The 57,671-nt window shown below is 43.8% G+C and carries 55 protein-coding genes (1 of these 55 running past the window's edge); 27 read left to right on the top strand and 28 right to left on the bottom strand.

All coding sequences use genetic code 11. The features are described 5' to 3' along the window. Nucleotides 1–588, top strand: the 3' portion of a protein-coding gene (locus tag K1M91_RS12350) for a rhodanese-related sulfurtransferase (protein ID WP_232802076.1). It extends 402 nt beyond the left edge of the window; the window shows 588 of its 990 coding nt (coding positions 403–990); its start codon lies off the left edge, out of view; its stop codon occupies nt 586–588. 312 nt (nt 589–900) lie between these two features. After that, nucleotides 901–1,275: a DUF805 domain-containing protein gene (locus K1M91_RS12345; protein WP_232802075.1), complete on the top strand. Its 375-nt coding sequence runs from the start codon at nt 901–903 to the stop codon at nt 1,273–1,275. A 66-nt stretch (nt 1,276–1,341) separates the two neighbouring features. Here K1M91_RS12345 and K1M91_RS12340 read toward each other — a convergent pair whose 3' ends face one another. Next, nucleotides 1,342–2,001: an OmpA family protein gene (locus K1M91_RS12340; RefSeq protein WP_232802074.1), complete on the bottom strand. Its 660-nt coding sequence runs from the start codon at nt 1,999–2,001 to the stop codon at nt 1,342–1,344. Nucleotides 2,002–2,255: 254 nt separating this feature from the next. Between K1M91_RS12340 and glmU the strand changes: the two genes are divergently transcribed. Further along, entirely contained in the window at nt 2,256–3,620 is a 1,365-nt protein-coding gene (glmU, locus tag K1M91_RS12335; protein ID WP_232802073.1) for a bifunctional UDP-N-acetylglucosamine diphosphorylase/glucosamine-1-phosphate N-acetyltransferase GlmU, read from the top strand. 178 nt (nt 3,621–3,798) lie between these two features. After that, entirely contained in the window at nt 3,799–5,631 is a 1,833-nt protein-coding gene (gene glmS / locus K1M91_RS12330) for a glutamine--fructose-6-phosphate transaminase (isomerizing) (protein WP_232802072.1), read from the top strand. A 146-nt stretch (nt 5,632–5,777) separates the two neighbouring features. Here glmS and K1M91_RS12325 read toward each other — a convergent pair whose 3' ends face one another. After that, a complete protein-coding gene (locus K1M91_RS12325; protein WP_232802071.1) occupies nt 5,778–6,023 on the bottom strand; it encodes a hypothetical protein in 246 nt (81 codons plus the stop codon). A 50-nt stretch (nt 6,024–6,073) separates the two neighbouring features. Next, nucleotides 6,074–6,691 carry a DUF4303 domain-containing protein gene (locus K1M91_RS12320; RefSeq protein ID WP_232802070.1) on the bottom strand — a complete coding sequence of 206 codons (618 nt, stop codon included), beginning with the start codon at nt 6,689–6,691 and terminating at the stop codon, nt 6,074–6,076. Nucleotides 6,692–6,992: 301 nt separating this feature from the next. Here K1M91_RS12320 and K1M91_RS12315 point away from each other — a divergent pair, with 301 nt between their 5' ends. Further along, a complete protein-coding gene (locus K1M91_RS12315) occupies nt 6,993–7,640 on the top strand; it encodes a class I SAM-dependent methyltransferase (protein WP_232802069.1) in 648 nt (215 codons plus the stop codon). Here K1M91_RS12315 and K1M91_RS12310 read toward each other — a convergent pair. Beyond that, nucleotides 7,637–8,365 (bottom strand): NUDIX domain-containing protein, encoded by a 729-nt coding sequence (locus K1M91_RS12310; RefSeq protein ID WP_232802068.1) that lies wholly within the window; start codon nt 8,363–8,365, stop codon nt 7,637–7,639. The genes K1M91_RS12315 and K1M91_RS12310 overlap by 4 nt on opposite strands. A 294-nt stretch (nt 8,366–8,659) precedes the next feature. On the opposite strand from K1M91_RS12310, the gene prs reads away from it, so the two are divergent. Together prs and K1M91_RS12300 are read left to right on the top strand one after the other, a co-directional pair. Then, entirely contained in the window at nt 8,660–9,499 is an 840-nt protein-coding gene (gene prs, locus K1M91_RS12305) for a ribose-phosphate diphosphokinase (RefSeq protein ID WP_232802067.1), read from the top strand. Between the two features lie 23 nt (nt 9,500–9,522). Beyond that, entirely contained in the window at nt 9,523–11,121 is a 1,599-nt protein-coding gene (locus tag K1M91_RS12300) for a nicotinate phosphoribosyltransferase (RefSeq protein ID WP_232802066.1), read from the top strand. Nucleotides 11,122–11,272: 151 nt separating this feature from the next. Here the strand turns inward: K1M91_RS12300 and K1M91_RS12295 are convergent, their stop codons facing one another. The 4 genes from K1M91_RS12295 to K1M91_RS12280 form a co-directional block, all read right to left on the bottom strand. Continuing rightward, on the bottom strand, nt 11,273–11,686 hold the full coding sequence (locus tag K1M91_RS12295; protein ID WP_232802065.1) for a response regulator: 414 nt from the start codon (nt 11,684–11,686) through the stop codon (nt 11,273–11,275). Nucleotides 11,687–11,770: 84 nt separating this feature from the next. Next, nucleotides 11,771–12,619, bottom strand: coding sequence for a heme ABC transporter ATP-binding protein (locus K1M91_RS12290; protein WP_232802064.1), 849 nt, complete (start codon nt 12,617–12,619; stop codon nt 11,771–11,773). After that, complete coding sequence (locus K1M91_RS12285) at nt 12,619–13,647, bottom strand: iron ABC transporter permease (protein ID WP_232802063.1); 1,029 nt, start codon at nt 13,645–13,647, stop codon at nt 12,619–12,621. The genes K1M91_RS12290 and K1M91_RS12285 overlap by 1 nt, the downstream gene beginning before the upstream one ends. Nucleotides 13,648–13,649: 2 nt before the next feature. Beyond that, a complete protein-coding gene (locus tag K1M91_RS12280) occupies nt 13,650–14,516 on the bottom strand; it encodes an ABC transporter substrate-binding protein (protein WP_232802062.1) in 867 nt (288 codons plus the stop codon). 121 nt (nt 14,517–14,637) lie between these two features. Here K1M91_RS12280 and hutX point away from each other — a divergent pair, with 121 nt between their 5' ends. From hutX to K1M91_RS12255, 5 genes are all read left to right on the top strand, one after another. Further along, nucleotides 14,638–15,165, top strand: coding sequence for a heme utilization cystosolic carrier protein HutX (gene hutX / locus K1M91_RS12275; RefSeq protein WP_232802061.1), 528 nt, complete (start codon nt 14,638–14,640; stop codon nt 15,163–15,165). Continuing rightward, entirely contained in the window at nt 15,162–15,713 is a 552-nt protein-coding gene (gene hutZ, locus K1M91_RS12270) for a heme utilization protein HutZ (RefSeq protein WP_232802060.1), read from the top strand. The genes hutX and hutZ overlap by 4 nt, the downstream gene beginning before the upstream one ends. A 338-nt stretch (nt 15,714–16,051) precedes the next feature. Beyond that, the gene (locus K1M91_RS12265) at nt 16,052–16,807 is read left to right on the top strand and encodes an NYN domain-containing protein (protein WP_232802059.1); all 756 of its coding nucleotides are present in this window, start codon (nt 16,052–16,054) and stop codon (nt 16,805–16,807) included. A 289-nt stretch (nt 16,808–17,096) separates the two neighbouring features. Next, nucleotides 17,097–17,861 (top strand): ABC transporter substrate-binding protein, encoded by a 765-nt coding sequence (locus K1M91_RS12260; protein ID WP_232802058.1) that lies wholly within the window; start codon nt 17,097–17,099, stop codon nt 17,859–17,861. A gap of 213 nt (nt 17,862–18,074) precedes the next feature. Next, nucleotides 18,075–19,667 carry an alkaline phosphatase gene (locus tag K1M91_RS12255; RefSeq protein WP_232802057.1) on the top strand — a complete coding sequence of 531 codons (1,593 nt, stop codon included), beginning with the start codon at nt 18,075–18,077 and terminating at the stop codon, nt 19,665–19,667. A 653-nt stretch (nt 19,668–20,320) separates the two neighbouring features. Here K1M91_RS12255 and K1M91_RS12250 read toward each other — a convergent pair. Together K1M91_RS12250 and K1M91_RS12245 are read right to left on the bottom strand one after the other, a co-directional pair. Next, a complete protein-coding gene (locus K1M91_RS12250; protein WP_232802056.1) occupies nt 20,321–21,472 on the bottom strand; it encodes an HmuY family protein in 1,152 nt (383 codons plus the stop codon). Between the two features lie 40 nt (nt 21,473–21,512). Then, on the bottom strand, nt 21,513–23,537 hold the full coding sequence (locus K1M91_RS12245) for a TonB-dependent receptor (protein ID WP_232802055.1): 2,025 nt from the start codon (nt 23,535–23,537) through the stop codon (nt 21,513–21,515). 140 nt (nt 23,538–23,677) lie between these two features. On the opposite strand from K1M91_RS12245, the gene K1M91_RS12240 reads away from it, so the two are divergent. Then, the gene (locus K1M91_RS12240) at nt 23,678–24,595 is read left to right on the top strand and encodes a sugar kinase (RefSeq protein WP_232802054.1); all 918 of its coding nucleotides are present in this window, start codon (nt 23,678–23,680) and stop codon (nt 24,593–24,595) included. A 208-nt stretch (nt 24,596–24,803) separates the two neighbouring features. Here K1M91_RS12240 and K1M91_RS12235 read toward each other — a convergent pair whose 3' ends face one another. The 5 genes from K1M91_RS12235 to K1M91_RS12215 all read right to left on the bottom strand — a co-directional run bounded on the left by K1M91_RS12235 (nt 24,804) and on the right by K1M91_RS12215 (nt 27,896). Next, complete coding sequence (locus tag K1M91_RS12235; RefSeq protein ID WP_232802053.1) at nt 24,804–25,160, bottom strand: hypothetical protein; 357 nt, start codon at nt 25,158–25,160, stop codon at nt 24,804–24,806. Between the two features lie 72 nt (nt 25,161–25,232). Beyond that, nucleotides 25,233–25,778, bottom strand: a complete 546-nt coding sequence (locus tag K1M91_RS12230) for a lipocalin family protein (protein ID WP_232802052.1) — start codon at nt 25,776–25,778, stop codon at nt 25,233–25,235. Between the two features lie 61 nt (nt 25,779–25,839). Next, nucleotides 25,840–26,163, bottom strand: a complete 324-nt coding sequence (locus K1M91_RS12225; RefSeq protein WP_232802051.1) for an AzlD domain-containing protein — start codon at nt 26,161–26,163, stop codon at nt 25,840–25,842. Between the two features lie 2 nt (nt 26,164–26,165). Continuing rightward, nucleotides 26,166–26,918, bottom strand: coding sequence for an AzlC family ABC transporter permease (locus K1M91_RS12220; RefSeq protein ID WP_232802050.1), 753 nt, complete (start codon nt 26,916–26,918; stop codon nt 26,166–26,168). 3 nt (nt 26,919–26,921) lie between these two features. Further along, a complete protein-coding gene (locus tag K1M91_RS12215) occupies nt 26,922–27,896 on the bottom strand; it encodes a bifunctional helix-turn-helix transcriptional regulator/GNAT family N-acetyltransferase (RefSeq protein ID WP_232802049.1) in 975 nt (324 codons plus the stop codon). A gap of 276 nt (nt 27,897–28,172) precedes the next feature. Between K1M91_RS12215 and K1M91_RS12210 the strand changes: the two genes are divergently transcribed. Next, nucleotides 28,173–28,682, top strand: coding sequence for a chalcone isomerase family protein (locus K1M91_RS12210; protein WP_232802048.1), 510 nt, complete (start codon nt 28,173–28,175; stop codon nt 28,680–28,682). Then, a complete protein-coding gene (locus K1M91_RS12205; RefSeq protein WP_232802047.1) occupies nt 28,682–29,203 on the top strand; it encodes a DUF3833 domain-containing protein in 522 nt (173 codons plus the stop codon). The genes K1M91_RS12210 and K1M91_RS12205 overlap by 1 nt, the downstream gene beginning before the upstream one ends. Nucleotides 29,204–29,284: 81 nt before the next feature. On the opposite strand, the gene K1M91_RS12200 is transcribed toward K1M91_RS12205, so the two are convergent. After that, entirely contained in the window at nt 29,285–29,527 is a 243-nt protein-coding gene (locus tag K1M91_RS12200) for a TIGR02647 family protein (protein ID WP_232802046.1), read from the bottom strand. A 181-nt stretch (nt 29,528–29,708) separates the two neighbouring features. Between K1M91_RS12200 and K1M91_RS12195 the strand changes: the two genes are divergently transcribed. Further along, entirely contained in the window at nt 29,709–30,341 is a 633-nt protein-coding gene (locus K1M91_RS12195; RefSeq protein ID WP_232802045.1) for a hypothetical protein, read from the top strand. Between the two features lie 6 nt (nt 30,342–30,347). Here K1M91_RS12195 and K1M91_RS12190 read toward each other — a convergent pair whose 3' ends face one another. Further along, the gene (locus K1M91_RS12190; RefSeq protein ID WP_232802044.1) at nt 30,348–31,751 is read right to left on the bottom strand and encodes a hypothetical protein; all 1,404 of its coding nucleotides are present in this window, start codon (nt 31,749–31,751) and stop codon (nt 30,348–30,350) included. Nucleotides 31,752–32,162: 411 nt separating this feature from the next. Beyond that, on the bottom strand, nt 32,163–33,017 hold the full coding sequence (locus K1M91_RS12185) for a TIM44-like domain-containing protein (RefSeq protein WP_232802043.1): 855 nt from the start codon (nt 33,015–33,017) through the stop codon (nt 32,163–32,165). A gap of 236 nt (nt 33,018–33,253) precedes the next feature. On the opposite strand from K1M91_RS12185, the gene K1M91_RS12180 reads away from it, so the two are divergent. Together K1M91_RS12180 and asnB are read left to right on the top strand one after the other, a co-directional pair. Beyond that, nucleotides 33,254–33,649 carry a hypothetical protein gene (locus K1M91_RS12180; protein WP_232802042.1) on the top strand — a complete coding sequence of 132 codons (396 nt, stop codon included), beginning with the start codon at nt 33,254–33,256 and terminating at the stop codon, nt 33,647–33,649. Between the two features lie 216 nt (nt 33,650–33,865). Beyond that, a complete protein-coding gene (gene asnB / locus K1M91_RS12175) occupies nt 33,866–35,764 on the top strand; it encodes an asparagine synthase (glutamine-hydrolyzing) (RefSeq protein WP_232802041.1) in 1,899 nt (632 codons plus the stop codon). Between the two features lie 34 nt (nt 35,765–35,798). Here asnB and K1M91_RS12170 read toward each other — a convergent pair whose 3' ends face one another. Both K1M91_RS12170 and K1M91_RS12165 read right to left on the bottom strand, forming a co-directional pair. After that, nucleotides 35,799–36,821 (bottom strand): acyltransferase, encoded by a 1,023-nt coding sequence (locus tag K1M91_RS12170; RefSeq protein WP_232802040.1) that lies wholly within the window; start codon nt 36,819–36,821, stop codon nt 35,799–35,801. Nucleotides 36,822–37,175: 354 nt separating this feature from the next. Beyond that, a complete protein-coding gene (locus tag K1M91_RS12165) occupies nt 37,176–38,063 on the bottom strand; it encodes a LysR substrate-binding domain-containing protein (protein ID WP_232802039.1) in 888 nt (295 codons plus the stop codon). A 175-nt stretch (nt 38,064–38,238) separates the two neighbouring features. Here K1M91_RS12165 and K1M91_RS12160 point away from each other — a divergent pair, with 175 nt between their 5' ends. After that, entirely contained in the window at nt 38,239–39,765 is a 1,527-nt protein-coding gene (locus K1M91_RS12160) for a DUF3360 family protein (protein WP_232802038.1), read from the top strand. 271 nt (nt 39,766–40,036) lie between these two features. Here the strand turns inward: K1M91_RS12160 and K1M91_RS12155 are convergent, their stop codons facing one another. After that, nucleotides 40,037–40,591 (bottom strand): TetR/AcrR family transcriptional regulator, encoded by a 555-nt coding sequence (locus K1M91_RS12155; protein ID WP_232802037.1) that lies wholly within the window; start codon nt 40,589–40,591, stop codon nt 40,037–40,039. A 146-nt stretch (nt 40,592–40,737) separates the two neighbouring features. Here K1M91_RS12155 and K1M91_RS12150 point away from each other — a divergent pair, with 146 nt between their 5' ends. The 3 genes from K1M91_RS12150 (at nt 40,738) to K1M91_RS12140 (ending at nt 44,886) form a co-directional block, all read left to right on the top strand. Next, entirely contained in the window at nt 40,738–41,373 is a 636-nt protein-coding gene (locus K1M91_RS12150; protein WP_232802036.1) for a glutathione S-transferase family protein, read from the top strand. Nucleotides 41,374–41,629: 256 nt separating this feature from the next. Then, nucleotides 41,630–42,730 carry a hypothetical protein gene (locus tag K1M91_RS12145; protein ID WP_232802035.1) on the top strand — a complete coding sequence of 367 codons (1,101 nt, stop codon included), beginning with the start codon at nt 41,630–41,632 and terminating at the stop codon, nt 42,728–42,730. Nucleotides 42,731–42,897: 167 nt separating this feature from the next. Next, nucleotides 42,898–44,886: an NERD domain-containing protein kinase family protein gene (locus K1M91_RS12140; protein ID WP_232802034.1), complete on the top strand. Its 1,989-nt coding sequence runs from the start codon at nt 42,898–42,900 to the stop codon at nt 44,884–44,886. Between the two features lie 41 nt (nt 44,887–44,927). Here the strand turns inward: K1M91_RS12140 and K1M91_RS12135 are convergent, their stop codons facing one another. The 6 genes from K1M91_RS12135 to K1M91_RS12110 form a co-directional block, all read right to left on the bottom strand. Then, complete coding sequence (locus K1M91_RS12135; protein WP_232802033.1) at nt 44,928–45,224, bottom strand: hypothetical protein; 297 nt, start codon at nt 45,222–45,224, stop codon at nt 44,928–44,930. A gap of 218 nt (nt 45,225–45,442) precedes the next feature. Next, nucleotides 45,443–46,552 carry a DUF1513 domain-containing protein gene (locus K1M91_RS12130; RefSeq protein ID WP_232802032.1) on the bottom strand — a complete coding sequence of 370 codons (1,110 nt, stop codon included), beginning with the start codon at nt 46,550–46,552 and terminating at the stop codon, nt 45,443–45,445. Between the two features lies 1 nt (nt 46,553). Then, entirely contained in the window at nt 46,554–47,603 is a 1,050-nt protein-coding gene (locus tag K1M91_RS12125; protein WP_232802031.1) for an imelysin family protein, read from the bottom strand. An 87-nt stretch (nt 47,604–47,690) separates the two neighbouring features. Further along, complete coding sequence (locus K1M91_RS12120) at nt 47,691–49,088, bottom strand: di-heme oxidoredictase family protein (RefSeq protein ID WP_232802030.1); 1,398 nt, start codon at nt 49,086–49,088, stop codon at nt 47,691–47,693. 122 nt (nt 49,089–49,210) lie between these two features. Continuing rightward, nucleotides 49,211–50,455, bottom strand: a complete 1,245-nt coding sequence (locus K1M91_RS12115) for an imelysin family protein (protein WP_232802029.1) — start codon at nt 50,453–50,455, stop codon at nt 49,211–49,213. Between the two features lie 209 nt (nt 50,456–50,664). Then, nucleotides 50,665–51,792, bottom strand: a complete 1,128-nt coding sequence (locus tag K1M91_RS12110) for an ABC transporter substrate-binding protein (RefSeq protein WP_232802028.1) — start codon at nt 51,790–51,792, stop codon at nt 50,665–50,667. An 82-nt stretch (nt 51,793–51,874) separates the two neighbouring features. On the opposite strand from K1M91_RS12110, the gene recQ reads away from it, so the two are divergent. Both recQ and K1M91_RS12100 read left to right on the top strand, forming a co-directional pair. Beyond that, on the top strand, nt 51,875–53,719 hold the full coding sequence (recQ, locus tag K1M91_RS12105) for a DNA helicase RecQ (protein WP_232802027.1): 1,845 nt from the start codon (nt 51,875–51,877) through the stop codon (nt 53,717–53,719). Nucleotides 53,720–53,767: 48 nt separating this feature from the next. Continuing rightward, nucleotides 53,768–54,079, top strand: a complete 312-nt coding sequence (locus K1M91_RS12100; protein ID WP_232802026.1) for a DUF3630 family protein — start codon at nt 53,768–53,770, stop codon at nt 54,077–54,079. A 10-nt stretch (nt 54,080–54,089) separates the two neighbouring features. Here K1M91_RS12100 and K1M91_RS12095 read toward each other — a convergent pair whose 3' ends face one another. Continuing rightward, a complete protein-coding gene (locus tag K1M91_RS12095) occupies nt 54,090–55,052 on the bottom strand; it encodes an integron integrase (RefSeq protein ID WP_232802025.1) in 963 nt (320 codons plus the stop codon). Nucleotides 55,053–55,401: 349 nt separating this feature from the next. Here K1M91_RS12095 and K1M91_RS12090 point away from each other — a divergent pair, with 349 nt between their 5' ends. The 3 genes from K1M91_RS12090 to K1M91_RS12080 all read left to right on the top strand — a co-directional run bounded on the left by K1M91_RS12090 (nt 55,402) and on the right by K1M91_RS12080 (nt 57,074). Then, nucleotides 55,402–55,878: a GNAT family N-acetyltransferase gene (locus K1M91_RS12090; RefSeq protein ID WP_232802024.1), complete on the top strand. Its 477-nt coding sequence runs from the start codon at nt 55,402–55,404 to the stop codon at nt 55,876–55,878. Nucleotides 55,879–55,958: 80 nt separating this feature from the next. Next, entirely contained in the window at nt 55,959–56,573 is a 615-nt protein-coding gene (locus K1M91_RS12085; RefSeq protein ID WP_232802023.1) for a Crp/Fnr family transcriptional regulator, read from the top strand. 54 nt (nt 56,574–56,627) lie between these two features. Then, entirely contained in the window at nt 56,628–57,074 is a 447-nt protein-coding gene (locus K1M91_RS12080) for an isoprenylcysteine carboxylmethyltransferase family protein (RefSeq protein ID WP_232802022.1), read from the top strand. The last annotated feature ends 597 nt before the right edge of the window (nt 57,075–57,671 follow it).

Raw genomic sequence — 57,671 nt, 5'->3', positions numbered from 1 at the left:
GATTACGAGATCAGCATCGGCACCTTTAAAAACGCGGTTAACCCGAATACTGAAACCTTCCGTGAGTTTCCACAATACGTGAAGGAAAACCTCGACAAAACCAAGCACAAAAAAGTGGCTATGTTTTGTACTGGTGGTATTCGTTGTGAAAAATCAACCGCTTATTTAAAAGAAGAAGGCTTTGAAGAGGTTTACCATCTTGAAGGCGGTATTCTTAAGTATCTAGAAGAAGTGCCTGAAGCGGAAACCATGTGGCAAGGCGAATGCTTTGTGTTTGATGGCCGTGTAGCGGTTAACCATAACCTAGAAAAAGGCAGTTATGACCAATGTAACGCCTGTCGCTTACCGATCACCGAAGCTGATAAGCAAGATGAACGCTACATGGCGGGCGTAAGTTGTCCAAATTGTTACGACAAACTCACTGAGCAGCAAAAGCTGCGTTTTAGTGAGCGTGAAAAGCAAATTCGTCTTGCCCAAGAGCGCGGCGAAGCACACATTGGTGGTGATGTAGGTAAATTTATTGACCAGCGCCGTCGCCATAAGCAAGTGCAAAAGCAGCTGCAACAGCAGCAGAAGAAAAATAGCTAATAGCAGAGGGCGCGAATTGCGCCTGTAAATAACATGGCGTATCTCTCTGTTTTCTTGGCGAAAGTATTCTTTATGCTAAAGCCTAAATTTAGTTGTATTATTCACAATTAGGGTGGTGGAGAAACACCACTTTAATTTATTCCACTGAAACTTCTCCTTTTCATTGTTCTTTATCTCGCTTTTTTCTTAAATTTAGTGAGTTGTTGCTAGAATTGTGTTTTTTGTCACTACTAATCAGGATTTAGACTCGGTATACTTCGAGTGATTTTTTTGTGATTAAAATTTAGATCACTATATTTTAGGAGAGACAAGATGAATTGGTACAAATTATGTTGGGCTAAGTACGCCACATTTGAAGGGCGCGCTCGTCGCAGTGAATATTGGTTTTTTCAACTATTTAATTTCATTGCAATCATCGCACTGGGTGTTGTTTGTGGCATTTTGGACGGTGTTTTAGGCACATCAGGACTCATCACTGGTGTTGTGCTGGGTGTATACTGCCTTGCTTCTTTGCTGCCTGCTATTTCTGTTACTGTACGTCGTTTACATGATATTGGTAAATCAGGTTGGTGGTTTTGGGTTTCTCTTATCCCAGGCGTTGGCGGTATTATCCTATTAATATTTACAATTATGGACAGTGCTGAAGCGAATGATTTTGGTGCAAATCCTAAGCTAGCGACTGCTTAATCAATTAGGCGCTCTCTAATAAAAAGCCAAGCTCTGTTGCTTGGCTTTTTACATTGGGCTAGAGAATTACATCGGACTTAACACTAACTCCACACGACGGTTTTGCTCACGGCCTGACGCTGTCTTATTATCTGCAATTGGGCGAGCTTCGCCATACCCCAACGTACTCACTCGCGCACTAGGCAATTGGTTACGCAGTAAGTAATCGGCAACTGAAGCCGCACGTTGCTCTGATAATGTTTGGTTGTAGTTTGCAGATCCGGTGCTGTCAGTGTGACCTAATACATTCACGCGCGTTTTATCGAACTCTTTCAGCACGAGTAGTACGCTGTCTAACACTGGCATAGCGCTTTGTTTTAAGTTGCTTTGGTTGACATCAAAGGTGATAGCGTTGGGCATATTCAAAATAATGGTGTCGCCAGCACGGGTAACGCTGACACCGGTATTGCGTAACTTTTGGCGTAGTTCTGCTTCTTGCACATCCATGTAGTAGCCGATACCACCGCCAGCTGCTGCTCCAGCTGCTGCGCCAATTAATGCGCCTTTAGAGCGATCTTTATCTTTAATTACAGCCCCAAGTACTGCGCCACTTAACGCACCGATTGTTGCGCCCTTGGCGGCATTGGATGTTTGCTCTTCACCAGTATAAGGGTTGACTGTGGTACATGCACTTAACGTTAAGCTGGCACTGGTTAAAGCGGCGATTGCCAGAGTTTTTTTGTTCATAAAAGTATCCCTAATGGTAAAAATGTCATCTTTATAAGGTTTTATTGCCTATTAGTGAAGTGAAGCCAGCACTAATCTCGATGAATTATTTTTCATAAATGTTCTTTCATTGTGAGAAAAGCATGAAATAACACACAATAAGTTGGTTTTTTATCTGTTTTAAATGAAAATTCATCTAAGAGTCTTATTTTTTATTAAAAATTAAGCTGTTTTTCACTAAACTACGTCCCCAAATCATTGTTGGAATCAAATATATGTCATTGAGTGTTGTCATTCTCGCTGCGGGTAAAGGAACTCGTATGCGTTCTAAGTACCCTAAGGTATTACATAAAATAGCCCATAAACCTATGGTACAGCATGTTATCGATACCGTTAAAAGTCTAGGGGTTGATAACATTCATCTTGTTTACGGTCACGGCGGTGACCATATGAAAGAAGTCATTAAAGACACTAAACTAAATTGGGTTAAGCAGGAGCAGCAACTAGGTACTGGCCATGCAATGCAGGTAGCTGCACCTCATTTTAAAGATGATGAGAAAATTCTAATGGTTTACGGTGATGTGCCTTTATTGGGCGCTAACACCATTAAACGTTTGGTTGCAGCACAACCACCAGGTGGCATCGGCTTACTAAGCTTAATGGTTGATGATCCAACGGGCTATGGTCGTATTGTACGTGAGCATGGCTTGGTATGTGGCATTGTTGAGCATAAAGATGCTTCGCCGGATCAGCATCGTATTCGCGAGATTAACACCGGTATCTTAGTTGCTAACGCGAAAGATTTACAAAACTGGCTATTCAAATTAAGTAACAGTAATGCACAGGGTGAATATTACGTTACTGACATTATTGAAATGGCTTATAAACAAGGCCGTATTGTCAATGCCGTGCATCCAAGTATCGCTATTGAAGTAGAAGGGGTTAACAACCGTTTGCAACTTGGCCGTTTAGAGCGCGCGTTCCAGTTAAAACTGGCTGAAGATTTAATGATGGATGGTGTGGCCATTTTAGATGCTAATCGTTTTGATCTTCGCGGCTCTCTCGACTGTGGCATGGACGTTGAAATCGACGTTAACTGTGTGTTTGAAGGCAAGGTTCGCTTAGGTAACAACGTTAAAATTGGCCCTAACTGTGTAATTCGCAATGCCAAAATTGGTGATGATTGTGAAATCAAAGCTAGCTCGGTCATTGAAGGCGTTGAAGTGGGAGAAGGCTGTAGTGTCGGCCCGTTCTCTCGTTTACGTCCAGGCACTGTGCTAAAAGATGGCGCCAGTGTTGGTAACTTCGTTGAGATGAAAAAAGCTACTTTAGGCAAAGGCAGTAAATGTGGTCACCTATCTTACCTAGGCGATGCATCGATTGGCGCTAACGTAAATATTGGCGCAGGTACCATTACCTGCAACTACGACGGCGTTAACAAGTTCCCAACGGTGATTGAAGATGGCGCTTTCATCGGCTCCGACACGCAGTTAATCGCCCCAGTGACTATAGGCCAAAACGCAACTATCGGTGCAGGCTCTACCATCACTCATAACGTAGGTGAAAAAGAGCTAGTCATCAGCCGCGTGAAACAGCGTCACATTCAAAACTGGCTACGCCCAGAAAAACAAAAAAAATAACCTTATCTGTTAAATAAACAGCCCTATGAAAATAGGGCTGTTTATTTTTGTCTGAGAAAAGGCGACATTTTTTCCGTTCAGGATGAACAGAACTTCTACAATTCTAAGGAAGGATATAAAACTAAAAAAATCATGACTCAGAGCTAGCCTCTGCCTCTTAAAACAAGGAAACCAGCCTATGTGTGGGATTGTTGGCGCAGTAGCGCAACGGGATGTTGCGGAAATACTACTTGAAGGACTACACAGACTAGAATACCGCGGCTACGACAGTGCCGGTATAGCCATTAACAATGGTGATCATCAAATACAACGTTTACGCCGACTCGGCAAAGTTCAAGCCCTTAATGATGCGTTGCAAGAAACTCCTCTCTCCGGTGGAACAGGGATTGCCCATACCCGTTGGGCTACTCATGGTGAACCCTCAGAAGCGAATGCTCACCCGCACATCTCAAGCCGTATCGCGGTGGTGCATAATGGTATTATTGAAAACCATGAAAAACTCAGAGAAAAGCTGAAAGGGTTAGGCTTTGAATTTAGCTCGCAAACGGATACCGAAGTCATTGCCCACTTAGTTGAGCATTACTTGCAGCAAAACAATGAATTACTTAGTGCAGTACAACTGGCCGTGCGCGAGCTAGACGGCGCTTATGGCACGGTTATCATGGATGCCGAGCAACCGGAACGGCTCATTGTGGCACGCTCTGGTAGCCCGTTGGTGATAGGCGTTGGCGTAGGTGAGCACTTTATTGCCTCTGACCAGCAAGCATTACTTAACGTGACTCGTCGCTTTATGTTCCTAGAAGAAGGCGACGTGGCTGAAATCACCCGTCGTGACGTAAAAATCTTTGCCTTAGATGGCTGCCCGGTTGAGCGCCAGTTGGTGGAGTCAAGCGTCACGCAAGACGCTAGCGACAAAGGTGAATATCGTCACTACATGATGAAAGAAATCTTTGAGCAACCCAGCGCCATTATTAATACCCTCGAAAATCGTATTGTGGGTAATACGGTGTTATGTGAGGCCTTTGGCTCGGGGGCCGGTGATATTTTCAAAACCATTGAGCATGTGCAAATTATTGCTTGTGGTACTTCCTACCATGCAGGTATGGTGGCGCGTTATTGGTTAGAAGCCATGGCGGGCGTGAGTTGTAATGTTGAAATAGCTTCTGAGTTTCGTTATCGCAAATCTTATGTGCGACCAAACAGCTTAATCGTTACATTATCGCAATCAGGCGAAACCGCAGACACACTAGCGGCATTACGTTTAGCCAAAGAAATGGGCTACACCGCCAGTTTGAGCGTGTGTAACGTGCCCGGCTCATCGTTAGTGCGTGAATCCGATCTCGCCTTTATGACCCGCGCCGGAACAGAAATTGGCGTGGCCTCAACCAAAGCCTTTACTACTCAACTTGCAGGTTTACTGCTGTTTTGTGGTGCGATTGGCAAAAGCAAAGGCGTGTTGTCTGAAACCGCAGAATCAGACCTAGTCGCATCGTTGAAACAACTTCCTGATGCGGTAAACCAAGCTTTAGCGCTCAATGATAGCATTGCTACCTTAGCAGAAGAGTTTGCCGAGAAGCACCACGCGCTTTTCCTCGGGCGCGGCGATCAATACCCCATTGCTATGGAAGGTGCGCTGAAGCTAAAAGAAATCAGCTACATTCACGCCGAAGCTTATGCTGCGGGTGAATTGAAGCACGGCCCACTCGCTTTGATTGATGCTGACATGCCGACCATAGTGGTTGCGCCTAACAATGAGTTGTTAGAAAAGCTGAAATCCAACATCGAAGAAGTACGTGCCCGCGGCGGTCATTTATACGTATTTGCCGATGAAGAAGCCGAGCTGGTGGAAAGTGAAGGCATTACCTTACTGCGAGTGCCCCATGTGGACGAAATTCTTGCGCCGATTGTTTACACCATACCGCTGCAATTACTGTCGTACTATGTTGCTATCATCAAAGGCACGGATGTCGATCAACCTCGTAATTTGGCAAAAAGTGTTACAGTAGAATAGGTTAGGCTTGTTGTTTTAGTTTAGTATCGGCAGACATTAAAGTGTCATACTCGCCAATAAAGAGCGGAACTTTTTTGGCGGGTTGTCCTAAAGCACCGGCCTATTACAGGCTCGCATGATGGTAGCTGAAGATTAGATGCCTCCAGCTACCCTATTAACAGATGGCTTAGAGCGTGATGCTCAGGGGGCAGATTGAAGCTAGATATCGTTTCCATACGTTTTCGCACCATGGCCATACAGTTGTCGGAGTTAATGTAACCAACAAAGCCGATGTCGGGGGGGGCGCTCATATTGGCATCTTGATTTCCTGATGTTTGAAGCCAATCCAAACCCCCATCTTCTTCTGCAATGTAGCCGTCGGTACTCGCCGCAATAAATACTGAACACTTCATATACTTGTCCCTATCATGGAAACTGATGATTATGATCGACAGGCTATGTTTTATTGTAAAGAGAGCGAAAATTCATCCGCTTGCTCTACACCCACAAGACTTTCAATAGATTTTTTAGCCATTAATAGCTCCCAATCGGAAGGATCAGAATACCAAATCATAATTAGTGCGGGGTCAGCTAACCAGTCAAACACTCCTGCTGATTTTAGGTCTGACAAAGCTGATAGAATCGCGCCATGGATTCTTTCTATATTCATTTGCCAATAATCTTCTGACTCGGCATTTATCGGAGCGTCATTTTCTTCGTACATATCCTCAAATCTAGCCTCACACTGGTCAAACTCTCTATGAAGTGACGCGACAATTTGTTTAGGCTTCTCAAAGCAAGAGTAGTCATCCCAATCAGACCATTCGTCTGGGCAATATTGGTAGTATGGCTGTGATTCTTTCGCCTCCAGCTCAACCACAGTATTTAAAACGGGCCCAAAGTGAGGAAAGCCATTACATGTGTAGATGGAGTAGCCATAAACCACCTTTTCGGGGTGATTCCTTTTAAACGTTTCAATATGCACCTTTATAGATTCTTTTACCGAATCAATGAGCTCTCGATAATCTTGTTGATACCAAGGAAGCCAGATCTTTCGCGCCGTATCTTCATAGTGGCTCATTAGATTAACCTATTGAAATATAATTTTTATTGGGCTATTTAATGGGCCAATAAGCCTCTCCAAACATAGCCAAAGTATTAATTTTATCATAGGCAAGCAGTCGCTTATCGATTTCGTTAAAGTTTTTCATTTATACATAGAGCCTTGCAGCCCTAGCAAGTCAAAACCGTCCACATTAGCTCTTTTTGGGCGTAAATTTCGCGTTTAATTAAAATCAAAGTTGCACAAATAATGCACTCTTGCCATTAAACGGGTAAAATGGCGCTAACTCACGGACGAGTTGCCAGTAGAAATAACTATCATGATGACTAATACTCTTAACTACTACAGTAAAAATGCGGACGCTTTTTTTGAATCGACGGTGTATTTAGATCTCGATCCACTGTATCAAGCGTTTTTACCTTTCATTCCCCCTGGCGGGGCGATTCTTGATGCAGGTTGTGGCTCGGGGCGTGACGCCAAATTTTTTGCCGAGCATGGCTTTCAAGTGTCGGCAATGGATCCTAGTCCTGAATTAGCAATTAAAGCCTCGCGCTACTCTGGTGTCGCGGTTGAACTGAAAGACTTTGAACATATCGATGAAGTGCGCGCCTATCATGGCATTTGGTGCTGTGCCAGCTTACTACATGTGAAATATGATGATTTGCCGGATACCCTTAATCGCTTATGTCGCGCGTTAAAACCGGGTGGAGTGCTGTATTTGTCGTTTAAGTACGGCAATAGCGAAGGTGAACGGGATGGGCGTTGGTTTACCAACCTAAACCTGACGCGTTTGGCTGATGTGATCAGCGATGTGCCTTTTACCATTGAAAAAACCTGGCGAACGTCAGATTTAAGGCCCAGAAGCGGCAATGAAATGTGGCTCAATGCGGTTTTGAGTAAAGGCCAAGACAAATCGGTGCAACGCGCCAGTAATCTATTTTTTATGCGTTCAACGCGGAACTATTAATACTCTAAATTGCGCATGAAACGATAGTCTGCCGCACTGGCTTTAACACGGTATAAAGCTGGGCGCTTGCCTTTTCCTTTTTGCGTGCTTAGTTCGCCTGTTTCCTCTAACACGTTGGCTAATTCAATACGGCGGCGAAACGATTTACTTTGAATCGACTTTCCTAAAATCACTTCATGCAGTTGTTGTAGTTCGCTGAGAGTGAAGGTTTCGGGCAGGGCATAAACAGGCACTAATGAATATAATGCTTTTTGCTTGAGTCGCTCCAGTGCTTGCTCAATCATTTGTTTATGGTCAAAAGCCAGTTCCATCTGTAGCGCCTGGGTGACAGGTAGCCATTGCACATCATCTACCGAGTCGATATCTGTGGTGCATTGGATGTGGGCCATTAGTGCGTAATAAGTTACTGTGGTTGACCAACCTCGGGGGTCACGTGTTTTGCTGCCGGTTGAGCATACTTGCTCTAAGTAGGGCGGAATAATGCCCGTTTTTTCGGCTAAATGGCGATTAGCACAAGCGGTCAAATCCACATCGCGTTGCACATCAATAAAGCCGCCGGGTAGGCCCCAGTAAGCCAAATAAGGGTGATTGGCACGGCGTACCAATAAAGTATATAGCTCACCGTTCAATACGGTGAATAACACGCTATCCACCGTGGTCAAACAGGTGTCGTAATCTTTAATGTTGTAACTGGCTAAATAGGCTTGTTCGGTTTGCTGGCTCATAGGTTGGCTCTTATTAGTCTCAGAGACAACATAATAGCGCGCCGCGTTAATAAATCCAATGCCAATCATTTCCAGTGAGCTAGGTACAAGTCTCAGCTTGGTTGACTATAAAATGAGGTATTATTCAGCCATTATCAACCCCCTTTTATGACGTCAGTGTTAACAGCTGGACATCATGAAAACAAAATAGAGTCTTAAAGACTCAAAATAGAGTTGACACTATATGGTCTCTGAGACTATATTTATATTCAAGTTAAGGGTCTCTGAGACATTTAAAGTAAAAGGAAGTCAATAATGCACATTAAGGCGTTTCAAATAGGTCAGCAGCAAGCAACGGAACTGCAGTTCGATAGTTTTACTTTCAATGGTGGTGAAGAGCATGTGCGCATTACCAATGTGGTTGAGCAGGTCTCACACATTGAAATTACCACTCGCTTAAACAACTCAGCTGCGTTTATGCAATTAGCCGTTACGGTTGATGCGCTGCAGCGCCAATATGGTCATCAAATTGCCCTTGAGTTAGTGGCACCGTACTTTCCTTATGCACGTCAAGACCGAGTATGTAACGAAGGTGAAGCCTTAGGTGTGGCGGTGATGGCGAAGCTAATCAACGCACTTAATTTTCAAAAAGTCACCATTTGGGATGCCCACAGCGATGTAACTCCTGCGCTGATTAATAACGTGGTCAATGTGCAACAGGCTGAGTTATTAGCTCGTCATCATACCTTAGCCACCCAGCTAAAAGCGGGCGAGTTAACCCTGATTGCGCCAGATGCTGGCGCAGCAAAAAAAGTACACAACCTAGCGAAATACTTTGGTGGTGGTATCGCCGTGGTACAAGCGGAAAAGGTGCGCGATGTGGCAACAGGTGAAATTACTCACACCGCTATTTTTGGCGACATTACAAATAAAGATGTTTTGATTACCGATGACATCTGCGACGGTGGCCGCACCTTTATTGAGTTGGCGAAAGTATTAAAGCAGCAAGGTGCGAAGCGTGTCAGCTTGTTTGTCACTCATGGCATTTTTGCCAATGGTCTAGCTGTGTTTGATGGCCTGATTGATGCTATTTACACCAGCGAATCTTTTCCGGCACCTGAGCTAAGCGGTGCAATCGAATTACACATCGCGTAAACCCCATTAAGAAGGAAGAACCTATGACTATTTCAGCAGCAACCATGCAAAAAGACGTGTACAAAGAGTTTCACGGCCGTGCTTACCACCCAGAAGTATCTGAGGTATATGCTAATTTCACCTCGCGCTCGGGCAAGTTAAGTAATGTGGCAGATAACGACAAAGTAGCCTTTGTTGGTCTGCAATATTTCATCATGTCGTACCTTATTGAAGAGTGGAATGACTTTTTCAAAATGGATAGAGCCGTTGCCGTGGCGCAACACAAACGTATTTTATCGGCGATGTTAGGTTACAGCGTAGACGTAACTTACCTAGAAAAACTGCACGATCTTGGTTACTTACCGTTACGCATTAAAGCCTTGCCAGAAGGCACGCTAGTGCCTTACCAAGTGCCACCGATCACTATCGTGAATACTAAAGACGGTTTTCAGTGGTTAACCAATATGATTGAAACCGTATTGAGCTGCGAAAACTGGCCGATTCAAACCAGCGCCACCACGGCAACGGCTTATATCAAAGTGTTTAAAGAGTTTGCTGAAAAAACTGGTCTAGACATGAGTTTTGTGCCGTTTCAGGGTCACGATTTTTCGTTTCGCGGCATGTTTGGTAAGGCAGCAGCTGCCATGAGTGGCTTTGGTCACTTAGCGTCTGGCTTGGTGGGCACCGACACCATCACCGCAGTATTGTTTGCAGAAAAATATTACGGCGCCAATGTTGACCAAGAGCTGGTGGGCTGCTCAGTTGATGCAACCGAGCACAGCGTAACCTGCAGTTGGTTAATGGAAGGAGAAATTGAGTTTTTCCGTTACTTGATGCAGCAGCAAGCGCCAACCGGCATTTTATCGGTGGTGAGCGATACTTGGGACTTTTGGACCTTAGTAACCGACTATTTACCACAGTTAAAACAAGAGATTATGGCACGTGATGGTACCTTAGTGATCCGCCCTGATTCTGGCGACCCAGTGAAAATTTTAACCGGTTACCAAGTTCACGCTACGCCATTTAGCTCGGCAGAGTTAACCTTAGCCGCAGCTAACTTAAAAGCGCGTAAGGCCGATGCCGAAGCCTTTAGTTTTGATGATCGGATTTATGAGGTGGCAGATCAAGACCATGTGCCAACCGAGCTTATGCCTTGTGAAGTGAAGGGGCTGATTGAATGTTTATGGGGCACTTTTGGCGGCACGGTAACCGACAAAGGTTTTAAATTACTGGATCCGCACATTGGTGCTATTTACGGCGATGCCATTACCCTTGAGCGCCAGCGCCAAATATTACAGCGTTTAATGGATAAAGGTTTTGCATCAAAAGTCGTACTCGGGATTGGCTCTTATAGCTATCAATACGTGACGCGTGACACTCACGGCAGTGCTGTGAAGGCCACCAGTGTAGTGAAAAACGGCGAGCGCATGGCGATTTTTAAAGACCCAAAAACAGATACTAAGAAAAAATCAGCTAAGGGGCTGCTTAAAGTTGAGCGGGTTAATGGTGAATTAGTGGTGATCGATAATGTTACTGAGGCAGAAGAACAACAGGGCTTATTGCAAACTGTGTTTGAAGATGGTCAGTTAGTTCGCACTACTACCTTGGCAGAAATCAGAGCTTTGATTAATAGCCAGATTTAGTTAGCCTCAGTTTTGTTGAAGCTGAGCACAGCCAAATAAAGTGTGGTTACGGCAAAGTTTCGTTTTCAAGGATGAAAACGTAAACACGATAGGGATATATCCACAGGGTTTTTGCAGGAAAATATACGATTTCGCTTATCCCATATTTGGCTTAGTCCAACGCAATGAATCGGGTGGTTTTGTTGGCCGCCGATTGATTGCGTTTTTGTATTATTTTATCCATCTGTTTTTTCAAGATGGTAAGACTAAAGGGTTTAGCCAAAAAGCCAGATACCTTGGCTTGAATGGCTTGAGTTAGATGCGATTTATCGGCGTCACTGGTAACAATAAGTACTGGTAAATCGGCAGTTAACTCGTTGGCACGAATATGCTTTAGTAGCTGCAGCCCATTGATTTTTGGCATATTATAATCAGTGATTACCAAGTCAAACTGATGTTTAGCTAATAAATGCAAGGCATGAGTACCATCGGCGGCTTCTTCTAAATCCGTATGGCCAAGCTCGCGCAGCATATGGAGCATAATGTGGCGTAAGCAAATTGTGTCTTCAACAACCAATATTTTCATTTAAGCGTCCCTTATGAGCACTTATTATTGTCTCGTTTGTCATGATCTGCCATTCAACTTATTAGAGTTTAGTATAAAGATATTTTAGTGATTACTTTCACTCATCACTATCGGGTAGCCTAGCTCAGGATGAGCCATCACCTTGGCTGAATATTGATAAATTTGTTCAATGTTTTCAGTTGTAAGCGCTTCAGTGGGCGCACTATCAACCCGTAATTGACCGGATTTTAATAGCAAGATACGGTCAGCATATTGCGCAGCCAAGTTAAGATCATGTAACACCATAAGCACAGTGATACCTTGTTGACATAATCGCTGACACAGTTGCAACACCTTGTGTTGTTGGGCTAAATCTAATGCTGAGGTTGGCTCATCTAAAATAAGTAAGCCATGGTTGTTGGCATTACTAAGCTGGGTAAGCACACGAGCCAAGTGAACGCGCTGTTTTTCACCGCCTGACAAGCTGGGGTAAGCGCGCTGAGCTAAGTGTAAAACATCTGTAGCTTGCATATTTTGTTCGGCGATACGGCGAATTTTATCCTGGCTAACCGGTAAAGATAATCCACCCAGTTGCGCTACTTCAAGGGCGCTAAAAGCAAAACTTAATTGGCTGTGCTGGGGTAAAATTGCCAAGTGTTGTGCCAGTAAGCCATCAGGCCAAATATCGCGCGGTTGGCCAAACAAACGAATATTATGGCCCGCGAGGCCAATTTCGCCGCTAATCAACTTAAGCAGGCTACTTTTACCCGCGCCATTGGGGCCCAGTACCACGCAAAGTTCGCCGTGTTTAAGGGCAAAGCTAATATCATCCACTAAGGTTTGTTGTTGCACTTGATAGCTCAAGTGGCTGACCTGTAATGGTGCTGCTTGGGGGATGTGAATATCATTAAAATGGTGTGCCGGATGAGGCGTTTTGGCTAATAACCTAAGCATTAAATTTTGCCTCGTTGTTGAAACAATAAAGTAATAAAGAAAGGTGCGCCCGCTAGCGCAGTGATAATGCCCACTGGCAGCTCTGCTGGCGCAACTATGACTCTTGATACTGTGTCGGCGATTAACAACAGCAAACCGCCAAGTAACGCTGAGAGAGGTAATAGTAAAGTATGGTTAGGGCCCACTAGCATGCGGCCAAGGTGCGGAATAATCAAACCAACAAAGCCAATCATGCCGCAGAGTGATACGCAGATCCCCACGCCAGCAGCGCACAACAGAATCAATCGACGTTTTAATACTTCTACTTGAATGCCCATGTGGCGGGCTTCTGGCTCACCTAATAGAAAAGCATTGAGCTTGTTGGCATCTTGACGAAAACAAACGAACAACGTGATAAATGTGCCCCAAGCTAAGGCGATATTGGGCCAAGTGGCACCCGCCATTGAGCCCATTGACCATAATGCAAGATCGCGCAGTGCTTGTTCATCGGCATAAAAATTTAACAAGCCTAATGCCGCGCCCGCTAAGGCGCTGATCGCTACGCCTGCCAACAACATAATGGCCACCGAGGTGCCATGTTGATTAGAGCCTAATTGATAAACTAAAAAAGTGACTAAACTGCCGCCGAAAAAAGCAAATACCGGTACGGTGCCAAGAGTAAGTAACAGGGGATAAAATTCTGCCAGTGGCGCAAAAATAACAATGGCTAACGCGGCTCCTAACGCCGCACCGCCCGACACGCCAATGATACCCGGATCGGCGAGGGGATTACGAAACAGCCCCTGCATTACAGTGCCACTCAAGGCTAAAATAGCACCGATGGCTAAACACAATAACATGCGTGGCACCCGCACCTGTTGCATCACCAAGCTGACATGGGGTGCCACCTCTTGGTTAAGTAGTGCTTTAATGGCTTGCTGAATCGAGATCGGCAGCGGCCCGATAAAAATAGAACCGACCGCTGCGGCTAGTAATAGTAATCCCGTTGGTACAAAGATATGACGAGGTTGATAGCGCACAATCAGCATGATTAGTTACCGTAAACCTGATTATTTAAACGTAAGGCTTCATGTAAGCTGCTAATACCCAGTTCACCAATTAAGCTGGTGCCTGCAATACTAAATACCCGCTTGGCTTGTCCGGCAGGCGTGGCGGCTAACATTGGGTGCGCTGCTAATAGTGCCTCGACACTGCCTAATGCCTTGAGTGTTCGGTGGCTTACCAAGATCACATCTGGCGCCATGGCTAGCAAGGCCTCAGCTGAGGCTGGTTTATACGAGCTAATGGTTGTTGCGGCAGGGTTGGTGGCGCCCATTAAATTAATAATGGCGTCTGCTGGCGTGTCTTTGCCGGCTAAACTGGCGGGACTGCCTTCACGTAAGAGTAAGAATATTGCCTTTTGTTGTTGTGCCTTCGCCGGTGTTTGTTGTTGCAATTGGTTGGCGAGGGCATCCACTTTGTTGTTTAAGTTGCTGGCTTGTTCCTCTTTGCCTGTTTGTTGCGCTATTTCATTTATTCGCTGTTTTAAATCTTCGATGCGATTACCACTGCTGACGATGGTGATCTGCACGCCTGCCTGTTGTAACAGTTGCAGCGTGGTGTCGGGTCCGGCCTCCTTGCTTGCAATCAACAAATCGGGTGTTAATGACAGCAGGCCCTCAACGGTAAGCGCGCGGTGATAGCCCACATCGGGCAGGGTGCCGTTATGCCATTTATTACTGGTGACATCGGTGCCCACTAACTGCTGCTGAGCCCCCAAGGCATAAATTATTTCGGTGATCGTGGCGCCAGCACTGACAATTTTGTTATTGGCGAGCGCTGTTGAAGAAAAAACTAAACTGATTAAAAGTAGGGATATTGCGCGCATCATTACGTCCTCATGCGATGATTTCGGCAAATATTATTCCTAAATGCAATTGATATCAATTATCATTTACGATAAATTCATCGGTATTCCAGCTTACTTGGTTTGAAGCTAGCGCCAAAACTGCGCTAGATATTCGTTTAAGAGGTTCATTGTGTACCAAGATATTTCTAAGTCCCAAGTTGCCAAACAAGTGGCGACAGTGCTGATTGATCAACCCGGTTTGCATCCGGCAGGAATGGCCGAACAATTAAATTTAAGTGAGGGAGAAGTCGTGTTGGCTTTGCCCAAAGCCATGGTTACCGCCATTGCTGGTGATGCAGCCGAAACTATCTTACAGCAACTGAGTGATTGGGGGCCTGTGACCACCATAGTGCATAGCCAAGGCTCTATTTTTGAGGTGAAGGCCAATTTCCCGAAGGGGAAATCAGCTCATGATTACTATAATTTAATGGGTAAAAGTGGTGAATTACATGGCCACTTAAGGCTAGATAACGTGGCGCACATTGCCTTAGTCAGTAAGCCATTTAACGGCAAAGAAAGTTACTTTATTGGCTTTTTCACCGCCACGGGAGAAGGGGTTTTTAAAGTGTATTTAGGCCGCGATGCCAAGCGCCAGTTAATTCCTGAGCAAGTCGAAAAATTTCAAAAACTTAAGCAGTCACAGGTAGAAGAAGTATGAACCAAGCAGAGACAAGCACCGAAAAGCAACAGCGATTACAAGGCCGCTTGGGCCCCGACATTGCCGAGTTTCGTCAGCAATGCCAAACCTTGCAGCTGGCCACGGTGGATGAGCAAGGCCAGCCGAATGTTAGCTATGCGCCGTTTATTATGCATAACCAAGCGTATTACATTTTGATCAGTAAAATAGCCCGCCATGCTCGCAACTTACTGGCGCAGCCAAAGGTGTCGTTAATGATGATCGAGGATGAAGCACAAGCCAAAAGCATCTTTGCCCGTAAGCGGCTCACCTTTGATGCCAGCGTCAAGGCGGTCGAGCGCGAAACCCCAGAGTGGCAACAAGTGATTGAGTCCTTAACCGATCGTTTTGGTGAAATCGTAACTGGTTTAAGTGTGTTAGAAGATTTTGTGTTGTTCCAACTGACGCCACAACAGGGTTTATTCGTTAAAGGTTTTGGTCAAGCTTTTCAAGTTTCTGGTGAGGACTTAGTTGATTTTATTCATTTAACCGAAGGGCACAAGCCGATTGCTAAGGCAGAGGTGGTGTGATTTTTAAAACGCATTGGGCTCAAAATCAATGCGTTTGACAGCCGTTTTTACTTCATTTATTTCAGCATGTACTAAAAAGTAGCTGTGTTTTCTCTGATATCTAGGGTTGCTCACAGGCTCTTGTTAGTGCTCAGGTATATACTTGATAAAAAATATCTATAGCTAAGCCTGCTTAATATTTTTGTTCCATCAATACTCTCCTTTTCCTGTAATACGGTTGTTACTTGCTCAAGCTGTATTTTGATGCATGTATGTAATTTGGTTTTTAGTGGTATGTGTTTCGTGCGCTTAGATGTGGATAATTCAAGGTGGGCTCTTATCTTGCTGAGGAGAAAGCAGTGAAGGATAAAGAAAAAATTGCAGTATTTATCGATGCTGATAACGCACCAGCCAAGAAGATAGGTAAAGTCCTTTCAGAGTTAGCTCGGTATGGTGTTGTAAATATCAGAAAAGCCTACGGCAATTGGAAAAATCAAAATTTAAAGCCGTGGGAAGATGTTCTTCATGAGTTTGCGATACAGCCCATTCAGCAGTTTGATTTAACCAAAGGGAAAAATGCCACGGATATGGCATTGGTTATCGATGTAATGGATGTTATTTACACAAAGAACATTGATATTATTTGCCTAGTCTCTTCAGACTGTGATTTTACTCCCCTTGTTACTCGTTCACTTGCAGATGGTAAGTTTGTTATTGGCTTTGGTGAGCGTAAAGCTCCATTGGCTTTTGTTAATAGTTGTTCTAGATTCCTTTATTTTGATGATGAAACAGAGCAAGAGCAGCCCATTCAAAAGCAGAGTAGAAGTATAAAAAGTGATACCAAGCTTGTTAACCTGCTACGCCAAGCCATAGAAGCCGTTGAGGAAGATGATGGTTGGGCGATGCTTGGGCCGATTGGTACTCACATTTCTAACCATGCTTCATTTGATCAAAGAAATTATGGCTATAAAAAGCTTAGCGACTTATTTTCAGCGATTGATTTGTTCGAGATGAAAAAAACCAATGGCTCAGTCTTATGGGTAAGAGATAAGAAAAAAGCGAAGCAAATCAATAAATCAAAACAAGTGAAGCAGCAAAGTTGTGCACTTGTTTGAGCAGTGTCTCAAAGATTAACTTGCAATAGATCAGTTATTGCTTTTCTAGGCACTAATTTAAGAGACTAGCCTATTGCCGACTATTTTTAAATTTATAAATAGGCATTAGCTGGTTTATACTTTTTAACAACCAAATATCTTAACCGCGATGGCGGTTTGGTACCGATTTACAGCAAGGGATGAAACTCATGCTAGCATTGCAGGTAACCCAGTCATTTTTTACTGCGCTCTTAGTGGGGGATGTTTTTTTACCAAAAATTCAACGATTTAATCTCCCGTTGTCGTTGCCATGCGACTGATCCTCGTCTTTGTTTTATGGTTAGCTCTACCTTGTTCATTGGCGCTTGCCAAACAGGCTCGGGTACTTAATATTGTGGTAGGTGAGTGGCCGCCTTTTGTTTCCGAACAGTTGAAACATCATGGCCCGGTGGCACATCTTATTAGTGATTTGTTTAAAGACGCTGGCTATCAGGTTAACTATCATTTTGCGCCTTGGGGCCGCGTTTATTCATTGGCGGCGAGCAGCCAGCTTTATGACGCCACTGCGGTCTGGATGTACAAGCCGGAGCGATTACGCGATTTTTTGTTTAGTGCACCAGTGTTACAGGAACAGTTCGTATTTTTTTCCCTTAAGTCACGGCAATTGCAGGCTGAGAATTTAGCACAGATTGTTGGCATGCGTCTTGGTGGAGATATTGCCTACAGCTACGGGCCAGAGCTAGATAAGATGGTAGCTGATGGTCAGGTAAGCCAGCAACGAGTGACGAGTGTGAAGCAAAATTTCAGTAAGTTATTACGGGGGCGTATCGATCTTTACCCGCAGGAAATGCACATTGGTTTGGCTGAGCTGCGGAGTGAACTTGATCCCGCAAGTGCTGCCCTGATTACATACAGCAAAGTACCTTTTTTACGTAATGACAGTTTTGTTATGTTTCCACGTAACATGCCTGATTCAGATAAGCTTAGAGTGCAATTCAACCAGTTGTTAGAGCAAGCCATTGCAAGTGGTCGCTATCAGGAATATTTTGAGCGGTTGGAGCAAGGGAAGTATTGACGTTTCTTGTCGCTGGGCTTTGTCGGGCCATTATAATTGTGCAGGGGAGTACCTCGAATAATCGGTTTAATTAGCGATCTATTCTGCAGTTATTGCGTATTTGTAGTTCTTTTAGTGTTTATTGTTAGTCATTCAAGTGTCTTATTCTTGTCATAAAACAGTCTTAGTATCGCCACTCTAATACTTATTTCATCATTTTTCATAGGAAAACCCATGATACCGATGCACGTGGCAAAAAAGTCTGTTCTAGCGCTTTCATTAACCCTAGCGAGTTACGCAAGTTTTGCACAAACCCCCGTAAAGAATGTCATCTTAATGATTGGTGACGGCATGGGACCTGGCCAAATGGGATTGCTAGAAGAGTATGCGCGTAAAGCGCCTAACTCCATCTACCAAGGTCATGACACTGCACTAAAAACCCTCATTGATAAGGGCGTGCTTGGCATGTCATTACATAGCCCAGCGGATGCTTTGGTGGTTGATTCTGCTTGTTCTGCTTCTCACTTAGCCTCTGGTGTTGATGCGCCTTCTGAAGCGCTCGGCTTGGATATTGATGGCAACCCGGTTGAAAGCGTTTTAGAAATTGCCAAAAAAATGGGCAAAGCCACAGGCCTAGTGTCTGATACGCGCTTAACCCACGCAACCCCTGCGGCTTTTGCGTCGCATCAACCACATCGTTCATTCGAAAATGAAATTGCTGAAGAGATGCTCGCGACAGGCGTTGATGTGATGTTATCGGGTGGCTTACGTTACTGGATCCCTAAATCGGCTAACGATAAAGGCGAGGTATATCAGCAGCTGGTTAAGCAGACTGGTGGTGATATTAAAATTAAGTCGAAGCGTAACGACGAGAAAAACCTATTAACTCAAGCTGCATCTGCAGGTTATAGCGTTGTTCATACTCGTCAGGCTTTAGCGGCGGCGCAGGGAGATAAAGTGCTTGGTCTATTTGCTTATTCAGGCATGCAAGATGGTATTGAATACAGTAATAGTAAAAACGATCCGAAACGCTCGATGCCGGGTTTAAAAGAAATGACTCAGAAAGCGCTAGATGTATTAGCTCAAGACCCTGATGGTTTCTTCTTAATGGTTGAAGGTGGGCAAATTGACTGGGCTGGACATAATAATGACGCCGGTACCATGTTGCATGAAATGCTTAAGTTTGATGAAACAGTTCAATATGTGTATGACTGGGTGAAAGATCGTAACGATACCCTAGTGGTGGTAACGGCAGACCATGAAACCGGTGGCTTTGGCTTTAGTTATTCACGCGCTGGTATCGTTCAACCTGAAAATCGTTCGGGTAGCGCATTTAAAGATCACGCTTACAAGCCTAACTTTAACTTTGGTGCCCTAGCTATTCTTGATAAGTTATACGCGCAAAAAACCAGCTTTGCGAACATGCTGATTGAGTTTGATGATAGCGGTGATAAAAAACCACAAACACTGCAAAAAATCGTTAATGCAAACAGCGAGTTTGATATTACATTAGAGCAAGCTAAGGCTATTTTGGAAACTGAGCCGAATCACTTTCACGACCCTAAACATAGCTACTTAAGCGCTGAAACCTTTCCTAAGGTTGATGATTTTGAAGCTTTCTATGTTTACGGTGAAGAAGTTCGTAACGACCTAATTGGCCGCGCGATGGGTGAAGAACAAAATATTGTTTGGGGCACGGGTACACATACTGATACGCCAGTTGCTGTTATTGCCTACGGTCCAGACGCTGTCACCGCACCTTTTTCACAGCTTTCGCACCACACTGATGTAGGCCAGCTGTTAATTAAAACCGTGAAAGGTAGCTGATAAAAATCCAGTTGCTTGTACATAAACCGAACGGATTAAACTAATGATTAAAAGGAGAGGCACTAAGCTTCTCCTTTTTTGTCTTTGGTTTTCTAGGTTTCCATTTTTTAGTGTATCCACTACAAATTATTTTTGTTAGCGAGCTTGATGCTGCTGTATTGTCTTAAAAATCAATGCTCTAAATGAAATTATAATGTTTACAGTTACACTTAGCCATGCTGATTAAGTGGCCACGGGCATGCGCAGCAAGGATGCCGCGCTTGAGCCTACAGGGAGGTATTTACGGCGGCTCGTGGTGGCTTAATCAAGTAATGGCTTGGCGCTGTCATTTATTGATCACTTGAGTACCAGAGCACTCAAGCCTGTTTTCATCGCAAAACCGCTGTGAATAGACCCAAACAATATCCAGCAAATAACGCTGAACTTTGCCCCATGAAATTGTTTGGGTGTATGTCCCTATACGATCTGCGTTTTCATCCTTGAAAACGAAGTTTTGCCATAAAAACATGCTTTACTGCGATCGCGTCGACCACTAAGCCATGCTGATTAAGTGGCCACGAGCATGCGCGGCAAGGATGCCGCGCTTGAGCTTACAGGGAGGTATTTACGGCGGCTCGTGGCGGCTTAATCAAGCAATGGCTATTTATGCAGGACTAATTAAGCTCTTGATAGCGCAATACTAAATTACCGCTTTTTAGGGCGCCATCGCTGCCGTAGTTGCTCACCACTTGCAGTTTAAACAAGCGGGCATCGCCTTGGCTTTCGTCTTTGATTAAATAAGTGGTAAAGGTTGGCCACATTTTGTGCTGGCCTTGAACGCTGTATTCCAAGGGGCCGTAGCTACCCGGTTTGCTTAAAATGCCTTCGGCGCGATCGGCAAAGTATTTATACACTTGCTTGTTGTCGGTGGGATCGGTCACGGCATTTACATTGGCTACCATCACCGCGCCTACGCCTGCTTTGCCTGAGCCCGATGCGCCGCCATTCACTTGCAGTGGGTAATCGCGGCCATTTACTTTAATGCTTAAGTCCCAAGCTTGATCTGCGCTTGTTAGAGCATTCGTTTCTAAATCCCAATAAGCTGTCGCGTTAGAAAAATCTAACACTGGTGAATCTACCGCAGGGCTAAATTGCTGCGCATTGGCATCCCAATTTTCTACCCTTAATATCACTTTTCGAGTTGTGGTTGGGCCAAAGGCAACACTGACTTGTTTGACGCTAACACGAGCATAATGGTCGCCACTGGCTGAGCGAATGATCCAACCATTGTCTGCTTTAGCGGAATATACCGGTGCGCCTTGGCTATAATCGGCTTCAAGCCAGTCCGAGGTTTTAATTTGGGTGATTAGGCTGTCGCTGACAAATTCGCTGCAGGCGTCAGCGGTCACGGCGTTAAAATCTGTAACCGTGTTGGTTTGATTGAGCTTAACAAATTCGGCTTCGATTGCGTTGCCTTCACCATCAAACAAGCTGCTGTATTGGTGTGCAATACAACCACTGACTTTACCTTGGCCAGATAAACCGCCATTTAGCATAAAGCCACTGTATTTTTGATACCCGATCTGCCAACTCTGGTCGGTTACGGTGGCATTTGATAGCAGATCGAATAATGCTGGTTGGCTAGCATTGGTGGCATCTAAGTTAGCATCAGTAAAAGTCGGTACCGGCTCGGGTGCAATAGTAGGTGTTGGTGTAGGCACCGGCTGGTTGGTGTCGGTTGTGGCAGATCCGCCTGAGCCACCGCCACACGCGGTTAATAAAATAGAGCTGACAGCAAGGGCGAGTATTTTTTTATTAGGGTACATCTTGGTTTCTTCCTTTCTTAGATCAAACAGAGGGTGGGGACTAGCCTTCTATGCGCAGTCCAAGGTAAACAAAACGACCGACTTCCGGTCTAAAATCTGTGCCGGTTGCGGGCGTGTCGCGTACGGTGTCAGTAAGGTTATCTATGCCAAAAAAGACTCGCGTTTGTGGCTGAATAAAATAGTTCACCTTAAAGTCAAAGGTGCTGTAGGCCGGCGACTGACGTAGGTTTTCGGCATCTAAGTACTCTTTGGTTTGGTAATTGCCGTATAACGAAAAGTCTGTATTGATCGCCGCTAAGTGATAATTAAGCTTGCCCTTAATTAAATGTGCCGGGCGACGAGTGAGTTGCTGGCCAGTCGTTTTGTCTTCGCTATTTAAATAACTATAAGAAAGGTTGGTTTGCCAATTGTGTAGCCATTGATAACTGGCGCTAATATCTACACCTTGGGTCATGGCTTGGTTAACGTTGTTGTAGTTGAAAATACTTAGGCCTCGCGCATCCGATGCTTGCTGATCATAGGCCGTATCAATCAGGTTTTTAATCTCATTATGAAACAGGTTAATGTCGAACATTAAGTCGGCATTAGGGTGCAGCTCGGCACCAAGTTGCAGGCTAACTGAGGTTTCAGGGACTAGGTCAGGATTGCCCAAAATCATGTAGCCTAACGCACTATGATCAAATACATAATGACGTTCTTTTAAGGTGGGGACACGGTAGCCGGTACCGATGCCGCTGCGAATTTTGCCATCAAACTGGCTTAATGTGTCGGGGCGATACATCAGATTAAATTTGGGCGCGGCATGCACGCCAAAGTCCGAGTCGTGCTGCACGCGAATACCGGGCAGCAGTTCTAAATTATCAGTGAGGAAGAAGTCATCCTGTAAGTAAAACTCTAGGTTGTTGCGACGTTTTGTCCCGTTGAGCTCATCGATATCGCTTTGGTTTTGCTGGCTACGACTGATTTGCTGCTGGTTTAAGCTGCTGCGATAAGCCACTGCACCAAAGGTAACCAAGTGATTGTTAAAATAATCGCTGTCGAGTTGTAGCTCTACTTTGTCAAACTTGCTTAGGCCAATACGGCTTTGATCCAATGCTTGGGTACTTAAAGTATCTTGCGAGGTTTTATCTTCAAATTCTTCATACATATACCAGCTAGACAGTTCAAGATGATCTGTAAGGGGTTGGTTGTAAGCCAGTAGAATATTTTTTCGGCTAGCTTGCTCGCCTTTTACTTTTTTGATTTTGCCAATACCGGGGACAAAAGAGCCAAAGTTTTTGTAAATATCTTCTTGGTACCAACTGGGCTTGACGGTTAGCTCACCGCCATTAGCAAATAGGTAGCCTAGTTCAAGGGAGAGATTGGTTTTATCGCCGGCATCGCCTGCAAAATCCCAGTCGCTAAGATCAAGATCACTGCCACCCTTGTGGCGAATGTCGGCCATCAACTGGGCGTACCAAGTATCGCTATTCTTACTGAGTAATAGGTTGGCATGTTGATCATTAAGTAGGGCGCTGCTGACATTGTGTTGGTTGCCGTAGCTGCCGCCGTCGAGGGTGAATTGGTAACGTGTGCCAGCAGTTGCGCGTTTGGTAATAATGTTGACCACGCCGCCCATGGCTTCACTGCCATACAGCGCAGATACTGCACCTTTAACAATTTCAATATGTTGCACGTCAGCCACGGCTATCTGGCTTAAATCGACACTGGATCCAGTCGAGGCCGTGACGGGCAGGCCATCAATCAAAACCAGTACGCGGTCGGCGTTAATACCTTGTAACCAAACTTCTTGACCACTTTTTCCGTGGATTGGCTTTAACATGAGTCCGGGGACGTTTTTTAGCCCTTCAGCGAGATCGCGAGCATGGCTGTTGGCGAGTTCTGCAGCGGTGACTATTTCTGTGCGCACCGGTACATCGAGTAAGGCCTTTTCGGTTTTGGTGCCTGTTACTACCATAACAGGGGCCTCTGTCGCAGCACTAGCGGTTGTGATCAAGGCGTAGCTGCTCAATAACATTGAGGCTAACCAGCGGCGACGAAAAAGCGAAGAAACAAGATTATCCATATTGCTAATACCCAGCTGCAAAAAACAGCTAGATAATAATGATAATGGTTATCAATTGCAATTTGATTTTTTAGGTTTGCTTGCTTGGCGGATGATGCCGCATAATCAATCCTGATTTGGTCTCTCAAGGAAGCGTAATAATGACAACAAAAGTAGCAGTCATTGGGGAATGCATGGTGGAGCTGCAGCAAAAAGGCGATTTGTATCAGCCCAGCTTCGGTGGTGATACCTTAAATACCGCTTTGTATTTGGCTCGCTTGAGCGCACCCCATGGTGTGAGTACTGCTTATTTAACAGGGCTGGGGCTTGATACCTTTAGTGAGCAAATGCTACAAGCTTGGCAGGTAGAGCACATCGACACACAGTTTGTCGCGCGTTTAAAAGATAAGTTGCCCGGTTTATATTCGATAGCCACCGATGCAAAAGGTGAGCGAACCTTTCATTATTGGCGCAGTGATGCGGCGGCAAAATATTGGCTACGCGAACACAGTGTAGCGAGCTTAACCGATTTACTAGAACAATTTGATTGGCTTTATTTGAGTGGCGTGAGTTTGGCTATCTTGCCCGACGATAGCCGAGAGTTACTGTTTACAGTGTTAAAACAGTTGAAAGCGAAAGGGATTAAAATTGCCTTTGATAATAACTATCGACCGATACTTTGGCCTAGCCAAGCGCGGGCTCAGCAGTGTTATCAGGCGATGTTGGCGTTAACGGATCTAGCATTTTTAACTTTTGACGATGAAGAGTTGTTATACGGCGAACAAGATGAAGATCGGGTTATTAAACGCACCCTTGCTGCGGGGGTGAGTGAGGTGGTGATTAAGCGCGGGGCAGAGTCGTGTTTGGTGGTTACAGCAGAGGGCGTGACAGCGGTGCCTGCTCAGCCGGTGACTAACATAGTGGATACCACCGCGGCTGGCGACTCATTTAGTGCGGGGTATTTGGCGGCGCGGCTGTTAGGTGTTAGCCCATCTGCGGCGGCCCAAGCTGGCCATCAACTTGCTGGTACCGTGATCCAATACTCTGGCGCGATTATCCCTATAGAAGCGATGCCATAACAGTACCTCTAGCTCGGTTTAAGCCTCAGGGTGAACGGATGAGTGAATGAATTTTAATTACTCAGTGATATCTTCCTCGACGAAGCGCTGTAACATCATCCTTGATGGTTTAACCGCCGCATTCATGCGGCTGATATTCGTTTAATGATTTATCACTTATTGTTTAAAAAGATATTCACTATCTCACCCTAGGGTCTGTTTATAAATGCTATAGCTGATTAAGCATATCGTAATATTGCTGCAGCACTTCTAACGCGCGCAGCGTAGCCACAATCAAGCCCCAAGTTAGTAGACTGGTTGCTAGGGTGATCGCAACTTTCCATAACCGAGTAATGTTGGGGTGGAACCAGACTAGCGGCAGTGCCAATGGCCCAACCGATAAAAATAACACCACTAAAATGCTGGTTTTGAAATACCAAGGCAGTTCAGGCTTAGTGTTGGTTACGGTGGGCGTTATTGGCTTGGTTGGCGAAGATTGAGTTGATGCAGCTAAAAATTCACCGCAATGCTTACATTTGATCGCCGCATCCATGATTTCTTCGGCGCAAAAGGGGCAGGTTTTCATTGTTTGAGCCTAACTTGTCATTTATTGAAGAGTCAATAAGTTAGCACCTTTTTAGCCAAGGTGCAGGGACTTTTAAGGCGCACTTGTATCAGTAGCGGATTGTTCAACAAAAATCAGCGCATCGGTATTAAAGCCTAATGCCTTGGCTTGCTGGATAAAGTCTTGTTTCACGGCGTCAGTTACGGTGGGGGTACGAGATAATAGCCATAAGTAATCACGATTGTTACCGGCAATAAATGAGTATTGGTAGTTCTCTTGGTCTAAATCAAATACCACATAAGCGCCGTAAAAAGGGCCAAAAAACGACACTTTTAGATACCCTTCATTATCATCGCGAACAAAATAGGCTTTACCTTCGGCTTCTTGCCATGTTTGCTCTGCAGTATTAAAACCTTTGTTTAGCACCTTGATGCCGCCATCTTCGCGCATCGAATACGTCGCCGACACTTGATTTAAACCACGTTCAAAAGAATGGTCGAGTCGTGCTATTTCATACCAAGTACCTAAATAACGTTCACTTGAAAAAGGCGTGACAGGTGTAATGCCCGCGGGTAAGCCTGTGCAAGCGTTAAGTAGTAATGCGCTACAAGAGATAAGCCATTTTTGCCACGTTTTCATCTGTATCACCTTAGCCAGTAAGATATAAGTTAAGTTCATGTGTTACTTAATCTAGCCATGTTTAGATCAAGTGGTGATAAACCATAAAAAATGCCATGCCCAGGCCTATGGTTAACAGCAGGTTACGGCTGATGAGGGCAACAAAAAACGACACCACCCCAGCGACCAAGTAACTGTTGCTAAAGCTTAGCTCAACCGTGCCATGAGGCAGCACCACGCTGGGCACAATAATGGCGGTTAACACAGCAGGTGGCACATAACTTAAGGCTTGTTGTAAAGGGGCAGGTAAGCGTAAGTTACCCGCCATCGCAAACATGATAAAGCGAATTAAGAAAGTGACCGCAAACATGCCACCGATTAACCAAGCTTCTTGTTGTATCATCATGATTAAACTCCTTTATTAGCCGTAGCTGTGGCATTCGCAAGGGGGAAATATTTCGCCACCAAATAACCAACGCTGATGCCAGCAAGGGCGGCGATCAACAGGCCAACTTTATTGGGTAGGTGAGCAAATTGCAGTGACATACCTGCAGCCACTAATACCGCACTGATCATCGCTTTGCTGTTTAGGTAAGGCACGACCATGCCAATAAAGGTGACAGACATGGCGAAGTCGAGTCCCCAGTCAGTGATATTAGGAATGGCACTGCCCAAAGCAATACCGATCACTGTGCATAAAACCCAGTTACCGTACATGGCTGACATTGAGCCTAAGTAGAACCAATGTGCTTGTTTAATATTATCGCCTTGGTAGCGGCGGCTGACGGCGGCAAAGGTTTCGTCGGTTAAGCCAAACGCCATGATAGCGCGCACGGGTAGCGGCAGGTGTTTAACTTGCTCAACTAAAGCTGTGGCATAAAGTAAATGACGTAAATTAACCACTAAGGTGGTGAAAATAATAATGCTTGGGCTGGCTCCTGCGGCAATCAAGCCTAGGGCAATAAATTGTGCTGAGCCTGCAAAGACGATGATCGACATTGCCATGGTGGCGGCAATGGATAGGCCGCTGGCGGGGGCGAGGGTGCCGAATAATATGCCAAAGGGGATCGCACCTAAAATCAAAGGTAAGGTTGCTACTGCTCCGGCGTTAAATTCGCGCCAGCGTAGCATGTGTAATTCAAGTGTGTTGGTCGTTGCCATGGCTTAATCCTTACTTGAGGTATTGAGTGCTAACGTCATATAACGATCGGCACGAGGGTAACTTGACTGTCCTTGCGGATGTGGCACGACTTGAAAGCCGAGGTGTTGATATAAGGCCATGGCCCGCGTAAGCGCCGAGTTAGTTTCTAGAAATACTTGTGTCATGGCTAATTGTTGCGCTTTATTAATCGCGGTCAGCATTAGTTGACGGCCAATGCCTTTACCTTGCTGGTTCGGTTGCACTGCCATTTTGGATATTTCCATGGTCTGTTGATCATGAAGTCGTAAGGCGAGGGTGCCAACTATACGATGGCCTTGGCGAGCAAAGAAAATATAGCCGCCACTGGCCAAATAATATTGTTCGGGGTGATAAAGGGCTTGCTGATCAATCGCGGTTAATTCGCCATTGAAATACTGATTTAGCCAAGCCAGATTAAGCTCGGTGAAGTCGTGTTTGTATTCGGTTTGCCACGGCTCTATGGTTATTGCATCTTGCGGTGCTGGCAATTGCGTTACCACTCGCTCGGTTAAGCTTTGTTGTGCCAGCAACTGCTCAAACTCATCGATCGCTGCTAATAACGGATGCTGCTGTTGCTGCATGATTTGCTCTAACTGCCATTGAATTTGTTGCCAAATGGGCTGCGCCTGCTGACTAATTTTCAGTGACTTTTCGGTAAAGGCCACGACTGTTACCCGTTGATCACTCGGGTGTGGTTGTTTGTGTAACAAGCCTTCTTTGATCATTTTTTGTGTCATTTTACTGATAGCAGGGTGGCTGACGGATAAGCGCTGTGCGGCTTGAGTAACGCTGACAGGGCCTTCATTGTTAATCAAGGTAAACAGCGGAAAATAACTTGGGTTAAGCGCTATCCCTTGTTGTTGATAAATGGCATCAACCTGTTGCATCAGCAAATCTGACAAGCGTTTAGTGCGGCTACCTAATGAAAGGCTGCCGAGTATTTGCATATGATCTATCATCGTGTTTCTTTTGTGTAACCAGTTACGTAAATATTATTTCTTTTCATTTTTTAAGTCAAACATGAGAGAACAACTCTATTTTTATGGCCCATTGCCAATGATTAGACCATTTCCTGATATAGCACTGGTGCTGGTATTTCATAACGCAATATACCGAACAGCGGCAAAGCTCTACATGGCAACAAGTATCGGCGAATAAGTTGCTCGGTATCCGATCTAAGCTTGTTGCCCATTCGTACCTTGTCTAAATGGTGAAGTTTGAACAAGGCGAGAAAGATGAAACATATATTACAAGTCGGATTAGCTTTACTGCTAGGGCTCGTTAGCTGTCAGGCGTTAGCCGCATCTCCAGTGCAAGGTTTGCAAAAAGTCGGATCAGGCCAAATGGAGTGGCTATTTTTTTCTCTCTATGATGCCAGCTTATACAGTGAAACGGGCACCTATCAGTCCAATCGCTTTCCTATGGCACTGCAAATCAAATATCACAAACAAATTGATAAAAAGCATCTGATTGAAGCCACTCAAGAGCAATGGCAGCACCTTGGTATTGATGAAAAAGCACAAAAAAGTTGGTTGCTTGAGCTAGATAATATTTGGCCCGATGTAAATGGTGGTGATGTGCTGACTTTTGTGGTGCAAGCTGATGCCAGCAATATGTTTTATTTCAATAATAAACCCATCGGCAAGGTTCAAGATGGTGAATTTTCAACAGCCTTTCTCGCTATTTGGCTGTCAGAAAACACCAGCCGCCCAGAATTACGCCAGCAATTGATAGGAGCCCTGTAATGCGTTCATTTACTTTACTAATAAGCAGCTTCTTACTATTAGCCTGTAGTAACCAACAGTTGAGTGACTATCAAGACAAGCAACCAACGCTGGACTTACAAGCTTTCTTTACCGGTGAGCTGGAAGCGTCTGGCATAGTGATTGGGCCAACAGGCAAGGTGACACGCACATTTACAGTGGAGTTACTAGGCACTTGGCAAAATAATCAAGGGGTTTTAGAAGAGTGGTTTGTGTTTGATGATGGCGAAAAAACCACTCGCACTTGGCGTATTAATGATTTGGGCAATGGCCAATATACGGGCACTGCAGGCGATATTATCGGCACTGCTGAAGGCGCCAGCGCTGGTAATGCCTTGAAGTGGGTTTATGACCTAGAAATTGAAGTGGATGGCAGCGTGTATCAAGTTAAGTTTGATGATTGGATGTACCAAGTGTCAGACAATGAAATCATTAATAAAAGTAAAATTAAGAAGTGGGGTTTTGATGTCGGTGAAGTGATATTGTCGATTAGAAAGAAATAATCATTCCATTTAAATCAGTTGGATAAATAAAAACGCCACCACTCAATGAGTGGCGGTGCGAAATCGGTTAGCAAATGATAATTAGCGCAGTGAGATAAGTAGCGCTTCTAAGTTTTCAGCTGTTTTGGCACCAATGTCAGTTAAGTAGCCGCCGTCATCGCGTGTAATTAAACCTTTGTCGAATAATCGTTTAGCTGCCACGGCCAGTTCAGGAGAACACTCGCTGTGAATTTTAATGCCCTGTTCGTGGTTGTCAGTATTAAAGCAAGAGAGAATTTTTAAATCGTTGACCAGCTCAACGGAGATTATTTCAGCACCTTTCATAAGATTTCCTTAACTGAATAAAGGGTTAACGCCACACTAAACAGTTTAGACGTTGAAAACGCTGTGCTAAGTCAAATATTGCCGATAAGGCGCGACTATTCACAATTATTCGTGAGCAAGTTTGCTTTTCTGGCTCGGCTTTTATAGCGTGAATAGAGTTCTTCACCAATGAGCGCACAACATGAATGACATGTCGGCAGAGCAGAAAACGCAAATACTCATCGATCACTTTGGTCTGTCCACCTCTGCTAAGGATGTGGGTTTTATTTTACCTGACGGTAGAATGCTCAATTTACAGCGTTGGTATCCCGATCGTAGACGTAACCATGTCGATGCGGTATCTGTGATATATGGCCGTCCGCCCTCGGGTAAACAATGGAACGAAGTTGATTTGATAGCATTAATGGCTGAGCTACGCTTGCTGCGCTTTTGTTTGAAAGGTGAAATTCATGCTGCTAACCCGCCCACGCGCAGTCAAATTCGTAAACTTTATTCGCTAGTGGCTTATCGTTCTAACGTGTTTGAGGTGCTTATTTCAAATGCGCAGGGGATCACCATGGCGCGCGCTGAGTTGGTGTCGCCAACCATGGAGAAAATTCTCAACGTATTTAAAATTTACTCTGACAATACGGTGCACTTAAGCGAAGATGAATTTGGCATTGAAGAGAGAGAGAATCACTATAGTTTAGTGTTTCGCCCCAACCAGCAAACAGTGGGGCGCTATTTGAAAAACTCTGGCGTAGTAGAAATGAATCCGCTGTTTGATCAAGCTAAACCTTTGTTTATGAAATTATTGGAATATTATCTAAAATAATTCCGCCTACTGCTCTGGCTCTTTTGCTACCGGTTTTTGATACGTCCCGGCGTGCTCTACATCTATAATGCCAGAGCGGTTTAGGGTGATCTTATAACGTTCAAATTCCTCATCAGCAAATCCTTGATTGAGGGCGATAATGACATTTATCTGGTAGCGTCGTTCGATGGCCGTTTTTTGAATCTTCTCACCATTGAGTTCGAATAGTTTACCTTGACCTCGCTCTAAATAACGCGCCAGTGGCCGTAAGCTAAAAATGATGGTTTCTTCTAACGACTCATAGCCAGGTTGAAACTCGGAATTAGCGACGCGAGTTTCTAGGCGGTAATGCAGTAGTTCAGCACTTTGTTGGTTTTGGGTATGACGTCTTGCTAACAACTCTTGTGCTTGTTTTGGCAACTTACGTGAGCGGATGTAGTCGAGCCAAATTTTTTGCTTGGCCATTTCTGTTTGGTTAACCGTGTCTTTCAGGGTGCGCAGCCACTTCGGTTTACCACGTCTGATCCAGCGCCAAAGCATGTTTTTGAAATCATCTTTAAACACTTCACGCACGCCATAGATAACGGAAAGCACTAGGATCATCACTGAAGTAATGCCACTCAGCGCCCCTTGGGTTTTGATGATAAGTGTTAGCACTACTGTCATCACCAAGGCGGTTGCTACTCCCGTTACCACTTTTCGAGTGATGCTACCTAAAGCTGTGGTTTGTTCACGAAATACGACACCATGCTCAATGAGTCGACGTAATAAGCGCATTTTATTTGAGATGCGGTTGGGGTCGTTAAGGGTTGAGGTGGAATTGTAATTAAGGCTTAAACGGTATTTATTTTCTTGCTCACAAAATTGCAGTAACTCATTACGTTGTTGGCTGTAATCCGATTGACGTGGTTTTTGTGCCAGCATTTTGAGTAATGACTGTTCGGTGTACCAAGAAAGGTAATTATCAACGTTTTCAAATATTGCATTGAGCTTTACATCGTTGGGCGCGTTACGACGCAATTTTTTTAAAATTGTTAAGCTGTTTGAAGCCAGCACTAAGGCGGCATCGTAAAAGGCATGAGTATACTCACTGTCTTCCAAAATCAAGGCTTCAGCAATATCTGTATCTAGGGCGACCAGGTATTGATAGGCAAATAAGTTAAGGTTAACTCGGTATTCATCAGGAGAGCGTTTCATGCGGCTGGCAAACCGAGTATGTAACAAAGGTAAATGTAAACCTTGGGTAAAGTAGGCGCGTTGACCTGTGATTGCTGAGTTAAAGTATTCGGTTTCCGAGAGCGTATTACTGTTAATGCCCATTTCTTTAGGTAGGGAAAAATATAAATCGAGGCGACGCTGTTCACCTTTGTTTAACTGATGCTTCAGTTTAAATGAGAGTTTTTCATGACTTGTTATATTAACTTGGCGCAACTTGGTTCCTTGAGTAGGGATCTCCCCTTATTATAAACAAGGCGTTAAATAATAGCTTAGCTTAATGCATAGTATGTTTGGTTGTTTCACGAAGTTAGAGAAGCGATAACCCCTTTGCTAAGCAAAGGGGCTGATATTTATACCCAAGTTACCTCAAGATACTTGTTCAGCGAGAATTTGTAAGCTGTTAGGCGCGACGCTGATTTGAGACATAGTTATCCTACGTTGAAAATCAGCAACAAAGCATAACAGCCTACAAAACTCACCCTTTGGGAGCCGCTCATTATGTTCATTTTTTCGTTAAAAAGCCTCGCAAGGGAGCACCATTACTTCGTCTTTTTGCCTCAAACTAAAAAGAATGAGCGGCTCTGAATCCTGCATCTTGAGGTATCTTGGGTATATTGGTTTTATTTACTGCTCAATACCCACGATTAACCAAGGAGCGTCGGCTTGAGCGGCATTGCGCTCTAAGTGCCACACTTCCTTAATGTCTTCTTCTACGCCTTCCACCGTGTCACGGTAGCGACCGCTGAACTTAACACTGACTTCCGCTAGGCTCGCGCTATGAGTAGCACGTACTAGTTCAGCATCCATAAACATGACTTCAGTGTGTTGTGCACCGGCTAACTCTCGGCGTTGGCTGCTTAGCTCGTTGTAGAGTTCAATGGAAACATACTCTTGGATCTTGCTTAAGTCGTTGTCATTCCAAGCTTGTTGTAGTGTTTTGTAGTGGCTACGAGCACCTTCCAAAAAGCCTGCCAAATCAAATCCCGGTGGCAAGTCAAATGGGACATCAGTTGCCGCTTGGGCAAAACCATTGCTGCCAGTATTGGCAAAACCCGTTTGTTCGGCTTGTTGGCGGAACTGATTTGGGTTTTGCTGATTCGCAGTGGCGTAAGCGGGTCGTTGTTGTGCGCCTGCCTTTGATGCCATAACAGCACGGAATATTTTAAATAAGACGAAGGCCACTAAGGCGATGATCAGAATATCCATAATCTGAATATTCTCAAAACCACCACCCATAAAGAGTGCCGCGAGTAAGCCACCCGCTAATAGGCCGCCTAGCATGCCGCCCATTAAGCCTTTTTTACCAGGTGTTCCTGCTGGTGCTGCCGCCGGTTTATTTGGCGCAGCAGGCTGTGCTGGGGCCGTTTTATGGCTTTTACCGATTGATTTACTGCCACCGAATTTCTTTGCTTCAACAACTGGGCTGCTCACCAAGCCGACGGCAAAAATCATCGCGAACATAATAAAAAACTTTTTCATTTGTAGGGTTTTTTCTTTAATTGGTTGAGGTGGTCTCATCATAGCTGTGCGACATTATATGTCAATCGACAATGATTGTTATTTAAATGAAAAAGCGGGGTGAGCGTGCTTTTTTGGGTTTTATTTTAAAGCTTTTTATTATTAGTCATATTCTCTGGCATAGGTTTTGCTTTGTTTATTACTTGTGGCCAGTAAATTTGATAATCGTTAACATTTTGACGTTAAAAGGGGATGTCGTGAAACTAAATGCTTACAACCAACCCGGTCTGGCTTACGGTTTGCCAGATAAAAATAAAGTGGCAGAGGAGGTTAAAGAGCCCAATAAGCCGACGACCTTGCCAGATGCGGCTGAAAATGAAGATTCCAACGGTACTCCAGCGACTCAAGAAACCATCCTAGAAGGTATACAGAGGGTTAAGCAGTCGATGAATGATATTCGTTACAGTACCGAAATAGCTGCTGGTGATAAAGAACAGCAACTAAAACCATTACAAAATGAATTGGACGAGTTAGTGAGCGCGATGCAATTTGCGATTAAAGATTTTGCTAGCAACAAAACCAATGAACTATTTGGTTTTGATAGTAGCGGATCAGAAAGAAAAGTAGGCACTTTGTTTGATTTCATGGCCTAGACTTGTCCGTGTTTCCAAAACTAATGTTTACCCTATAGCGGATGTGGCATTTTTATTTATCAATGATTATTTAACCAATAATAAGTAGCTACTTTTCCCTTCAGCTTGCTCGTTCCAGAAGCACTAATTAATGTTTTTATAGTTCACTAATGTTGGTTCAATCGGTTATATTACCACTAGTTAACTCACTTAAACTTATATATAAGAAGGGAATCTATGTGTGGTATTGCTGGACAATTTTCATTTCATAATCAAGTCGCAGACCTGCAAACTGTATCAAATATGGCTTCAGCTCTACATCATCGGGGTCCAGACCATCAAGCTGTAAAGTCATTTGGGGCATTATGCCTCGCTCACACAAGATTGAGCTTACTTGACTTTTCTGAGAATGGACACCAACCCTTTTACAATAATCGGTATTCATTGGTATACAATGGTGAGATATATAACTTTCAAAAAATAAGAAAAGAAATTGAATTGAATTTTAATGTTAACTTCTTATCTAGCACAGATACTGAAGTGTTATTTTACAGTTTGATTTATTTTGGTGTCGAAAAAACACTGGAAAAAATAGAAGGTATGTTCTCATTTGCATTTTTCGACAACGAAATAAATAAGCTTTATCTTGTCCGAGATAGATTGGGAATAAAACCATTATTTTATACGATTAAAAATGACTCTGTCCTCTTTTCCTCTGAACTAAAATCAATAAAAAATGTAGTCGATGTTAAGGTTGATCACCCAATGGTGATTGCTGGATTATCAGGCCACGCTGAACGTAGTCGAAGCAGAACTTTGTTCAAGGGTATTAAACAACTTACTCCTGGTACCACAATGGTATTTGATGCTGCTGGAAACGTTGAGTCTAATGTTTGGTTTCATCCTGCTGATTTGGTCGATCTAGCCTATTACAATGAGCTGGATAGGCTATCTGATCATGAAGTATCTAACGAGTTCGCATCATTATTTACCAATTCAGTGGAAAAAATGTTAGTTGCGGATGCTTCGATTGGTGCTTTTGTGTCTGGAGGCATTGATTCATCTTTAATTGCAATGGAAGCGAAGAAGTTAGGTGCAAAGTTGCAGGCATATTCAGTAAATGTTACTGGCCGACATAGCGAAATAGAATATGCAAAAAAATTGGTAGGTGAAATTGGGACCCAATTACATATTTATAATTTTGAGCCTGAAATGTTTCTGCGTGATTGGGTAAAAACAACTTGGTTCAACGATGCCCCTGTTACGATTAATCCTCATGCGGTTCCTTTTGGTAATTTAACAGCTCTAGCATATAAAAATGGTGAGAAAGCTGTGTTGACAGGAGAAGGGGCTGATGAATTATTTTTAGGTTACCCTGTTCATGTGAGGGCTGCTTTTGATCAGGCAATCAATTCTCCATGGAATTGGTTTAATCGACTGTATTCTAAAATTCCTGGCTCACAATCCCAGCAGCAGGCAATAAAAAATAAATATTTAAGTCAATTAAATGATATGCAGTTAGATTACGAGCAACTTGAGGATGAGTATAAAATTAACCAATCGGTTTTGGCATTGCCTAAATCACAGCACCGATTGCAGGCGCAAAGCCTTAAATTATTGACGACAACCTTGCATGCGTTACTTTGGCGAAATGATCGAATGGGAATGATGAATTCAATAGAATCTCGTTTTCCTTTTTTAGATGAATCAATTTTAAAATTTGCAGCAAACTTACCAGTTAAGCATAAAATCAGACGTAGCTGGAAATTTGGTGATATTCGTCATCCTTTTCATATATCAAAGCATATTGTTCGCCAAGCTGGAATTCAAGGTTTGAGCGAAGAATTAGTGAAGAGAAAAAAGTACGCATTTCGAGTTCATACTCAATCTGAAAATAGTATAAATGCTGATTTTTTTAAAAATGGCTTCTGGCAAGAATTTGTTGGCTTATCAAATAAACAACTAGAGTTTATGTGCGAAAATACAAGTAGCTATACATTAGGAAATATCGCCTCAATGGATATATGGGGACGATTGAATATTCATAATGAATCCATTGAAGACGTGTCGGAGTTTGTAGCGAAAAACATGATGACTGAATTATCAAAAATAAAAATTTCTGATAATCCAAATTAGTCTGTCACCGCTACAGTTTCAGCTGTAGCGGCTTCTATATGGCTTTTGATTTGCAATCAAAATTCACTTCTTTGTTTTTAACCTTATTTTTCCACACTCCTAACGCTAGGAAGTGTGAATATTTGTTTCTTGATACCAATTTTTCAATAATTATAGGGAGTGAGATACCTATAATTACTCCAGATGTTATTAATAACAATGTGTTGTCTATTGATAGTGCGTTTAATACCTTTTTTGATAGCACAGTAAAAAAGATATGGTATAGGTATATACTGAAAGAGTAGTGGCCTATATAGCTAAGGAATTTATTCTTCCAGCCTGATTTTAATAGGCTATAGCATGCGAGAAGTCCAATGATTAATCCTATAATGCTTTTTGTATCTTCTTTTTCAAAAATATCCAATACGCCTAAAAGAGCATAAGTCGAAACCGATAGGAGTACAGCGAGATATAGTTTTGGTAATTTAAGTTTGAATCGGTAACATGCAAGCCCCGCCATGAAGTACGGCAGTAGGTAGATAGCACCATTAATGGAGAAAAAATTATGTTTTAGCTTTAAATCTAAAATATAGAGAGTGGAAAAAATAATAAATAAGAAAGAGAATGAAATCTTGTTGTCCAACAGTCTTATCGACTCTAGTATCGATATAAACATGAATATCAGAAACAATGATTCGACAAACCAATATAAATTCACTGGACAAATATGCAAGTATAGCCAACGATATTCGACGCCACTGGTTATTGAGTGCATTAGTGCATAGCTTGTGCCAGCAACAAACATTGGAATAATTAAGCGAGTGGCTTTGCCACTGATAAACTCTTTAAACTCACCATTAAATGGCCTGTAGGCGTAAATGTAACCAGAAAGAAAAGTAAATAGTGGCATTCTAATGTAGGCAAGAAAGTCGGTGATTTGGCGTAAAAAACCTTCTTCTATTTTTAGCCCATTAAATGCATTGACTCCTATTACATGACATAGAATGAGCAGGATACATGCAAGCCCTCTGAGGGTGTCAACGCTGAAATTTCTTTCCTTTTTTGCAATAGAGTCCAAAATAAAATCCTTTTTAAAGTGCGCTTTATTTGATTTCACGATTAACAAGTCGCTGAATGTTCATTTTTTACAGCTTCGACATAGAAAGGCCAACGACAGAAAAAATTTCACTAAAAGTAAAATTTTTTCATTTTAATAGATGAGTTGGTAAACCCGCATTACTGTAGCCTGTAATGATTAACCTTATGTTAAAGATTTAAGTAAGCGAGTTTAATATCTAGCTGCACGCCATTGCAGCTAGTGCCTAACGTTATGATTATGCTGTTAGCCTAGCTCTATCCAACAGTGCCGTGGTTTTGGCTTGTTGACAGCGCAATATTTTAAGGGGTAAGCGAAGGTTTTTGCGCTTAATTATCATCTAATTAATCGTTTAGCTTCCTTAATCAGGCAGTCTCGTAGTGCATGATCGTTCATATCTTTATGCCAAATAAAAGAAAAGTGGCGTTTTAGGCTTAAGCCCTTAATATTCAATTTTTGCAGCATACCTTGCTTAATGCCAGCAGCACAGCTGCGTGCAGGTAGACAGCTAATATATTCACCAGAAGCAATCAGGGCGATTAATGTTGGAATGTGGTCATATTCTTTACTGACGTCAAGGTGCTCAAGTTTGCTAAAAATAGCGGCATCAAATACATCTCGAGTGCCAGAGCCGGGCTCTCTCAAAACCCATTTACTGGCTTCTAATTGACTAAATGACACTTCATCTTGGCGCGCATATGGGTGAGACGCAGCAGCCACGACGATCAGTTCATCATCACACCAAAGTTCTTGATTGATTTTACTGTCGTCGCAACGTCCTTCGATCACACCCAAATCAATATTAAAGCTGCGCACATCTTGAATGATTTGTTGGCTGTTTTTTACTTGTAGCTTAACTTGAATTTGTGGGAAGTTGCTGTCGAGGTTACTAATCAATTTAGGGATTAAGCTTTCAGCTACGGTTTGGCTAGCACTAAGTTGTAACTTACCGCTTAAGGAATGCTTAGCATTCAGGCCCATTTCGATTTGATGCACATCTTGCAACAGTGCTTTCGCTCTGGGTCTGAGCCATAGCCCCCACGAATTCAGCACGAGGCGCTTACCTTGACGATCAAACAGATGCGTACCAACCTGTTGCTCAAGTTGTTGTAGTGACATGCTGGCGGCAGATTGACTGATGGCAATACGGGCAGCAGCCGCACTGACACTGCCGGTATCAGCAATGGCATCAAAGATAGCAATTTGTTTCAGAGAAAATTTCATATAAGAAAAAATGATAAAGTAAATAAGTAAAACTGGTTTAACTAATTTACCTCGTCTCCTTAGTCTCTCTAGTCATAGAACATCGGCATTGCAAAGGATTTTGCAGCGAATTGGCAACATACTTTAATTCGTAACCGATAGTACAGTTTTTTATCTTGAAATACTCGAGGACGTTATGACTGATACAGCAAAACAGGACGCTGCTGCAGAGGGCACATATCAGGAACGGCATAAACCGGCTTCTGAATTTGCTTCACGCTCAGATTACTTAGATCATGAATTACAAATAATGAAGCCACGCCGCTGGGGCTTAAATCTTCCGGGCCGTGATTTTCGCTTTGAATGGGAAGACTTAGTTCCCGCCATTGCCGGCACTATCGGTATTACCGTGATGTACTCAGCAGTTATGCAGGCTTGGGCCGCAGGCCTGACGGAAAAATGGGACCACGTAAACCTAGGTGCCGACTTTGCTATCGCCGTTGTACGTGTAGAAATGCTGATCCCAGCCTTACTGTTTTGTATTATCAGTTCAGGTTTTATTAACCCGAAAGCTAACCTTGCCGGTAACCACGGTCCAATGATTCCGTTAATCGGCGCTATCGCGTTAGCAGGTGCTCACCCATTAGCGTTAGCTATATTATTAGGGGTGTTTGGCTTAATTCTCGCTTACTTTAAAGGCGGCTCGAAACTGGTTAACCTCACCAGTGACGGGGTTGCCGGTGGTCTGCTGGTGTTCCTTGGTTTCATGGGCGCGAAAAGCCAAATAACCTCCTTATTTGACTGGTCTGGTGGCTTACAAAGCAGCCACGCTTTGGATTACAGCTTAAGCCATGTTGCCTTTATAATATTAGCCTTAAATGTTGTTTTATATGCTTATTTGGCTCGTATCGGTAAGCGTTGGCTAGCTATTCCTTTGTGTTCTATTGCTGCTATTGCCATCGCCTTTGCTTTGGGTGCAGGTTTAGATCTTAAATTTGTGACTGAGCCTGGTTTACCAAACTTAAGCCCAGTTTACTGGTGGGGCTCAACTGAAACAGGTTGGCAGTTAGGCTTACCTAATCTAGAGCACTTTATTGCGTCATTACCATTTGCCATCTTAGCTGTTGCAATGTGGTCACCTGATTTCTTAGGTCACCGTATCTTCCAAGAGCTGAACTACCCGAAAAAGACTGAAGAAGTATTAATGGATGTTGATGACACCATGACCACTTGTTCTGTACGCCAAATGGTTGGTACAGCATTAGGTGGTGGTAACATTACATCAAGCTGGGGTACTTACATGATCCCTGCAGCTATTGCTAAGCGTCCCATTCCAGCTGGTGCCATCCTACTGGGTGCGCTATGTATCATAGTGGCAGTGTTGGGCTACCCAATGGATGTAACGGTATGGCGTCCAGTGATGTCAATTGCATTACTAGTAGGTGTGTTCTTACCGCTACTAGAGGCGGGCATGCAAATGGTTAAAGACTCTAAGAGCAGTCAATCAGCAGGTATTTGTATCTTCGCTGCCTTTGTTGCTAACCCTGTGTTTGCATGGGCACTGACTATGTTACTAGACAACAATGGCCTGATTGGTGATAAGGACCGTGCTAAGACGTTATCGGTTTCTGACCGTATTATCGTGCCAGGTCTTGCCTTTGTAATCTGTACATTAGCAATGGCGGCTGTAGGTATGCTACCAGGTATTCCTAAGCTAATTTAATTGCCTAACTAGCCTCTAATTAGGCAATCCAATAGATAAAATTTAAAACCTTGGCCAGCTGGTCAAGGTTTTTTATTTGTTACTTAGTTACGAACCCTGTCTATCGACCGATAAAAATACCCCTCTAGGTCAATAAAGTAGTAATTTAATTACCTTGCTTTACTTATTAGTCTTATCAGTTTTTTTGATTTACTATCGGTTTATTATGTTTATAAATTATTCATATACTTAAAGTCGACAAGAGCTGGATTTCGAGCAGGGACTGTTTTCTTCATTTCATTATTTCAAGTGCTCGCAGTGCATTGCAATAAGCGGCATCGAGTATATTTTGTGCTTGCGGTGCTGATGCTGTTGAGCGAGCTAAGGCAACGCCACCGATCATCGTTATGGCAGCCTGCAACACCTTAGTTTCGTCGATACCAGAGTGAAGACTAAGCCGAGTCACAAACCCATCTAACACCTTGCCATAACTTTGTTTCGCCGCTTCTTCTTGCAGACCAATATCTGATATTAAGAAAGCCAGTGGGCAGGGATCTTCAGTTGCAATAACATGCTCCATTGATAGGTAACGGCGGATCAAGTCGGGCAAGGACAGACTCTTTTGCTGGCGGTTTTGTCCAGCTTGGCGTGCGGCGAAAACAATCGCCTCACTATACAAAGCTTGTTTTGAATTAAAATGGTGATAAAAAGCGCCGCGCGTAAGCTGTGCGTCTTTCATTACATCATCAATGGAAACTTGCTTATAACCTTGCGTGGTAAACAGTTTGCCCGCACTAGATAAAATGCGTTGTCGTGTTTGCTCTTTATGGGTTTGCTGCCATGCCATAGTGCCTCCTGAATTCTATTGCGGTGATTACAATGCCACACCTTAAAAATATGTTCTTGAACATATTGTCACAACTTTTACTCTGATGAAGATGAAAGGTGCATCGGCATCTATTCTTAACCCAACGTTTAGGATAAGGAAAACCAATGAGTCAGGTAATAATTTATGGCGACCAACGCAGTAATTTCGTGCGCAGTGTAGAGCTTGTATGCCGCTTAAAAGAAATCGACTATCAAATCGGTTATAAAAACCAGCAGCAAGAAATAGAATGGAAAAGTGCTGCGCATTTTAGACTGCATCCGTTTGGCCGTATGCCTATTTTATTTGAGCAAGACTTTGTGTTGGCGGAAAGCTTAGCAATTTGTCGCTATCTCGCTAAAAAATCACAAGGTGAAGTGCTATTAGACACAGACCCAAAGCAACAAGCTAAGCAAGACATGTGGGCAACCTTGGCTGTGGGTGATATCGACAGGGCTATTATTAGGCGTTATCTACTCGAATTTGTAAATATGCATGGCTTAGTGGAAAACCCGAATCTATCACGTATGGCAAGTCGCAAGCCGGATGCGGAACAAGCCATTAAGGTGGTGGAGCATCAGCTGACGCAACAAGGGTTTATTGCTTCAGAATACTTTAGTATTGCCGATGCGTTGCTAGTACCAACATTACAATACGCAACGCGCTTACCAACAGAATTAAGCCTGATTACACCTGACAGTGCGATCCATCCCTATATTGAAAAAGTACGGGCTCTATCTAGTTTTTCAGAGGTACTTATCTAAATCATAACGTGATCGATATCTTGTTTTTATGCTTTATATCAAGATGGCGACTTTAACTAAATTAGCGATATTATTCATTATAATAAAACACGCAAATGACAATGGTTTTATGATCTGTTGTCATTTTGTTAAACGTGGCACTTCATGCTGTTTTGTAACATTTACATTATTACCGTTCGTCGCATTAATCAGTTTTTTGTCAGATTTTGCTTAAAATATGTGCTTATAAATATTTTAAATCTATATGGGCAACGCAATGGCGAAGAAAATGCTCACTCCTGGGCAAAAGCGAAAACGTCTAATAAAATTGGTTATTGCTGTCGCGGCATTGCTCGCAATAGCAATGGGTGTTTATCAGCAAGGTCAAACATTAAAACAACATCAATCTTTCTATCTGCACCATGAAACGGCACAAGGCAATATTACTGATCTGTATCTAGATGTCGAAGAGTACCATGGGCGAAAAGGCCGAATAAAAACGCGTGATGTGTATTTTGTGCGTTATGATTTTTTAGTTGGCGACCAGCTTTTTTTTGGTGAGTTGCAAATAGAGCCGGAGCAATACACCGAGCTCGCCGGTAAAAAGCAATTAGAGGTTTGGTATCAAGCAGGTAGGCCTGATATTAATACGACTGAGTTCAAGCTAGCCAGCGAAATTGCAGAAGAAACATTGGGACACAGAGCGTTAAATGTGGCTTTAATTGTTGTGCCAATTGCAGTGCTGCTGAATTACATACTCGCTTTAATTTTCGCGCGCGAACCTAAAGGCTATTTACCTGAAGGTTTTTATACTGAGAACAGTTGGCTAGACGTTGAAGATGGTTACCTAGTGGTATACAACAGTGACCACTTATCTTCTTTATCCATTCATAAAAAACACATCGATGATGTACAGCACTTGTATCAACAAGGGGGCTCTTGGCAGCAAATTTTGACCTCGGCCCACGGTAAACTGAAGGAAATACCGTTTGATGATATTATCCGAGTGAGAAGTGATCATTACAGTGATGTATTTACTGTGGAATACGGCGCTGAACAGTCTGCCACCCTTGAATTCTTAAATCCAACCGTAAAAGCTCATGCCTTGGCGCAATTAGAGCGTCACCTACCGCAGCGATTGATTTTAAATACGCACAATTTCAGTCGCTTTCGTTCTGCGCGAAACAGCTTGTTAATGTTGGGAATTTTGGCTTTGTTATTGTTCTTTGTAAGTAATCTTTGGCTCACCGCATTGGTTGGCTTAGGTTTATTGTGGACTGTAAAGCGTACGATAAGCCGATTGATAGACCCAACCGTCAGAAGCCTGTGGATGGATCTTAAAACGAATCGTCAGAATACCCAGTCAGCTTCGCAGTAGTTGCTTAATCAATTAACAGCCAGCTGAAAAGTTGGCTGCTAATCTTGCTTCAACCATCACATAATCCGACTCAAATCACCGTAGGGAAATATTCCCAATCACTTGCTATGTTAATATTCTTAACAAATTAATATTTCTACTTTTATCAGCGATAGGGAAGTTGCTTCATGGCAAAACAAATTAGTTTTGGTGAGCCGGTTAATGATGCTGAACGTTGGGCGTTTAAACTGCTGACCGATGAACTACCGCAAGATTATGTTCTGTTAACCAATATAGAAATTCCCACCCCATCAGGGCAAGCGTTAGAAGTTGATGCCTTAGTTGTAGGTGAATGGGGGGTATATGTTGTTGACGTGAAAGGCTACATTGGTTGTTTAGAAGCGGGTCAGCATGCATGGGCGTTGGATGGTCGCGATGTCGACAATAGCTTAGCTAAAGCTAACTATGTAGCGCGGGTGTTATCGGGCAAGTTGAAACATAAGATTCCAGTTGGTGTTTATGCCCCTTGGTGCCAAGGCATGGTGTTTGTCACCGGCCGTAAAGGCAGCGAAATTGCACTAGAGAAAACCGATGGCTCGTTATCAATTTACACACCTAAACAAATTATTGCCGCCTTAACCAAAGAGTGGGGGTTAACCGCACCGCGTAAGTTCCCAGTGTCGCAACAACAGCGCGATTTAGTGCTCGATACATTAGGGCAAGTAGCATTAGTTGAGCAGCGCAATAACAAAATCCAAGACTTTGAAAAAACCAAATGCTTGTTCATTCAGCACGGTTTAGAGGTATGGCAAGCTAAGTATAATCCAGGTGATTGGAGCGCCCCTTGGCTACTGAAAATTATTGTACCTTCGGCTTTTGATGACAGCGCTAGCCAAACGCATCATGAAAATTTACTGCGTAAAGAGTTTTATCGCTTGCAAACCTTAGCTGGTTGCTCAGGAGTACCTTATTGCGCGCCCCTGATCCAAGATGGCGAGCAACTTGTGCTGCCGGTGCGAATGCCTAAAGGTGAGCCGGTTAATGGCCTTGATTTGAGTAAATTTAGCATTAATGACATTCTCGAAATTTTGCGCTGTGGCGTGTCGTCATTACAGCAAATTCATCGTCGCGGTATGACTGTTGGAGGTTGGGACGAACATTGCGTATTTGTTGCCGAAGATGGTGCGGTTGAATTTATCGACATTAAAGATAACGTTGGCTTTAATGATGACATAAAAGCTTTTGCCGGTGTTTTTTCTACTGCTGCCGCAGCCACTTTAGAGCCTCGGATCAGCCAATGGTTTAAGCAAGCAGCGCTAGGGCGAATCTGTGATTTAGACACCATACGTTCTGATATTGCGGCTGTGATTGCTTATCGCCGACTGTATCCCGATCCAGATATGGTGGAAGTAAAAGCAGAAAATGGCGCAGTGATCGATCACCATTATCAATTAGAGCGATTGCTTAACTTCACCGCTGAAACCGAGCTGTGGAAAGCGCGTCATATCCAAGGCCAGTATGACTGTGCCCTGTCCCTTTATCGTAATGTCGATGCGCATTGGTTTCAGCTCAGTAACCTGTTCCGCAGTTTATCTACCTTGTATCATCCTCATATTGAACGCGTGATCACCTTTGGTCAGCTCGGCACCAGCCAAGACTTGTATATTACTCGCGCTTGGATCCCTGGCAGTACCTTAGATGAATTACTAGAAATTGTACCCGGCCAACCTGCGCGTTGGTTTGTGCAGCTGCTAACTGGTTTGCAATATTTGCATAGCTTAGACATTTATCATGGTGCGATATGTCCAAAAAATATTGTTTGTAATTCAGAGCGTGCAGTATTGGTTAACTTTGGCATTGGCTGGGAAGTGGCGACCAGCCAGTATGCCCAGCAATATGCCGACCCGACTTTATGGCGTTTGGAAGGCAGCGCAGAGAAAGACTTGTATGGCTTAGTGGCGAGCTTTATTGATGTGTTGTCAGAAGATGAACTGGTTGGCCAACATTCAACCGCGCAGTTAATTGAGATAGTTAATCAATTTGATAGCGCGCGCATGGACGATAAATTAAAGCAGTTGTGTCGTCAGGTATTAAATTTTGAGGTCAGCCTAACGGCAGGGCAAAATTACATTGAGCTGTTTGAGATGGAAGCAGTGTTGGCGAGCTTGTCGAACTAGTACTAACAGACTCAATGGCTTGGCCATTGAGTCTTTTTCCGTTATAAAATCGATTTACTGCGAAACAGCTCACGTTTACAACTCAAGCAAAAGTGCTTATAGCGTGGGTCAGAGTGACAGGTAAGAGGTTGAAAAATCACCTTATCGGAATGACAGTGGCAACAGCGAGCATTTTCATCGTCATCGGTGATGCATTCTGGATGCAATGCGAGATATTCAGGTAAGGTTGGTAGCTTACGCCAGTAGTCATCATTAGGCTTGTTGTAAAAAGCAAAGTAGTAAATTGCCATGGCGATAATTGGCGAACCAAAAACGAGAACTTCTGTTATAAAATCCATTTCAAAACCCCTGCTAAGACATATTATGTCGTGATGTACTTAAGGTATATCTCGAGACATAATATGTCAAAAGGTTTTTGATGTTTTTTAAACATTCCCCACAACAGCGACTAGCTTGCCTTATGTACCCGTAGGAACGCAATTTATTCCGCGGAACTAGCAAGCTCGGCGTATGAGATTCGCGGTATAAATATCACTTATATGGACACCCACAACCACTACAAATTTAACGCATCTGTTGCCATTAAATGATTATCCCAAGCCCATTGTGTATTAACCGCGCTGTTTTTACTCGCTAATTTGCCTTGTCCTGTGGTTAACACAAAGCCGTTCGCGGTGAGCGGTGCCGCACCGCACACATCGGTGAGGGGGGTTATGCTAATCAATTCCCTTGTCGCCTTGTGCCAAATGGCGAAACAATTACCGCGCGGTGACGTGGCGATGATCTGGTCTTGATAGATAGCCACCGAGCCTAAATAATCGTTAAACCTTAACCATTCTTCCTCTTCACCAGCCACTGCCATCGCGTCGGTTTGGCCAAGCTGGTGGGTGTATAACAAGGGGTTGATAGCCTCATCACCTTGATATTGGCAAGCTAAAGCCACTAAGCCTTGCTCGTCCACCGCCAAGTGGCGAATGCTAAGTAAATGATCAGGCAGGCTAATACTTTGCACGACCGCGCCGGTTTGTTTATCTAGATAAACCAAACTAGGGGCCATAGTGGCGAGGTTGACCTTATCGCGGCCATGAGTTTGAATGCCGCCGACCGCCACAATTAAGTGTTGTTGATCGGGGTGAAACAGAATTTCATGGGGACCAATGCCAAATCCAGTTAGCGTGCGAACTTCTTTAAAGTTATTTGCTACGTCATATACGCCAATCACCCCGGCAGAATCTTGGGTGAATCCTTGGCTAGCATAAAGTAAGCCACTGTTATCAAAGCAACCGTGGCCAAAGCAATGGCGGCCACTGGGCATTTGATACTGATTTATGGATTGTCCTGTTGCTGGATCAAAACTTAGCATAAACTGGCCCGGTCGACGCGCAAACACCACGGCGATTTCATTATTGGGGGCCAGCGTCATGCCGTGCCCGCGCGCGGGCAGGGGAATGTTAAACAAGGTTTGGCCTTGTAGATCGCTGCAAATAAGATGATGTCGTTGCGCTAATTGGGCACAAGAAAAAACGCGGCCGCTGCTTGGCTGCTCACTATTGCTCGCTTGTGCCGTGCTTAGGCTGAAACAGCCTAGTGGCACACTTAACCCAAGCCCAGTCACACCTTTGACAAACTTGCGTCGATCCATGGTGGCTATCTGTTTGATATTCAACTTAGTCACCATCGGTCGCGTTAAAGCCAATGACAAATTTAAGCTTCACCGGCAATACTTCTTGAATGAGGTAAGCTAACTTTTCCACATCAATGCGCATGCGATACAGTTTGGCTAAGCCTTGGTCAGATTTTAATAACTTAACCATACTTGGCTCGGTGGGCCAATTGGCGAGCATGTCAGCGAAGGTTTGTTCAATTTCACCGGCGAGCTTGGGATGCCCTTTGCTGATTAACAGTGCGTTGATGCCACTAAGATAAAGCTGCTGCAAACTGGTGAAACTGGTTTTCAACTGTGTCATTGAGGTTTGTGAGCGCCACGATTCGGCCTGAAATGGTTTGATGTGCTCGCCTTTACCCAATGGCATAAAAAATTTCTTATTGGCAAAGCTAAGTTGATGAGATAGCTCACTGATCCACGCAATATCTTCCGCATTTAGCGTTACCTCTGAACGCACGGTGGCAGCGTTATAACTCAATTTAGGTTGCTGCCATGCTTGCTGTAAACGTTCACTATTAAGCATGATATTGGCTGCGATAGCTTGACTAAGGGAGCAGTTTTCACGATTAAGGCCTTGTTCAAATAGCAGTAACTCTAGAGCGCCTAAGCCACGTACGGCGACACTCGACTGCTGAATAGCTGCAGCGGTTATCGCTGAATCATCCGCTTGAATGGCTTTAATTTTGCGACCGGTAATGTTCTTTTTGTCGGGCCAAAACTGCATTGACCAAGCAAGGTCGAGCTGGTTAATGGGGCCAATGGTCTCACCTTGAAGGGGCACCCAAGCGGTCATGGTGTTTTGCCAAGCTTGCTGTGCACGTTTGCTGTTGTCTTGGTTGGGCTTGGCGAGACAAGCTTGGCTAATTTGTTGATTCAAGAGCTGACTTTGCAATAAAAGCTGCTGAGCTTGTTGTTGTTTCAGGCTGATGGCTTGTGCCGCTATCGGCTGGGCGGCAATGGTGGATTGAGATTCAGCCATGGCGCTGGCGAAAACGCCAATAGATAGAAATGCAGCGAAGCAGCTAAACCCAGTAAGAGAAGAAAATTTCATAGTGTTGCCTTTAAATAAAGGTATGTTATCAATTTCAAGTGTGCTGATTTGCTAGCACACTGAGCTTTAGTTATGCGTCAACCCGCTTTACAGGGATTCTAGGAATTTCACCAAGGCATCACGCTGCCCTTGATCAAACCCTAGCACCACTTGTTTTGACGCTTGCGCTTCGCCGCCATGCCACAGTACGGCCTCCATAATGTTGCGAGCGCGGCCATCATGCAGTAAAAAAGTATGACCGTTTACTTCTTGTTGATAGCCTAAACCCCACAGTGGCGGCGTGCGCCACTCACTGCCTGTGGCTAAAAACTCAGGGCGATTGTCGGCTAAACCGGGGCCCATATCGTGTAGCAACAAATCAGAATAGGGGAATATCAATTGCTCAGAAAGCGCAGGTAAAGTATCTCGTTTCGCGGTTTTAAAGCTCGCAACATGACAGCTTTGGCAATTAGCTTGTTGGAATAATTTTTCACCCTGCAGCACTTGTTTGTCGCTGATATTGCGACGTGCGGGTACGGCTAAGTGCTGGCTGTAAAATTCGACAAAATTTAAAATTTTATCACTTACTTCTAGCTTGCCACCGTGAGGGGCCTGTTTACACGCGGTTTGTTTATCGCTGCAATCGTCCTGTAAATTCACTTTAGAAGTTAAGCCCATGTCACCGGCAAAGGCACCGGCATTTTGTTGCATTAGCGTGGGCTGTCCTGCCTTCCAGCCAAAGCGACCAATAGTGCTTTTTTGTTCGGCTGCGTGCCAAACTCGATTTGGTCGGCCTGAAATACCATCGCCATTGCTATCGTCAGGATCAGCGTTAACCAGTAAGCTAGCCTCACTAATGCTCTCTAATAAACCGAGTCCAATCATCACTGGCGCTACGCGTGCTGACATCATTACATCAGGATGCATGTCGCCGTATTTTAGATCGGTAATGGCTAATGTTGGCTTGCGCAGGGTAACCACAGCGCCATCGGCAAAAGTGACATTAACATCTTCATAGCTAATGTTGATCTGACCTTCCGGTTCAACACCTGGGATCGACATATCTTGCAATTGGCCACCATATACCGGCTCGGCTATCACCCCTTGCTGGATCAAAGCTTGTTGTTGCTCGGCGGTGGTCGCGGGAATGCTTAAGCGGACTAACATTGACACCGCATTTGGGTCGCCAAGCTCTTTGGGTTTGCCGCGGCCATCTTTTATGTGGCAGCCTTGGCAGGCATTGGTATTAAAAAGTGGTCCTAAACCATCGCGGGCATCTGTTGTTGCTGGGGCAATGACCCAAGGGTTACGAAAAAAGCTGTTACCAACACTAAAGTCCATTCGTTTCATCATGTCTAAATTGCTGGCTGGCATGGAAAAGGCATTGGCGCCGGTTTTACTGGTGGTGGTGTCGCCACCGGGCTTGGCTGGGTTGGCCCAGCTAGCTTGGCTAATCATCAGTAAAAGTGTGGTTTTTAAGGCAGCACTGAGTCGAGTTGATTTCATTGTTTTTACTCACCATCTATGTGGTTTTGTTTGCGCCTAAATTATAAGGTTAGGCTCATTGCTCATTTGTCAAAAAAGGGCGGAGAACCGCCCTGAAAGTTATTGCTTGCTAGGCTAAAAGCTTAAAACTCGTGATCAGCCGTATCTGGATTTAGGTTGTAAATACCTAATACGTTTGATGCTTTTTCAATTTCACCGGTTTGTACAACCAAAGAACGAATGGAGTTATTCACTAATTCGTGGCCTGCTGCGTTATTGGCGGCAATCAGTTGGTCAAACTTTTGGCCTTGCTCAGCAGATGAAACCAAGGTGTAAACTTGGGTGGTTGCGCTTTTAACCGCTTCAGATGTTTTCAGTGCCACGGCTTTGTCTTTGCTGGCAACTAGGTCGTTTAAGCTAGGGCCAGTTAACTTGCTACCATCTACGCGGGTGTAGCTACCAAACCATACATTGTTAATGCCTTGCTGGTTGTAGTAGTGCGAGTTATGGGTGTTATCTGAGAAGCAATCGTGCTCGTCTTCTGGTGAGTTAGCTTCTAACGCAACCTTCATGCGTTCACCCGCCAATTCACCTAAAGAAAGAGATCCCATGCCAAATAGCATAATGCGTAGGCCTTCAGTTGCCGGCTTAGCCGTCAGCGCTTGGCGGTAGTTGTCGGTGTTTTCTGCCCATTGCGCGGTCATCCAAGTTAAATCGTTGTTTAACAAGGTTGATGCTGCTTGTAAGTAAGCCACGCGGCGATCACAGTGACCATTGGTACAGCCTTCACCTTGTACAAAATCAGTGTAAGGGCGTGCGCCAGCACCTGCACCAGTGGCATTTAAGTCTTGGCCCCAAAGTAAAAATTCAATGGCGTGGTAGCCCGTGGCCACGTTGGCTTCTGAGCCGCCTAATTCGTTTAAGCTAGCTAATAACTCGGGGGTAATGTTGGTGGTATCTAGCTTGTCGTTACCTACTTGTAGGCTAGTGCTAGAAATAATATTTGCAGTGGCGCCTGGGTTGCCTAGCTCATGTTGATAGCTTTTAGTGTCAACGTAATCGATCAGGCCCTCATCAAGAGGCCAAGCATTTAGCTGACCTTCCCAGTCGTCCACAATTGTATTACCAAAGCGAAACACTTCACTTTGTTGGTAAGGAACGCGAGCCGCTAACCATGCTTCTTTAGCGGCATTTAATGTTGCTTCAGAAGGGGTGGCGATGAGCGCTTTCAGTGCTTTATCAAGTGCTTGGGCAGTGGTCGCTGAGTCGCTATAAACCGCGTGTACTAAGCTGGCATAATGCTCAACCACTTCTTTGGGCTCGGCTGCCCAAACGCTAGTACTGCTTAACGCAGAACCAATTAATAGTGCTGTTAATGTTTTTTTCATCTCATTCCCTTTGGATCTTAGTTGGGCTACTCACCATTTTAAATAAAAATAGCAATAACTCTCATTTGTTATTTGTGTAGATTGTAAACGCTAGTGAGAATGATTGTCGATAGTGTTGTTGGTTTATTTTTCGACAATGATCGTTTAAAAAAATAAATAAGGAGAATATGGAAGGCGTGGAATAAACTCGATCCGAGGCTAATTTAAAACTATTTAATACTGAATGAGTACTGCCCCGTGTCATTTTGCTTATATTGCTTAAAGTTGATATTTTGCCAGTTCTTAGCTTTCAGCACTGTAAACAAAGCGGTGTCCGGTTCGATAAGCTGAAACATCGGTTGATCAATTTGTTTCGGTACAGTCTTGCCTTGGATGTCATCACTTATTAAGACCATAGCCCAGCCCCCAGCCATAAAGTGACTACCACCCAAGCTAGATATGGTTCCTTCTGCTCTGGCATCGAGGGCGGCCTCAGACGTGTTAATGGCACTGAAGAATATATCCTTACCAGGCGTTTTGCCGGATTCTTTTGCCGCTCTTATTGCACCTAGTGCCATAGCGTCATTCGCGGCCCAGACATAACTTAAGCGACTATAACGCTGTAGCAGTAACTTGGTTTTTTTATAAGCAATTTGCTCATCCCAGTTAGCGTAAACAACTTGCAGTAACTCGGTTTTGCCGTGTAGCGCGATGAACTGTCTGGCACCTAATTCACGCTTGTTGGAGGCGGGGGTATTTTTATTGCCGGAAAATATTAATATTTGCGCTGCTTGTTCAGTGTTTACTACTTTATTATCAACCAGTTGTTTTGCTGTTACGTAACCAATTTTATAATTATCAGGCATAAGGCTAGAAACCAAAAAAGGCCCGTTCACATTTTTAAAAAATCGAGATTTATCATGCTCGTTTAATCCGTTAAATAGCATAATAACCTTTACGGGCTTCCCCCGGAGCAAATACAGCATTTTTGTTGCAGCATTGTCTTCATTCACCAGCACCAAGTAGTCTGGTAATTGGTTATCATCAATCAACTGCTTAACTTTTTTAATCATCAGATACGGATTACGCTCTGCGTGATAGGTGATTAAGTTGAGATCGAGTTGCTTGGCAGCCTCTTGCATAAAGAGATCAACATCATGCCAAAAGCTTTCGCTGGTTTGTCCGGGGTTAATAAACAACACGTCAGGCTGCGGTTTAGCTAAGCTAGATGCGCTCAATAGAGTTGTGGTTAAGAATAGTAAGGTACTTAAACGAGTTAGTATGCGTATTTTTTTACGCTTAATAACCGATTGAATCCAAAGACTAATAGATAATAAATTGAACTGTAAGTTGATCAAAATAAGCAATTATCCGTTTTACTGTGTGCAATTTTTGTTAGGGGCCGTAAAATAAGCGCCCCCGAGATTATTACTGGTAAGTATGAACGCTTTTTCGCTCGCCGAGAATAAAATTTGGCCAACCGATAGTTTAGCCGTGTTAACTGAAGTGTTCGGTTATAGCAGTTTTCGCGAAGGCCAGCAGCAAGTTATTGAGCACGTCGCCCAAGGTGGCGATAGCTTAGTGATTATGCCGACCGGTGGCGGTAAGAGTTTATGTTATCAAATTCCGGCGTTACTGCGCGAAGGCGTTACCTTTGTGGTTTCGCCCTTGATTTCCTTGATGAAAGATCAAGTAGATGCACTTTATGCTTGTGGGGTACCAGCGGCTTACCTTAATTCCAGTTTAACGCGACCACAGCAGTTACAAATATTATCAGCCATTCGTCATGGTGAAATTAAACTGGTTTATGTGGCGCCTGAGCGCTTAATGCAGCCCGATTTTCAAGCCAAGCTTCATGAAATTCCACTGGCACTTTTTGCCATTGATGAAGCCCATTGTATTTCACAGTGGGGCCATGATTTTCGCCCTGAGTACGCCATGTTGGGGCAATTAAAAGCCTTGTTCCCGCAAGTGCCCATGATGGCCCTAACTGCGACCGCTGATCATGCCACTCAACAAGACATTCTACATCGCCTTAATTTAGACCAGCCAAAGATCAACATCAGCAGCTTTGATCGACCTAATATTCGTTATAACTTGGTTGAAAAATTCAAACCCCTTAGTCAGTTACTCACCTACATAAAGGCGCAGAACGGCCAAGGTGGCATTATTTATTGCGGCAGTCGTAAACGTACCGAAGAGGTTGCCGAAAAGCTAAAGCAACAGGGCTATAAAGCGGATTTCTATCACGCTGGTCGTGAGTTAGCAGAGCGCCAAGAGGTGCAAGATGCCTTCATCAAAGATGAGCTTGATATTGTGGCTGCTACCGTGGCTTTTGGTATGGGCATTAATAAACCAAACGTGCGTTTTGTGGTGCATTACGATATTCCAAAAAACATCGAGTCTTATTACCAAGAAACCGGTCGAGCAGGGCGTGATGGCTTAGAAGCGGAAGCCATGATGCTGTACGATCCTGCTGATATTGCACGGGTACGTGGCTTATTAGAAAAGAATAACAACCCCGATCAGTTGCGGGTAGAAATGCACAAGCTGAATGCCATGGCGGCATTTGCCGAGGCGCAAACTTGTCGTCGTCAGGTATTGCTTAATTACTTTGGTGAGCACCAAAGCAAACCTTGTGGCAACTGTGATATTTGCCTTGATCCGCCAAAGTCGTTTGATGCCACCGAAGATGCGCAGAAATCGCTTTCCTGTGTTTATCGTATGGGACAAAGTTTTGGCATGGGCTATGTGGTTGAGGTGCTGCGTGGCTCGCAAAATCAGCGAGTAAAAGAGCATGGCCACGACAAACTGTCCACCTTTGGTTTAGGCAAGCAGCAGTCCACCGAATATTGGCTAAGTATTTTACGTCAACTGGTACATTGTGGCTTCTTGCAACAAAACATTACCCGAGGCTCGGTATTACAGCTAACCGAAGCCGCGCGGCCATTGCTTAAAGGTGACATAAAGCTAACCCTAGCGGTGCCACGTATCCAGCCGTTAAGTAGCAAAACCACCAAATCAAGTGGCAGCTCAAAGCTGGCGTTTTTGGATTATGACAAGGCGTTGTTTGCCCGTTTACGCAAACTGCGTAAAGAGCTAGCTGACGCCGCCGATGTGCCACCTTATGTGGTGTTTAACGACGTAACATTAGCGGAAATGGCTGATTTGAAACCACGCAGCGAACGCGAATTCCTCGAAATAAGCGGCGTAGGCTATACCAAGCTTGAAAAGTACGGCAGTCCTTTTTTAGCAGCAATAGCAGAATACGAAGATGATTATTAACCCGTCATTTATTTAATTAGCGTATTTTATTTGCGCTTAAGGTAAGCAATGAACTCCCTTTTTCCCGGTAACTGGTCGCTGCATATGCGTAGCGATGAACTGCAACTGTGCTTTAATCCTGAATTCGACCTGCACTTTGATAACTTCCCTGAGTTTGCCGCGCATCTTACCACGTCACTCAACCTGAAATTGGTACAACAAGATATGGCAGCCGATTCCTATTGCTGGGTGATCAACGATGCTGACAAGCACTTGCTACTCAACTACCAAGAAATGAGCCAAGGCTGTTGGTTTTGTGTCACCCGCGAGGATGATGAAGCGGTATTACTCAGCTTAGCCAACCGTTTAATCGCTAAGTGAACCGTAAGCGTTAGCTTGCCCTATCAATGGGGCTTAGTGTATTGGCAAAGCGCGAGCCCATCACATGGGTGTAAATTTCAGTGGTTTTAACATCTTCATGACCCAGTAAATCTTGTACTGTTCTAATATCAGTACCGTTTAGCAGTAATTGAGTAGCAAAAGAATGACGAAAGGTATGTGCCGTGACCCGCTTGCTTAATTGACTGGCGATCACCGCCTTACGCAGTGCTTTTCTAAACGCGGTTTCGTGGAGGTGATGGCGGCAAATATAGCCATCGTGTGGGTGCTCACTACAATGACTTGAAGGAAAAAGATATTGCCAAGCAAAATCGGTTGCAGCACTAGCGTATTTTTTTATTAGGGAGGCGGGCAGCGACGTTAAACCAAAGCCTCTTGTCTTATCCGCAGCATGAATGATGTTAACTTGTTCAATTTGATCACGTAATAAGGGCTCCAATTTGTGCGGCAATAATGTGTAGCGATCCTTGCTGCCCTTGCCACGGAATACGAACAAGGTGTGGTCTGCAAAATTGATGTCTTTCACCCTTAATTTTAAAGCTTCGTTGATTCGCAAACCGCAGCCATACAACAAATTAGCGAGTAGCCAATATTTTCCTCGCAAGTGACTCAGCACGAGCTGCGCTTCTTGGTGACTTAACACCGTTGGCATGCGCTTTTCTTTTTTGGTGTAGCTATAACTCAGCCCTGTGATCTCCATTTGGAGAATGTTTTTGTACATATATATTAAGGCGCACAAGGCTAAATTTTGTGTGCTACTACTCACCTTGCGTACATTCGCAAGGTAAGAAAGAAATTGCTCAATTTCGGTGTTTGCCATCTCATTTGGGTGGCGCATGCGATGGAAATAAATGAACTGGCGAATCCAAAATAGATACGTTTTTTCGGTTTGCAAGCTATAACGACGAGCGCGTAAATCTGCTCTGATACTCTCTATAAATGGAGATTTCGCCATGACCTAGCGCCTCAATTGTTGCTGTTTATTTATACAGTTATAATGGCGTTTGGCTAGTTTTGCCAAGTTTTGGCGCGGTAAATAAATTGTAAAAGTCTCGCTTTGTTCACACCTCATTTCTAACGCTTTGATATATAATCACAAAATAAATCAGCCAAATCCTTTATGGGGGCCAAATTTGGACTCGGTAAATACTAGGCTCGCTTTGTTTTCCTCTGGGCTCAGCGTTAATAGCGAAAAGTGGTGGTAAGCGGATGATAAATAATTATTTTAATGGGTTAGGCCTAGATGGTAGTGTTTGGGTTTATCAAGAAAAACGTGTAATACGCTGTTAGGCAAGCGGAGAGTTATGCACCTGAAACTCAAAGATATGACTCGCATTATATTTTCTGAATATTTGGAAAAGGCAATAGCGGATTATGCGCGTGAAAATGTTGAGTCAGGACGCTGGGCTGAGGAAAGTGCGATTCAGCGATCTCGCGAAGATCTTAAACATGCGCTACCGAAAGGTATTGAAACCGAGAATAATCATCTATTCGAAATTTTCTCGGTAGACGAAGGCTGCTCTGTCGGTGTTCTTTGGATCACTATTGAAGAAAAGTTTGGCATTAAAACTGCCTTCATATGCGACATTGAAATAAAGAAAGAATACCGAAGAAAGGGTTACGCACGGAGCGCCCTCCTAGAGTTGGAACGATATTCGAGCGGCATGAACATAGACAGCATTGGACTTCATGTATTTCGTCAAAATAGTCCGGCTCAAGCTTTATACGGCTCTTTGGGTTACAGCGTTGTAAGTACCAATATGGTCAAATCAATTGCCTAACAAACACAATCAGCGGAACGGTTTTAAGCTGCTTTCGCTTCGCTACATCAACTTAAAACACGTCCGCTGTTGTGGGCGTTATGCGTTTAGAACCGGGTAATCCGATGGAATGTACTCACCACAAATCGTTACGTGAAATTTTCTCGCAAATTGTACCGTTTGACCAAGTCGAATTGGATTTGGCATATCAGTATTTTTCTTTTCAAACGTACAAACCGAAGGATTACATTTTTTCCTGCGGCGATATTGTTCATGATGTTCACTTTATAATTGATGGTATTGGGCGGTATTTTTATATTGACAAAGAAGGTAACGAGCGAAACAAGTCTTTGGTTAGAAAAGGAGGTGCGTTTTCTTGTGTCAATTCGCTAGTAGAGGGGAGTCCCAGCCCTTTTTTCACACAAGCAATTACACAGTGCACCATCGGTTCAATAGCATACGAACGTTTAATTACGCTTTCAAAAAGCAATTGCAACTGGGGTGATTTTCTTCGAAAAGTTTTTGAACGCCTTGTTCTAAAAAAGGAGAAAAGGGAGGCTGGTTTTTTATTGCTTAGCGCAAAAGAACGCTATGAGCAGTTTTTAGTCGAATTCGGTGAGGAAAGCAGATTAATACCACTTCGTCATATAGCGATGTATATTGGTGTAACTGATGTTACTTTGTCGCGAATTAGAAGAGAGATGGACTTAACATAGGTTAAGGTGGCGATAGCTCCGTATAGTAGTGCAATACTTTATTGGAGACTCGACATGAAAAAAATATTACCACCGGTTCTATTCGTACTTTTTATCATCGTTATGGGAATGATATGTTGGGGAATGGGCTCTCCTCACAATATAGGTTACCCATATAGCTTAATAGGATTGCCTTTTGTCGTTGCTGGTCTGATGCTTGCAGTTGCAGGGAAAATTCTATTCAGAAAATTAAGCACAAATATCATGACATTTGACGAACCTGACAAACTGGTAACTGAAGGCGTTTTTAAATACACCAGAAATCCCATGTATCTTGGTCTTGTTGTCGCCATGATGGGATTTTCCATACTTATGGGGTCGGCAATTACATCTATACTGCTAACCGCGCTATTTTTGCTCATTACTGATCGGTGGTATATAGCTTTTGAAGAAAAAATAATGCATAGAAAATTTGGATTGGATTATGAAGAGTACTGTCGCAAAGTTCGGCGGTGGATTTAAAAACGCATAACAACACGCATGTTGTCGGACTAGTTTTCCGCTACGCTCCAAACTGGCCGCAAATGCGGACGTTATGTGCCTAATATTAATCGAGTTGCTTAGTGAAAAATTTTGTCAGTTTTGTTGCGAGTGTTTTGTGGGCAATAGTTACCTGGTTATTTTTGTTTTTTGTCGCGCAGGGAATCCTTTTTCAGATTAATGCTCCATTTGAATATTTTTTAAATTGGTGGGTAATTCCTACTATAAGTGCTTTTGTAGCAATAAGATTTACAAGCAATTTATTTTACAACGTCAATAAAAAATCACTTATTATTGTATTTTGTTGTCTATTTTTAACTTGTACACTAGGCGGGGCACTTTACTTACATTTTTATATATTTGTTGGCTTTGAGGTCCAATTAACAGAAGTTCTCTCTTTGTCAGGTATAGTTTTGGGTAGTTGTTTGGGTGCTTATTTAGCATACAAGAGCCCGCACAAAAAGTTGTTGTAGCCAGCACATAACAGATAAGAATAGGTGTCAACAGATAAGAATAGGTGTCGCGAAGCCGACACCCTATATTCAAGTGTTGGACAAGCCCGGAGCCTCGATGAGCTCG

The sequence above is a fragment of the Motilimonas sp. E26 genome, from assembly GCF_021278025.1.
Taxonomy (GTDB): Bacteria; Pseudomonadota; Gammaproteobacteria; order Enterobacterales; family CBDFNC01; genus Motilimonas.
Note: the sequence above shows the minus strand (reverse complement) of the source record. Positions and strands in the feature narration are given on the sequence as shown.

What these genes read in the sequence shown, in the direction of transcription:
- K1M91_RS12345 (WP_232802075.1), top strand. Translation starts at nt 901, where the DNA reads ATGAATTGGTACAAATTATGTTGGGCTAAGTACGCCACATTTGAAGGG.
- K1M91_RS12340 (WP_232802074.1), bottom strand. Translation starts at nt 2,001, where the DNA reads ATGAACAAAAAAACTCTGGCAATCGCCGCTTTAACCAGTGCCAGCTTA.
- glmU (WP_232802073.1), top strand. Translation starts at nt 2,256, where the DNA reads ATGTCATTGAGTGTTGTCATTCTCGCTGCGGGTAAAGGAACTCGTATG.
- glmS (WP_232802072.1), top strand. Translation starts at nt 3,799, where the DNA reads ATGTGTGGGATTGTTGGCGCAGTAGCGCAACGGGATGTTGCGGAAATA.
- K1M91_RS12325 (WP_232802071.1), bottom strand. Translation starts at nt 6,023, where the DNA reads ATGAAGTGTTCAGTATTTATTGCGGCGAGTACCGACGGCTACATTGCA.
- K1M91_RS12320 (WP_232802070.1), bottom strand. Translation starts at nt 6,691, where the DNA reads ATGAGCCACTATGAAGATACGGCGCGAAAGATCTGGCTTCCTTGGTAT.
- K1M91_RS12315 (WP_232802069.1), top strand. Translation starts at nt 6,993, where the DNA reads ATGATGACTAATACTCTTAACTACTACAGTAAAAATGCGGACGCTTTT.
- K1M91_RS12310 (WP_232802068.1), bottom strand. Translation starts at nt 8,365, where the DNA reads ATGAGCCAGCAAACCGAACAAGCCTATTTAGCCAGTTACAACATTAAA.
- prs (WP_232802067.1), top strand. Translation starts at nt 8,660, where the DNA reads ATGCACATTAAGGCGTTTCAAATAGGTCAGCAGCAAGCAACGGAACTG.
- K1M91_RS12300 (WP_232802066.1), top strand. Translation starts at nt 9,523, where the DNA reads ATGACTATTTCAGCAGCAACCATGCAAAAAGACGTGTACAAAGAGTTT.
- K1M91_RS12295 (WP_232802065.1), bottom strand. Translation starts at nt 11,686, where the DNA reads ATGAAAATATTGGTTGTTGAAGACACAATTTGCTTACGCCACATTATG.
- K1M91_RS12290 (WP_232802064.1), bottom strand. Translation starts at nt 12,619, where the DNA reads ATGCTTAGGTTATTAGCCAAAACGCCTCATCCGGCACACCATTTTAAT.
- K1M91_RS12285 (WP_232802063.1), bottom strand. Translation starts at nt 13,647, where the DNA reads ATGCTGATTGTGCGCTATCAACCTCGTCATATCTTTGTACCAACGGGA.
- hutZ (WP_232802060.1), top strand. Translation starts at nt 15,162, where the DNA reads ATGAACCAAGCAGAGACAAGCACCGAAAAGCAACAGCGATTACAAGGC.
- K1M91_RS12260 (WP_232802058.1), top strand. Translation starts at nt 17,097, where the DNA reads ATGCGACTGATCCTCGTCTTTGTTTTATGGTTAGCTCTACCTTGTTCA.
- K1M91_RS12255 (WP_232802057.1), top strand. Translation starts at nt 18,075, where the DNA reads ATGATACCGATGCACGTGGCAAAAAAGTCTGTTCTAGCGCTTTCATTA.
- K1M91_RS12250 (WP_232802056.1), bottom strand. Translation starts at nt 21,472, where the DNA reads ATGTACCCTAATAAAAAAATACTCGCCCTTGCTGTCAGCTCTATTTTA.
- K1M91_RS12245 (WP_232802055.1), bottom strand. Translation starts at nt 23,537, where the DNA reads ATGGATAATCTTGTTTCTTCGCTTTTTCGTCGCCGCTGGTTAGCCTCA.
- K1M91_RS12240 (WP_232802054.1), top strand. Translation starts at nt 23,678, where the DNA reads ATGACAACAAAAGTAGCAGTCATTGGGGAATGCATGGTGGAGCTGCAG.
- K1M91_RS12235 (WP_232802053.1), bottom strand. Translation starts at nt 25,160, where the DNA reads ATGAAAACCTGCCCCTTTTGCGCCGAAGAAATCATGGATGCGGCGATC.
- K1M91_RS12230 (WP_232802052.1), bottom strand. Translation starts at nt 25,778, where the DNA reads ATGAAAACGTGGCAAAAATGGCTTATCTCTTGTAGCGCATTACTACTT.
- K1M91_RS12225 (WP_232802051.1), bottom strand. Translation starts at nt 26,163, where the DNA reads ATGATGATACAACAAGAAGCTTGGTTAATCGGTGGCATGTTTGCGGTC.
- K1M91_RS12220 (WP_232802050.1), bottom strand. Translation starts at nt 26,918, where the DNA reads ATGGCAACGACCAACACACTTGAATTACACATGCTACGCTGGCGCGAA.
- K1M91_RS12215 (WP_232802049.1), bottom strand. Translation starts at nt 27,896, where the DNA reads ATGATAGATCATATGCAAATACTCGGCAGCCTTTCATTAGGTAGCCGC.
- K1M91_RS12210 (WP_232802048.1), top strand. Translation starts at nt 28,173, where the DNA reads ATGAAACATATATTACAAGTCGGATTAGCTTTACTGCTAGGGCTCGTT.
- K1M91_RS12205 (WP_232802047.1), top strand. Translation starts at nt 28,682, where the DNA reads ATGCGTTCATTTACTTTACTAATAAGCAGCTTCTTACTATTAGCCTGT.
- K1M91_RS12200 (WP_232802046.1), bottom strand. Translation starts at nt 29,527, where the DNA reads ATGAAAGGTGCTGAAATAATCTCCGTTGAGCTGGTCAACGATTTAAAA.
- K1M91_RS12195 (WP_232802045.1), top strand. Translation starts at nt 29,709, where the DNA reads ATGAATGACATGTCGGCAGAGCAGAAAACGCAAATACTCATCGATCAC.
- K1M91_RS12185 (WP_232802043.1), bottom strand. Translation starts at nt 33,017, where the DNA reads ATGAAAAAGTTTTTTATTATGTTCGCGATGATTTTTGCCGTCGGCTTG.
- asnB (WP_232802041.1), top strand. Translation starts at nt 33,866, where the DNA reads ATGTGTGGTATTGCTGGACAATTTTCATTTCATAATCAAGTCGCAGAC.
- K1M91_RS12165 (WP_232802039.1), bottom strand. Translation starts at nt 38,063, where the DNA reads ATGAAATTTTCTCTGAAACAAATTGCTATCTTTGATGCCATTGCTGAT.
- K1M91_RS12160 (WP_232802038.1), top strand. Translation starts at nt 38,239, where the DNA reads ATGACTGATACAGCAAAACAGGACGCTGCTGCAGAGGGCACATATCAG.
- K1M91_RS12155 (WP_232802037.1), bottom strand. Translation starts at nt 40,591, where the DNA reads ATGGCATGGCAGCAAACCCATAAAGAGCAAACACGACAACGCATTTTA.
- K1M91_RS12150 (WP_232802036.1), top strand. Translation starts at nt 40,738, where the DNA reads ATGAGTCAGGTAATAATTTATGGCGACCAACGCAGTAATTTCGTGCGC.
- K1M91_RS12145 (WP_232802035.1), top strand. Translation starts at nt 41,630, where the DNA reads ATGGCGAAGAAAATGCTCACTCCTGGGCAAAAGCGAAAACGTCTAATA.
- K1M91_RS12140 (WP_232802034.1), top strand. Translation starts at nt 42,898, where the DNA reads ATGGCAAAACAAATTAGTTTTGGTGAGCCGGTTAATGATGCTGAACGT.
- K1M91_RS12135 (WP_232802033.1), bottom strand. Translation starts at nt 45,224, where the DNA reads ATGGATTTTATAACAGAAGTTCTCGTTTTTGGTTCGCCAATTATCGCC.
- K1M91_RS12125 (WP_232802031.1), bottom strand. Translation starts at nt 47,603, where the DNA reads ATGAAATTTTCTTCTCTTACTGGGTTTAGCTGCTTCGCTGCATTTCTA.
- K1M91_RS12120 (WP_232802030.1), bottom strand. Translation starts at nt 49,088, where the DNA reads ATGAAATCAACTCGACTCAGTGCTGCCTTAAAAACCACACTTTTACTG.
- K1M91_RS12115 (WP_232802029.1), bottom strand. Translation starts at nt 50,455, where the DNA reads ATGAAAAAAACATTAACAGCACTATTAATTGGTTCTGCGTTAAGCAGT.
- recQ (WP_232802027.1), top strand. Translation starts at nt 51,875, where the DNA reads ATGAACGCTTTTTCGCTCGCCGAGAATAAAATTTGGCCAACCGATAGT.
- K1M91_RS12100 (WP_232802026.1), top strand. Translation starts at nt 53,768, where the DNA reads ATGAACTCCCTTTTTCCCGGTAACTGGTCGCTGCATATGCGTAGCGAT.
- K1M91_RS12095 (WP_232802025.1), bottom strand. Translation starts at nt 55,052, where the DNA reads ATGGCGAAATCTCCATTTATAGAGAGTATCAGAGCAGATTTACGCGCT.
- K1M91_RS12090 (WP_232802024.1), top strand. Translation starts at nt 55,402, where the DNA reads ATGCACCTGAAACTCAAAGATATGACTCGCATTATATTTTCTGAATAT.
- K1M91_RS12085 (WP_232802023.1), top strand. Translation starts at nt 55,959, where the DNA reads ATGCGTTTAGAACCGGGTAATCCGATGGAATGTACTCACCACAAATCG.
- K1M91_RS12080 (WP_232802022.1), top strand. Translation starts at nt 56,628, where the DNA reads ATGAAAAAAATATTACCACCGGTTCTATTCGTACTTTTTATCATCGTT.